At 62.1% G+C, this 55182-nt stretch carries 57 protein-coding genes (1 of these 57 only partly in view); 29 read left to right on the plus strand and 28 right to left on the minus strand.

What is annotated here, in order from left to right; all coding sequences use genetic code 11:
- Together IGW04_RS26150 and IGW04_RS17590 are read right to left on the minus strand one after the other, a co-directional pair.
- Nucleotides 1-1130: MCP four helix bundle domain-containing protein (locus IGW04_RS26150; protein ID WP_323744875.1), on the minus strand; the 1130-nt coding region annotated here is incomplete at its 3' end.
- Nucleotides 1131-1303: 173 nt separating this feature from the next.
- Nucleotides 1304-1975, minus strand: a complete 672-nt coding sequence (locus tag IGW04_RS17590) for a CAP domain-containing protein (RefSeq protein WP_228527174.1) — start codon at nt 1973-1975, stop codon at nt 1304-1306.
- Nucleotides 1976-2137: 162 nt separating this feature from the next.
- Between IGW04_RS17590 and IGW04_RS17595 the strand changes: the two genes are divergently transcribed.
- Nucleotides 2138-2749, plus strand: coding sequence for a uracil-DNA glycosylase family protein (locus tag IGW04_RS17595; RefSeq protein ID WP_194714391.1), 612 nt, complete (start codon nt 2138-2140; stop codon nt 2747-2749).
- Between the two features lie 4 nt (nt 2750-2753).
- Here IGW04_RS17595 and IGW04_RS17600 read toward each other — a convergent pair whose 3' ends face one another.
- Together IGW04_RS17600 and IGW04_RS17605 are read right to left on the minus strand one after the other, a co-directional pair.
- Nucleotides 2754-3257 (minus strand): hypothetical protein, encoded by a 504-nt coding sequence (locus IGW04_RS17600; protein WP_194714392.1) that lies wholly within the window; start codon nt 3255-3257, stop codon nt 2754-2756.
- A gap of 147 nt (nt 3258-3404) precedes the next feature.
- Complete coding sequence (locus IGW04_RS17605; protein ID WP_194714393.1) at nt 3405-3977, minus strand: hypothetical protein; 573 nt, start codon at nt 3975-3977, stop codon at nt 3405-3407.
- A gap of 218 nt (nt 3978-4195) precedes the next feature.
- Here IGW04_RS17605 and asd point away from each other — a divergent pair, with 218 nt between their 5' ends.
- Entirely contained in the window at nt 4196-5089 is an 894-nt protein-coding gene (asd, locus tag IGW04_RS17610; protein ID WP_194714394.1) for an archaetidylserine decarboxylase, read from the plus strand.
- Nucleotides 5090-5119: 30 nt separating this feature from the next.
- Nucleotides 5120-5392, plus strand: a complete 273-nt coding sequence (locus tag IGW04_RS17615; protein ID WP_194714395.1) for a cupin domain-containing protein — start codon at nt 5120-5122, stop codon at nt 5390-5392.
- Nucleotides 5393-5430: 38 nt separating this feature from the next.
- On the opposite strand, the gene IGW04_RS17620 is transcribed toward IGW04_RS17615, so the two are convergent.
- Nucleotides 5431-5970 carry a GNAT family N-acetyltransferase gene (locus IGW04_RS17620; protein ID WP_194714396.1) on the minus strand — a complete coding sequence of 180 codons (540 nt, stop codon included), beginning with the start codon at nt 5968-5970 and terminating at the stop codon, nt 5431-5433.
- 457 nt (nt 5971-6427) lie between these two features.
- On the opposite strand from IGW04_RS17620, the gene IGW04_RS17625 reads away from it, so the two are divergent.
- Nucleotides 6428-7417 (plus strand): tripartite tricarboxylate transporter substrate binding protein, encoded by a 990-nt coding sequence (locus IGW04_RS17625; protein ID WP_194714397.1) that lies wholly within the window; start codon nt 6428-6430, stop codon nt 7415-7417.
- A gap of 20 nt (nt 7418-7437) precedes the next feature.
- Here the strand turns inward: IGW04_RS17625 and IGW04_RS17630 are convergent, their stop codons facing one another.
- The gene (locus IGW04_RS17630; RefSeq protein WP_194714398.1) at nt 7438-7875 is read right to left on the minus strand and encodes a PACE efflux transporter; all 438 of its coding nucleotides are present in this window, start codon (nt 7873-7875) and stop codon (nt 7438-7440) included.
- A 336-nt stretch (nt 7876-8211) separates the two neighbouring features.
- Between IGW04_RS17630 and IGW04_RS17635 the strand changes: the two genes are divergently transcribed.
- Entirely contained in the window at nt 8212-9261 is a 1050-nt protein-coding gene (locus IGW04_RS17635) for an asparaginase (RefSeq protein WP_323744876.1), read from the plus strand.
- Nucleotides 9262-9419: 158 nt separating this feature from the next.
- On the opposite strand, the gene IGW04_RS17640 is transcribed toward IGW04_RS17635, so the two are convergent.
- The 4 genes from IGW04_RS17640 to IGW04_RS17655 form a co-directional block, all read right to left on the minus strand.
- Nucleotides 9420-10397: a Bug family tripartite tricarboxylate transporter substrate binding protein gene (locus tag IGW04_RS17640; protein WP_194714400.1), complete on the minus strand. Its 978-nt coding sequence runs from the start codon at nt 10395-10397 to the stop codon at nt 9420-9422.
- A gap of 75 nt (nt 10398-10472) precedes the next feature.
- A complete protein-coding gene (locus tag IGW04_RS17645) occupies nt 10473-11354 on the minus strand; it encodes a helix-turn-helix domain-containing protein (protein ID WP_194714401.1) in 882 nt (293 codons plus the stop codon).
- A 69-nt stretch (nt 11355-11423) separates the two neighbouring features.
- Nucleotides 11424-11666, minus strand: a complete 243-nt coding sequence (atpE, locus tag IGW04_RS17650) for a F0F1 ATP synthase subunit C (RefSeq protein ID WP_194714402.1) — start codon at nt 11664-11666, stop codon at nt 11424-11426.
- Between the two features lie 66 nt (nt 11667-11732).
- Complete coding sequence (locus IGW04_RS17655) at nt 11733-12155, minus strand: hypothetical protein (protein WP_194714403.1); 423 nt, start codon at nt 12153-12155, stop codon at nt 11733-11735.
- 224 nt (nt 12156-12379) lie between these two features.
- Between IGW04_RS17655 and IGW04_RS17660 the strand changes: the two genes are divergently transcribed.
- Nucleotides 12380-13663 carry a phospholipase D-like domain-containing protein gene (locus tag IGW04_RS17660; protein ID WP_194714404.1) on the plus strand — a complete coding sequence of 428 codons (1284 nt, stop codon included), beginning with the start codon at nt 12380-12382 and terminating at the stop codon, nt 13661-13663.
- A gap of 18 nt (nt 13664-13681) precedes the next feature.
- Here the strand turns inward: IGW04_RS17660 and IGW04_RS17665 are convergent, their stop codons facing one another.
- Nucleotides 13682-14185 (minus strand): C40 family peptidase, encoded by a 504-nt coding sequence (locus tag IGW04_RS17665; protein WP_194714405.1) that lies wholly within the window; start codon nt 14183-14185, stop codon nt 13682-13684.
- Nucleotides 14186-14530: 345 nt separating this feature from the next.
- Here IGW04_RS17665 and IGW04_RS17670 point away from each other — a divergent pair, with 345 nt between their 5' ends.
- From IGW04_RS17670 to IGW04_RS17680, 3 genes are read left to right on the plus strand one after another with little or no spacing between them, the layout of a single operon-like run.
- On the plus strand, nt 14531-15484 hold the full coding sequence (locus IGW04_RS17670; protein WP_194714468.1) for a TerC family protein: 954 nt from the start codon (nt 14531-14533) through the stop codon (nt 15482-15484).
- Nucleotides 15485-15497: 13 nt separating this feature from the next.
- Nucleotides 15498-16088, plus strand: a complete 591-nt coding sequence (locus IGW04_RS17675; protein ID WP_194714406.1) for a universal stress protein — start codon at nt 15498-15500, stop codon at nt 16086-16088.
- The gene (locus IGW04_RS17680; RefSeq protein WP_194714407.1) at nt 16063-16572 is read left to right on the plus strand and encodes a universal stress protein; all 510 of its coding nucleotides are present in this window, start codon (nt 16063-16065) and stop codon (nt 16570-16572) included. The genes IGW04_RS17675 and IGW04_RS17680 overlap by 26 nt, the downstream gene beginning before the upstream one ends.
- 195 nt (nt 16573-16767) lie before the next feature.
- Here IGW04_RS17680 and gyrB read toward each other — a convergent pair whose 3' ends face one another.
- The 3 genes from gyrB to dnaA form a co-directional block, all read right to left on the minus strand.
- The gene (gene gyrB / locus IGW04_RS17685; protein WP_194714408.1) at nt 16768-19266 is read right to left on the minus strand and encodes a DNA topoisomerase (ATP-hydrolyzing) subunit B; all 2499 of its coding nucleotides are present in this window, start codon (nt 19264-19266) and stop codon (nt 16768-16770) included.
- A gap of 172 nt (nt 19267-19438) precedes the next feature.
- Nucleotides 19439-20545 (minus strand): DNA polymerase III subunit beta, encoded by a 1107-nt coding sequence (gene dnaN / locus IGW04_RS17690; RefSeq protein WP_194714409.1) that lies wholly within the window; start codon nt 20543-20545, stop codon nt 19439-19441.
- A 197-nt stretch (nt 20546-20742) separates the two neighbouring features.
- Complete coding sequence (dnaA, locus tag IGW04_RS17695; protein WP_194714410.1) at nt 20743-22143, minus strand: chromosomal replication initiator protein DnaA; 1401 nt, start codon at nt 22141-22143, stop codon at nt 20743-20745.
- Nucleotides 22144-22514: 371 nt separating this feature from the next.
- On the opposite strand from dnaA, the gene rpmH reads away from it, so the two are divergent.
- From rpmH to mnmE, 5 genes are all read left to right on the plus strand, one after another.
- Complete coding sequence (gene rpmH / locus IGW04_RS17700) at nt 22515-22649, plus strand: 50S ribosomal protein L34 (RefSeq protein ID WP_011872825.1); 135 nt, start codon at nt 22515-22517, stop codon at nt 22647-22649.
- Between the two features lie 27 nt (nt 22650-22676).
- On the plus strand, nt 22677-23066 hold the full coding sequence (gene rnpA / locus IGW04_RS17705; protein ID WP_194714411.1) for a ribonuclease P protein component: 390 nt from the start codon (nt 22677-22679) through the stop codon (nt 23064-23066).
- Entirely contained in the window at nt 23063-23293 is a 231-nt protein-coding gene (gene yidD / locus IGW04_RS17710; protein ID WP_194714412.1) for a membrane protein insertion efficiency factor YidD, read from the plus strand. Before rnpA ends, yidD begins: the two co-directional genes overlap by 4 nt.
- Before the next feature lie 26 nt (nt 23294-23319).
- Nucleotides 23320-25011, plus strand: a complete 1692-nt coding sequence (yidC, locus tag IGW04_RS17715) for a membrane protein insertase YidC (RefSeq protein ID WP_194714413.1) — start codon at nt 23320-23322, stop codon at nt 25009-25011.
- 99 nt (nt 25012-25110) lie between these two features.
- The gene (gene mnmE, locus IGW04_RS17720; RefSeq protein ID WP_194714414.1) at nt 25111-26499 is read left to right on the plus strand and encodes a tRNA uridine-5-carboxymethylaminomethyl(34) synthesis GTPase MnmE; all 1389 of its coding nucleotides are present in this window, start codon (nt 25111-25113) and stop codon (nt 26497-26499) included.
- A 380-nt stretch (nt 26500-26879) separates the two neighbouring features.
- Here the strand turns inward: mnmE and IGW04_RS17725 are convergent, their stop codons facing one another.
- Nucleotides 26880-27317, minus strand: coding sequence for a GFA family protein (locus IGW04_RS17725; protein WP_228527176.1), 438 nt, complete (start codon nt 27315-27317; stop codon nt 26880-26882).
- Nucleotides 27318-27663: 346 nt separating this feature from the next.
- Here IGW04_RS17725 and IGW04_RS17730 point away from each other — a divergent pair, with 346 nt between their 5' ends.
- The 3 genes from IGW04_RS17730 (at nt 27664) to IGW04_RS17740 (ending at nt 28560) form a co-directional block, all read left to right on the plus strand.
- On the plus strand, nt 27664-27840 hold the full coding sequence (locus IGW04_RS17730; RefSeq protein ID WP_194714415.1) for a DUF3606 domain-containing protein: 177 nt from the start codon (nt 27664-27666) through the stop codon (nt 27838-27840).
- A gap of 135 nt (nt 27841-27975) precedes the next feature.
- Entirely contained in the window at nt 27976-28143 is a 168-nt protein-coding gene (locus tag IGW04_RS17735; RefSeq protein ID WP_194714416.1) for a hypothetical protein, read from the plus strand.
- Nucleotides 28144-28260: 117 nt separating this feature from the next.
- Nucleotides 28261-28560, plus strand: a complete 300-nt coding sequence (locus IGW04_RS17740) for a cell envelope biogenesis protein TolA (protein ID WP_194714417.1) — start codon at nt 28261-28263, stop codon at nt 28558-28560.
- Between the two features lie 160 nt (nt 28561-28720).
- On the opposite strand, the gene IGW04_RS17745 is transcribed toward IGW04_RS17740, so the two are convergent.
- The 3 genes from IGW04_RS17745 to IGW04_RS17755 are packed head-to-tail and all read right to left on the minus strand — an operon-like array spanning nt 28721 to nt 33045.
- The gene (locus IGW04_RS17745) at nt 28721-30070 is read right to left on the minus strand and encodes an amidase (RefSeq protein ID WP_194714470.1); all 1350 of its coding nucleotides are present in this window, start codon (nt 30068-30070) and stop codon (nt 28721-28723) included.
- Nucleotides 30071-30115: 45 nt separating this feature from the next.
- Nucleotides 30116-30910 carry a sulfite exporter TauE/SafE family protein gene (locus IGW04_RS17750; RefSeq protein ID WP_194714418.1) on the minus strand — a complete coding sequence of 265 codons (795 nt, stop codon included), beginning with the start codon at nt 30908-30910 and terminating at the stop codon, nt 30116-30118.
- Nucleotides 30910-33045, minus strand: a complete 2136-nt coding sequence (locus IGW04_RS17755; RefSeq protein ID WP_194714419.1) for a TonB-dependent receptor family protein — start codon at nt 33043-33045, stop codon at nt 30910-30912. Before IGW04_RS17755 ends, IGW04_RS17750 begins: the two co-directional genes overlap by 1 nt.
- Before the next feature lie 144 nt (nt 33046-33189).
- Between IGW04_RS17755 and IGW04_RS17760 the strand changes: the two genes are divergently transcribed.
- Together IGW04_RS17760 and IGW04_RS17765 are read left to right on the plus strand one after the other, a co-directional pair.
- Nucleotides 33190-33777, plus strand: a complete 588-nt coding sequence (locus IGW04_RS17760; RefSeq protein ID WP_194714420.1) for a DNA-3-methyladenine glycosylase — start codon at nt 33190-33192, stop codon at nt 33775-33777.
- 146 nt (nt 33778-33923) lie between these two features.
- The gene (locus IGW04_RS17765; protein WP_194714421.1) at nt 33924-35492 is read left to right on the plus strand and encodes a methyl-accepting chemotaxis protein; all 1569 of its coding nucleotides are present in this window, start codon (nt 33924-33926) and stop codon (nt 35490-35492) included.
- Nucleotides 35493-35513: 21 nt separating this feature from the next.
- Here the strand turns inward: IGW04_RS17765 and IGW04_RS17770 are convergent, their stop codons facing one another.
- On the minus strand, nt 35514-36524 hold the full coding sequence (locus tag IGW04_RS17770; RefSeq protein WP_194714422.1) for a CAP domain-containing protein: 1011 nt from the start codon (nt 36522-36524) through the stop codon (nt 35514-35516).
- 67 nt (nt 36525-36591) lie between these two features.
- Nucleotides 36592-36777: a hypothetical protein gene (locus tag IGW04_RS17775; RefSeq protein ID WP_194714423.1), complete on the minus strand. Its 186-nt coding sequence runs from the start codon at nt 36775-36777 to the stop codon at nt 36592-36594.
- 76 nt (nt 36778-36853) lie between these two features.
- Here IGW04_RS17775 and IGW04_RS17780 point away from each other — a divergent pair, with 76 nt between their 5' ends.
- On the plus strand, nt 36854-37912 hold the full coding sequence (locus IGW04_RS17780) for an AbrB family transcriptional regulator (protein ID WP_194714424.1): 1059 nt from the start codon (nt 36854-36856) through the stop codon (nt 37910-37912).
- A gap of 120 nt (nt 37913-38032) precedes the next feature.
- Here IGW04_RS17780 and IGW04_RS17785 read toward each other — a convergent pair whose 3' ends face one another.
- Nucleotides 38033-38524 (minus strand): asparaginase domain-containing protein, encoded by a 492-nt coding sequence (locus tag IGW04_RS17785; protein ID WP_194714425.1) that lies wholly within the window; start codon nt 38522-38524, stop codon nt 38033-38035.
- Between the two features lie 203 nt (nt 38525-38727).
- Between IGW04_RS17785 and IGW04_RS17790 the strand changes: the two genes are divergently transcribed.
- Nucleotides 38728-39477, plus strand: coding sequence for an L-asparaginase (locus tag IGW04_RS17790; RefSeq protein ID WP_194714471.1), 750 nt, complete (start codon nt 38728-38730; stop codon nt 39475-39477).
- Here IGW04_RS17790 and IGW04_RS17795 read toward each other — a convergent pair.
- On the minus strand, nt 39434-40024 hold the full coding sequence (locus IGW04_RS17795; RefSeq protein WP_194714426.1) for an MOSC domain-containing protein: 591 nt from the start codon (nt 40022-40024) through the stop codon (nt 39434-39436). The genes IGW04_RS17790 and IGW04_RS17795 overlap by 44 nt on opposite strands.
- Nucleotides 40025-40282: 258 nt before the next feature.
- On the opposite strand from IGW04_RS17795, the gene cynS reads away from it, so the two are divergent.
- Nucleotides 40283-40726 carry a cyanase gene (cynS, locus tag IGW04_RS17800; protein WP_194714427.1) on the plus strand — a complete coding sequence of 148 codons (444 nt, stop codon included), beginning with the start codon at nt 40283-40285 and terminating at the stop codon, nt 40724-40726.
- Here cynS and IGW04_RS17805 read toward each other — a convergent pair.
- Entirely contained in the window at nt 40720-41730 is a 1011-nt protein-coding gene (locus IGW04_RS17805) for a D-2-hydroxyacid dehydrogenase family protein (protein ID WP_194714428.1), read from the minus strand. The genes cynS and IGW04_RS17805 overlap by 7 nt on opposite strands.
- Before the next feature lie 241 nt (nt 41731-41971).
- Nucleotides 41972-42160: a hypothetical protein gene (locus IGW04_RS17810; RefSeq protein ID WP_194714429.1), complete on the minus strand. Its 189-nt coding sequence runs from the start codon at nt 42158-42160 to the stop codon at nt 41972-41974.
- On the opposite strand from IGW04_RS17810, the gene IGW04_RS17815 reads away from it, so the two are divergent.
- The 3 genes from IGW04_RS17815 to IGW04_RS17825 all read left to right on the plus strand — a co-directional run bounded on the left by IGW04_RS17815 (nt 42159) and on the right by IGW04_RS17825 (nt 45075).
- The gene (locus tag IGW04_RS17815) at nt 42159-44018 is read left to right on the plus strand and encodes a phosphoenolpyruvate carboxykinase (GTP) (protein ID WP_194714430.1); all 1860 of its coding nucleotides are present in this window, start codon (nt 42159-42161) and stop codon (nt 44016-44018) included. The genes IGW04_RS17810 and IGW04_RS17815 overlap by 2 nt on opposite strands.
- Before the next feature lie 179 nt (nt 44019-44197).
- Nucleotides 44198-44458 (plus strand): hypothetical protein, encoded by a 261-nt coding sequence (locus IGW04_RS17820; protein ID WP_194714431.1) that lies wholly within the window; start codon nt 44198-44200, stop codon nt 44456-44458.
- Nucleotides 44459-44835: 377 nt separating this feature from the next.
- Nucleotides 44836-45075, plus strand: coding sequence for a hypothetical protein (locus tag IGW04_RS17825; protein ID WP_194714432.1), 240 nt, complete (start codon nt 44836-44838; stop codon nt 45073-45075).
- A 36-nt stretch (nt 45076-45111) separates the two neighbouring features.
- On the opposite strand, the gene IGW04_RS17830 is transcribed toward IGW04_RS17825, so the two are convergent.
- On the minus strand, nt 45112-48363 hold the full coding sequence (locus IGW04_RS17830) for a two-partner secretion domain-containing protein (RefSeq protein WP_194714433.1): 3252 nt from the start codon (nt 48361-48363) through the stop codon (nt 45112-45114).
- Between the two features lie 214 nt (nt 48364-48577).
- Here IGW04_RS17830 and IGW04_RS17835 point away from each other — a divergent pair, with 214 nt between their 5' ends.
- The 3 genes from IGW04_RS17835 to IGW04_RS17845 are packed head-to-tail and all read left to right on the plus strand — an operon-like array spanning nt 48578 to nt 51834.
- On the plus strand, nt 48578-49684 hold the full coding sequence (locus IGW04_RS17835; protein WP_194714434.1) for an S-(hydroxymethyl)glutathione dehydrogenase/class III alcohol dehydrogenase: 1107 nt from the start codon (nt 48578-48580) through the stop codon (nt 49682-49684).
- 52 nt (nt 49685-49736) lie between these two features.
- On the plus strand, nt 49737-50615 hold the full coding sequence (locus IGW04_RS17840) for a pseudouridine synthase (protein ID WP_228527177.1): 879 nt from the start codon (nt 49737-49739) through the stop codon (nt 50613-50615).
- 28 nt (nt 50616-50643) lie between these two features.
- A complete protein-coding gene (locus IGW04_RS17845) occupies nt 50644-51834 on the plus strand; it encodes an MFS transporter (protein WP_194714435.1) in 1191 nt (396 codons plus the stop codon).
- Between the two features lie 143 nt (nt 51835-51977).
- Here the strand turns inward: IGW04_RS17845 and IGW04_RS17850 are convergent, their stop codons facing one another.
- Nucleotides 51978-52283 carry a hypothetical protein gene (locus IGW04_RS17850; RefSeq protein ID WP_194714436.1) on the minus strand — a complete coding sequence of 102 codons (306 nt, stop codon included), beginning with the start codon at nt 52281-52283 and terminating at the stop codon, nt 51978-51980.
- Nucleotides 52284-52442: 159 nt separating this feature from the next.
- Here IGW04_RS17850 and IGW04_RS17855 point away from each other — a divergent pair, with 159 nt between their 5' ends.
- Nucleotides 52443-53384 (plus strand): LysR family transcriptional regulator, encoded by a 942-nt coding sequence (locus tag IGW04_RS17855; protein ID WP_194714437.1) that lies wholly within the window; start codon nt 52443-52445, stop codon nt 53382-53384.
- Here IGW04_RS17855 and IGW04_RS17860 read toward each other — a convergent pair.
- Both IGW04_RS17860 and IGW04_RS17865 read right to left on the minus strand, forming a co-directional pair.
- Nucleotides 53365-54549, minus strand: a complete 1185-nt coding sequence (locus IGW04_RS17860; protein WP_194714438.1) for an MFS transporter — start codon at nt 54547-54549, stop codon at nt 53365-53367. The genes IGW04_RS17855 and IGW04_RS17860 overlap by 20 nt on opposite strands.
- Before the next feature lie 275 nt (nt 54550-54824).
- A protein-coding gene (locus IGW04_RS17865) for a 5'-methylthioadenosine/adenosylhomocysteine nucleosidase (RefSeq protein ID WP_194714439.1) crosses the window boundary here: on the minus strand, nt 54825-55182 show its 3' portion. It continues 413 nt past the right edge of the window; the window shows 358 of its 771 coding nt (coding positions 414-771); the start codon falls outside the window, past its right edge; its stop codon occupies nt 54825-54827.

A 55182-nucleotide genomic window follows, 5' to 3' on the forward strand; every position in this document is an offset into this window, starting at 1 on the left:
TTGAGCGCCAGGATGTTGGTCTGGAAGGCGATGCCGTCGATCACGCCGATGATGTCGACGATCTTCTTCGACGAGCTGTCGATGGCGGCCATGGTGTCGACCACCTGGGCCACCACCTCGCCGCCCTGGGTGGCCACGCCGGACGCGGTGAGCGCCAGCTGGTTGGCCTGGCGGGCATTGTCGGCATTCTGCTTCACGGTGGAGGTCAGCTCCTCCATCGACGAGGCGGTTTCCTCCAGCGAGGAAGCCTGCTGCTCGGTGCGCGAGGACAGGTCCATGTTGCCCGATGCGATTTCGCGCGCGCCGGTGGTCATGCTGTCGGCGCCGCGGCGCACATTGGCAACGATGCCGGCCAGGCTGGCCGACATCTCCCGCAGCGCCTGCATCAGCTGGCCGGTCTCGTCCTTGCTATGCACCTCGATGCGGCGCGACAGGTCGCCGTTGGCAATCGTGCGGGCGATCTCGACCGCCTGCGCCAGCGGCGCGGTGATGCTGCGCGCCAGCCACCAGGCGAAGCCGGCGGCAAACGCGATGGCCGCCGCCGCCAGGCCCAGCATCAGCGCGCGGCCGCTTTCATAGGCTGCCGCCGAGTCCTCGCCCGCCTTCTCCAGCAGCTTGTCGCCCAGCGTCACCAGGCTCTGCACCGACGCCATATAGGCCGCCTGCTCTTTAGGCATGGTCTGCATCAGCAGGTTGGTTGCCATCGCGCCGCGGCCTTCGGCCAGCATCGCCAGGAATTCCACCTGGTGCTTCTGGTAGGGTGCGCGGGCGTCGACGATGCTCTTGTAGAGCGCCTTGCCTTGTTCGGTGGTCAGGGTCTTGCCTATCCACTCCAGGTTTTCGGTGACGCGGGCAGATCCGGCCCTGATGTTGTCGAGTTCGCGCTTGACCACCTCGTCATTCTCCGACAGCACCGCATTGCGCATCGAAATGGCGATGGCGTTGATGTCGCTGTTGACCGTGAAGGCCATGCGGATCACCGGATAGCGCTGCTTGCGGATCACGTCCGACGCCTCGTTGACCACGGAAAGGCGGTTGATGCCCAGTGCCATGATGCCCACCAGCAGCAGGATGACGATGCCAAATCCCGCTGCCAGGCGGGTGCTTACCTTGAAATTAGCCAGAAACATAGTCCACGCTCGACGATTTGATTTTGTTGTCGTGCCGGCGGCTGGCCGCCGGCGTCTCCTTCAGGCATGTCGCCCGACCGCCCGGTTGAGCGGTCCTTTGTTAACGACAGGAAAAAAACTCGTCTTTAGCGTGGCGGGAAAATATTCCGGCCTGGATGGGAATGGCAGGGAAACTAGTAGGGCCGCGCCAGATCCATGGTCCAGTAGGTGGGATAGCTCGACGTGCTGCTGGCGACGCAGGCGGTGCCGATGTCGGCATAGCTGGGGTTCATGATATTGGCGCAATGGCCGGGGCTGCCCAGCCAGCCGTCCACCACGGACTGCACGCTGGTCTGCCCGGCGGCGATGTTTTCGCCGTAGGCGCTCCAGGCATAGCCGGCGCCGGTGATGCGCTGGCCGGCATTACGTCCGTCGAGGCTGGTATGGGAAAAATAGTGGTTGGCCGCCATATCGGTGGAATGGGCGCTGGCGGCGTTGAACAGGTTGGTATTCCAGGCCAGCGCCGGCGCCGGGCCGTAATAGGCCGTGCCGCAGCTGCGGCCGGCGGCGCGCGCCTGGTTGACCCGGTCCAGTATCTCCTGCTGGAAATTGGGCAGGTTGCAGGTCAGACGGGCGTCGAGGGCGCCGCCCGACGTGGTGGTCGTGGTCGTCGTCGTGGTCGTGGAGCCAGTATTGGTATTGGTGGAAACGCGCTTGCGGGCCAGCAGTTGTGTCGGCAGGTTGGCGTCGCCGACCGCAACTGAGGAAGAGAGCAGACGCGCGCCGGTTGCTTCGTCGGCGCCGCCGCCGCAGGCGGTCAGGACAATGGATGCGCCGGCAAGCAGCAATGGCAGGATGATTTTCAAGGAGGACTCCGTTTTGTTGTTTGACAGAAGCAAATATCGCCTTTCGGAAACAATTGCCCGGCGGATGGACTGATGCCAGGATGCAAAGTTCAGCGCATGGCCTTGCCCGACAGGCTTGGCGCGACGGGCGGCGACGCTGCGGCGACACAAGGCACGGGCGACATGCCTGCAAGGGTCAGCAGCCGCAGTGCCGGCGCACTCGACAGCCTGCTGCGCGAAGTGCGGGCCTGCACCGCCTGCGCCGCGCATCTGCCGCTGGGGCCGCGGCCGGTCGTGCAGCTCGGCGCCAGCGCGCGGATCCTGATCGTCGGTCAGGCGCCTGGCCTGAAGGTGCACAAGAGCGGCATACCGTGGGATGACGCCAGCGGCAGGCGGCTGCGGGAGTGGATGGGCATTGCGCCACCGGTGTTCTACGACCCGGAGCGCGTCGCCATCATTCCGATGGCCTATTGCTATCCGGGCCGGGGCAAGGGCGGCGACCTGCCGCCGCGCCGCGAATGCGCCGACCTCTGGCTGGATAGGCTGCTGGCGCAGTTGCCGGACATCCGCCTGACCCTGCTGGTGGGACAGTATGCGCAGCGGCATTTCCTCGGGGAGCGCGCCCGGGCCACGCTGACCGAGACCGTGATGGCCTGGCGCGACTACGCGCCGTCCGTGCTGCCACTGCCGCATCCATCGCCGCGCAACCAGCCCTGGTTCAGCCGGCATCCGTGGTTCGGGGAGGATGTGCTGCCGGCCCTGCAGCAGGCGGTGGCGGCGGCGCTGGCGGAATAGGCTCCTAGCCCTTGCCCCAGTGCGAAGGCATGCGCCGCGGGTCGGGGCCGTTTTCCAGGCGCCGCACCAGTCCGGTGTCGTCGATGTAGATCGTCATCATCGAATCCCAGACATTGCTTTCCCTGTAGGGATAATTCCAGGCCCGCATGCCGGGATGGCGGTAGACCCTGACTTCGCTGGGCGCGCCCACGATGCGCAGCACCTGTTCCTGCCGGGTCACGCCGGGAACGATGCGGGCGAAGCTTTCCGTGGTCAGCACCTGGGTCAGGGACTGCAGCCGGCCGTCCGGGCCGATGCGCGCCATGTCGGTGGTCTGGCCCATCGGGCCGCGCATGTACTCCAGCAGGCGGGCGTCGCCGTCCTGGTAGACGTGGGTGGGCTGGCCAAGGCGGGCCAGCACCTCGGCTTCAGGCGCGCCCGGCGCAAGGGCGGGGCCGCCGAGGCCGGCGCAGGCGGCAAGCAGCAGGGCGGATGCGGCGGAAGCGGCACGGCGTAACAGGGAAACCATTATTTTCGGATACCGGATCAGATGGCTGGCGATCCAGATTAGCCGCGCGTACCGGCAACCGTCAATCGAACTTGGGCGGCAGGCGATCAGGCCGTTTGCGGCTTCACAAACCCCGGCCGCACCGGTGCCAGGCCGACAACAGGCGCCTCAGGCGGCCCGTCGCCAGAACCTGGACAGCCAGCTGCGTCCATTGGACGCCTGCCGGGCGGATGCCGGCGCCCGTGCATCGCCTGTCTGGCCTGTCTGCATGTCGACTGTACGTGCCTGGTCATGGCTGGCGGGTTTGACAGGCGCGATATATTCCAGAAGCTTCATCTGGTTCTGCAGCACGCCGATGATCTGGTCCTTGGCCATCAGTTCCGCCCGCTGGGATTCCAGTTGCTGGCGCCGCGCCGCCGCTTCCAGCGACAGCATGCGCTCCAGCAGTTCGATGCGCTGCTGCGCACCCTTGAGTTCGGTTTCCAGCACCGCGTGGACAGTCGGGTCGACAGCGCTGTCGGCACCGCCGTCCTGTGTGTCGAAATTGACATTCTTCACTGCCTGGCCGACCGGATTGAGTTTCAGCTGGCCATACACCCGCTGCAACTCGGCTGTATCGATGCCCGGCTTGCCTGTCTCGAGTGTGGTCCACGACAACTTTCCGCTGTCGCGGTCGTTGTAAAGTGTCTGGCGGGTCTTGCCAACCAGCCGGGACGCTTCCGATATCGATACCACCGCCATGCCATCCTCCTTCGCGAAGCGGGAAATGTCGCCCAAACAGCAGGGACAGTCAAGCCTGGATGTCCGGTTACAGCCCATTTGCCTGTAAAAAATACAGAATTTGACACCAGGCAATCGGCTGTCTTTGCTGTCTGTCTTCTGCATGCCCGCGGCCGGCCGCAGTGGCCGGCGCCCGGGCACCGCTATAATCTCTATTCCTTTTTGCCACAGGTTCCGCCGTGTCCGATCGCACCGCTGTCTTGCCGCAGTACCTTTTCCCCAAACATGCAATGACGGTATTCGCCGGCCTGGTGGCCAATGGCCGGTGGGGCGGCATCACCACGGCCATCATCCGCCGCTTCGTGCGGAAGTACAGGGTCGACATGAGCGAGGCGGCCAATCCCGATATCGCCAGCTACGACAGCTTCAACGCCTTCTTCACCCGCGCGCTGCGCGCCGGCGTCCGGCCGCTGTCGGAGGCAGCTTATATCTGCCCGGTTGACGGCGCGCTCAGCCAGTTCGGCCCGATCGAACAGGACCAGATCTTCCAGGCCAAGGGCCATTACTATTCGACCACCGCGCTTGTGGGCGGCGATGCAAAACTGGCGGCGCAGTTCCGCAACGGCAGCTTCGCCACGATCTACCTGAGCCCGCGCGACTACCATCGCATCCACATGCCGTGCGACGGCCGGCTGATCCGGATGATCTATATTCCCGGCACGCTGTTCTCGGTCAATCCGACCACGGCGCGCGGCGTGCCGGGACTGTTTGCCCGCAACGAGCGGGTGGTCTGCGTGTTCGACTCCGACAACGGTCCCTTCGTGCTGACGCTGGTCGGCGCCACCATCGTCGGCAGCATGGCCACGGTGTGGCATGGCGTGGTCAATCCGCCGCGCACGAAGCAGGTACGGGAATGGACTTATGCGCCGGGCGAGGTCAGCCTGAAGAAGGGCGAGGAAATGGGCCGCTTCCTGCTGGGCTCCACGGTGGTGCTGCTGTTTCCGGAAAACACGCTGGGCTTCCAGCAGGAATGGGAAGCGGCGCGGCCGGTGCGGCTGGGGGAAACCCTGGGCCATCCGCGCATGGGGCAGACCCATGTCAGTTTCGGCGAACCGGGCAGCAGCACCGTTTGAGCCTGCACAAAACAACCAGCGGGAGACAACATGGAGCAAGATCAATTCGTCGAGCTGCTGCGACAGGAAGGTTTCGAGCAGCTCGTGACCGTGGAGCGCGAGCCGAACGGCACGCTGGACCTGCACCGGCATCCGTTCGAAGCCAAGGCGCTGATCCTGGCTGGCGAACTGCGCCTGGTGCAGGACGGCCAGGAACAGGTTTGCCGGCGCGGCGACCTGTTCCACCTGCCGCCGAATGCGCCGCACTCCGAGAGCTACGGCCCGGAAGGCGTGCGCTACCTGGTGGGCCGCAAGCCGGTCTGACGCCGCGCGGCACGAGTCGCACCGGTCGGGATGCGGCGTCAGCCCGGCCTGCCGTGCGGCGGCATCGAAAGCAGACGCCGGTAGCGCAGCAGGTGCAGCGGCGCGCCGGTCAGTTTCAGATCAACCTGGCTGGCGCCATCGGCCTCGAAGCCATGCGCCTCGTAGAATCGCCTGGCCTGCAGGTTGGTCTCCAGCACCCACAATGTCAGCGCCTGCCAGCGCCGTTCAGCGGCGGCAGCCAGCAGCCGCGCCATCATGCTGCGTCCCAGGCCGCGCCGCCAATGCGCGGGCAGCAGGTTGATGGCCACCAGCTCGCCGGTGCCGACGGCGGCGTCGGCGTCGCGCGACGCACCATAGACGAAAAAGCCAATGATGTCCCCGCCTGGGCCGAGCACCACATCGGTCGCCATTGCCGCCGGCGCAGACAAGGCGCGCCGCCAGCTGGTGACCCGGCGCACGCTGTCCATGCGGTCCAGGAAATCCTGCGGCATCAGGCCGGCGTAAGCCTGCCGCCAGGCCAGTATCTGGATGCGGGCAATGGCGAATGCGTCGTCTTCGACGGCGGACCTGATCGACATGAACAAACCTCCCCGGCAGAACTTGCGGCAAGATGCAAAACGGACAGCGGACTGCTCCAAGGTCGCGCAGCAGGCGCTTTCAATGCCACCAAAGGCGGCATCTTCGGTCATCCATGCACTTCCAGCAATGCATGGCGAAAGTCATGAGCCGCGGCCGGATGGCGCCTGGCCAACGGCCAGGCTGGGCACCGGTGCTCACCGTACTTTTTTGCAACCCGAAGAATCGCGGCGGCAGAGTCGCCCGCACATTTACAGCATGGGCATGACCCGATACACTAGCCCTCCATTGCAGAATCAAGTACTGCAATGCAGAACAATATGGCGCGATCGCTTTGCTTCCTTTTCAAGCGTATCGTGTCGAGAACCTTACCGCCATCGGATGCAGTCTTGCATAGCAGAATATTCAAGCGCTTTCATTGTGTCTGAATGGCAGCCACCGACCCGACCGGAGACCCGCATGACCAACAGCAGATTCCATTTCACCCGACGCGACTTTCTGAAGGCCACGGCCGCCGCCGGCGCCGCCATTGCGGCGCCCGGCCTGGCCCAGGCGCAGGCCTATCCGTCCCGCCCGATCCGGCTGCTCTGCCCGTGGCCGGCTGGCGGCTCCACCGACGTCGTGATGCGCGCCTTTGCCGAAAGCGCGGGCAAGGCGCTGGGTACGCAGATGATCGTGGAAAACCGGCCGGGCGCCGGCGGCATCCTCGGCGCGGTGGAGATGGTCAAGGCCAAGCCGGACGGCTACACCATCACCCAGACGCCGCTGGGCGTGTTCCGCGTGCCGCACATGCAGAAAGTGCAGTTCGACCCGCTGAAGGACCTGAGCTATATCGCCTGCCTGACCGGCTATACCTTCGGCCTGGTGGTGCGCGCCGATTCGCCGATCAAGTCGATGAAGGACCTGGTCGAGTATGCCAAGGCCAATCCCGACACCTTCACCTATGGCTCGACCGGCACCGGCACCACGCCGCACCTGGTGATGGAACAGTTCGCCAAGCGCGCCGGCATCAAGCTGCAGCACATTCCCTACAAGGGCAACGCCGATGGCATGCAGGCGCTGCTGGGCAACCATGTGATGGCCCACAGCGACGCCACCGGCTGGGGCCCGTTCGTCGATGCCGGCCGCTGCCGCCTGCTGGCGGTGTATGGCAGCAAGCGCGCCAAGCGCTGGCCGGATGTGCCGACCCTGCTCGAACTGGGCTACCAGACCGTGTCGGATTCGCCGTTCGGCGTGGCCGGCCCGGCCGGCATGGACCCGGCCATCGTCAAGAAGCTGCATGACGCCTTCAAGAAATCGCTGGAAGATCCGGCCCTGCTGTCGGTGCTGGAAAAGTATGACCAGTCGGTGATCTATCTCGACAGCGCCGCCTATACGAAATTTGCGCGCGAGACCTTTGAGGCGGAGCGGGAAACCATCCACAGCCTGGGCCTGCAGGCCAAGAGCTAAGCAGGCGTCGCGGCCCGGCCTCAGGGCCGCGACGGCGCCGGGCCGGCCGAGGCCGGCAGGCCGAAGATGCGGTCGAAGCACCAGTTGAAGACAAAGGTGTAGGCAAGGAAGAATGCGGCCAGCCCGAGATCCATCACCAGCGCGCGCAGCAGGCTCACTTCCAGCCACCAGGCAATCAGCGGCACCAGCAGCAGCACCAGCCCCGCCTCGAAGATCGCCGCATGCGCCATCCGGCGCGCCACGCTGCGGCCGCGCACCTGCTGGCGCGCTTCCCAGGCCTCGAACATCATCGTAAAGAAGAAATTCCACAGCACCGCCACTACCGACGTCGCCACCGACAACACGCCCGCATGGCCCAGGCCACGGTCCGACAGCGCTGCAAAGCCCAGGCTGCACACCACGATCGCAATCGCCTCGAACACCCCCACGTACACCACCTTGCGTTTGATTCCCTGCACTGGCTGACCCTCTCTTGACGATTCCGGACCACATTATAGGAACTGACGCCAAAACCGCCGGCATGCGCCTTGCAAAACGGGAAGCGAAACTGGCTACAACCATTGCCGCCACGGCACTACAATGATGCCGCCGCCGCGAGGCGGCTTTCTTATACCAGTCCCAACCCATGACATGCCTGATGAAACCGATGGTTTTTTTCGTCCGGCAAGACGGGTGAGGAGCCAACAGCCAGCTATTGACGACGATCCCGACGCAGCCAGGCGGAAAAGGACACGGCTTCATGGCGCGTCATGGGTTGGGTTGGTATCCATAATGACGATAAAAAGAGGCAAACAGTGAGATTCAAAAAAGCGTTATTCGGCATCAGCCTGCTGGCCGCCGCTTCCGCCGCGGGCGCGCAAAACCTGCCGCAGGTGCAGTTCATCGCCACCGGCGGCACCATCGCGATGAAGATCGATCCGGTCAAGAATGCGCCGGTGCCGGCCATTTCCGGCGACGACCTGCTGGCCACCGTGCCCGACGTCGCCAAGTACGCGTCCATCCAGGTCAACAACCTGTCCAACGTGCCTTCCGACTACATGGACCCGGCGCGCTGGATCGAACTGACGCGCGCCGTGCAGGCCGCGCTCGACAAGCCCGAGGTGGCCGGCGTGATCGTCTCGCATGGCACCGACACGCTGGAGGAAACCGCGTTCTGGCTCGACCTGACCGTGAAATCGGCCAAGCCGGTGGTGCTGATCGGCGCCCAGCGCAATGCCTCGTCGTCCGACTTCGACGGCCCGCGCAACCTGCTCAACGCGGTGCGCATCGCGGTCGACCAGCAGTCGCAGCAGAAGGGCGTGATGCTGGCCATGAACAACCAGATCAACTCGGCCCGCTACGTCACCAAAACCCATACCTCGAATGTGGAAACCTTCAACTCCGGCGACTTCGGCTTCCTGGGCGAGGTCTATCCCGACCGGGTGATGTATGCCAACGCGCCGGTGCGCCGGCAGAACATTGCCATCCGCACGGACAAGATGCCCGAGGTGGAGATCGTGGCGATGTATGGCGGCGCCGACGGCATGGCGCTGCGCCAGGCAGTGGACCGCGGCGTGCGCGGCATCGTGGTGCAGGCGCTGGGCATGGGCAACATGAACATGCCGATGTTCGAGGCGGTGAAATACGCGCTGTCGAAGAACGTGCCGGTGGTGGTGTCGACCCGCGTGCACAATGGCCGCGTGCTGCCCAACTACGGCTTCGTCGGCGGCGGCAAGACCACCGCCGACGCCGGCGCCGTGATGGCCGACGACCTGAAGCCGGCCAAGGCGCGCATCCTGCTGATGCTGCTGCTGCAAAGCGGCGTCAGCAGCCAGGCGGATCTGCAGGCGGCGTTCAACCGCTAGGAAGTGTCTGGCCTGGCTGGCATCAGCCGGCATGGTGCAATGCCCCTTCGGGGGATTGCACCTACGCCACTTGCGTCGACAGGCGCATGGCAAGGAGGCGGGATGCAGTGCGGCACGGCGCTCGCATCATTCAGGCTGGGCCGGCCGAACAGGCTTTGCTAATCCAGCCTGATCTGGTTCTTCTGGATCACCGGCTGCCAGCGCGCCAGGTCGGACTTCAGCGTGGCGCGGAACTGGGCCGGCGTGCCGCCCACAGGCTCCATCAGCTGGGCCTGCAGCCTGCCCTTCACCTCGTCCTCGTGGAGGATGCGCGCGATCTCCTTCTGCAGGCGGTCGATGATGGCCGACGGCGTGCCGGCCGGTGCGATGAAGCCCATCCAGGCGTCGCCCTGGATATCCGGCAGGCCGGCCTCGCCCAGCGTCGGCAGTTCGGGCAGCACCGCGGAACGCCTGGCGGTGGCGACCGCCAGCGCATCGAGCCTGCCGGCCCGCACATGCGGCATGACGGCCGCCGCCGGCAGCACCGCCATCTGGGTATCGCCGGCCAGGATGGAAGCCACCGCCTGGCCCGAGCCGGGATAGGGCACATGCACGATCTCGGTGCCGCTGCGCGCCGCCAGCGCAGCCATGGCCAGGTGCGAGATGCTGCCGGTGCCCATGGACGCGTAATTGAACTTGCCCGGATTGCCGCGCAGCCGCGCCAGCAGCGACGGCATGTCGGCCGCGCCGGTATCGCGCGACACCACCAGCACGCTGGGCTGGGTGGCGGCGATGCTGATCGGCGCGATGTCGGTCTGCGGATTGTAGGGCAGCTTCCCGAACAGCACCGTGTTGGCCGCCAGCGGACCGGAAATGGTGACGCCCAGCGTATAGCCGTCCGGCGCCGCCTTGGCCACCGCGTCGGTGCCGATATTGCCGGCCGCGCCCGGCTTGTTTTCCACCACCACCGGCTTGCCCAGGCTGTGCGAGAGCCGGTCCGACACGATGCGGGCCACGATGTCCGGCGTCGAGCCGGGCCCGAAGGCGACGATCACCCGCAGCGGCCTTGCCGGCCACTGCTGCGCGCCTGCATGGCCGGCGCTGCACAGCAGCGCGGCGCTGGCCAAGCCGGCCATGATCAGTCGGATGGTCTTCATGCCTGTTCTCCTGAAAAGTCCAGGCCGATTGTCTCATCGGGAAACGCGCAATGGTAGCGCCCGCCATGGCGCGCGTCAGGCGCTTGCGCCGTCCGCTTGGGCATGGGCCTGGAACCAGGCGGCGGTAGCGGCATCGGCCGGGAAGAAGGATTCGATGCGCAGTTCATGCACCGTGACGTCGCGCGGCGTGCCCATGGTCGCGATGGTGGTGAACAGGCGCAGCTCGGTATCGCCCTTGCGCAGCGCGACGGTCATGAAGGGCAGGGTGTGGCTGTCGGGATTGACGGCGCGCGCCGCCTCGCGCACGCCGGGCAGGGTCAAGAGCGATTCGAGCAGCCGGGTCGCCTCGCTGCCGGGGCCGTCGGCCATGGCTTCGCGCTGCACCCAGTGCAGCAGGTCGGCGCAGACTTCCTGCCAGTTCTGCAGGCAGGGCCGGATGCCGTGCGGGTCCAGCATCAGCCTGACCACATTGACGCCCTCGGCCGGCAGCGGCTGGCCCGGCGCCAGGCCCAGCAGCCAGCCCATCAGCCGCCGCGCCGGCTGGTTGAGCATCACCAGCTTCCACAGGCGGTCCACCACCAGCGCCGGATAGGGCGCCTGCTGGGCCAGCATGAAGTCCAGCGCCTGCCTGACCGCGGCCAGCTCCGGGTCCGTCAGCGAGCGTTCCCGGTAGGCCGGGGCGAAGCCGGCCGCCAGCAGCATCGCATTGCGCTGGCGCAGCGGAATGTCGAGCGCGTTGCCGAGCCGGACGATCAGTTCGCGGCTTGGCTGGGAACGGCCGCTCTCCAGGAAGCTGATATGGCGCTGCGAAATCCCGCTTTCGGCCGACAGCCGCAGCTGGCTGTAGCCGCGCCTGGCGCGCCAGTAGCGCAGCGACTGCGCGAAGTCGCGGAACAGGCTTTCGGCGGCGGGCAGCCCCGTGTCCTGCTCGATATGCGTTGCCTGCCATCCCGCCATGTCCATGCTCCCCGTCAGTGATGCAACCCTGTGATATCGCTCATGGTCCGAAGCCGCAGCATAACCAACTCAGCCGGCGAAGGGATTGGCGAAGGCGAACAGCATCGCCACCCCGACGCCGATCAGGAAGTTCGCATCGATCAGCCCGGCCAGCAGGAACATCTTCACCTGCAGCGTGTTGATCAGCTCCGGCTGGCGCGCCGAGGCTTCCAGGTAGCGGCCGCCCATCAGCGCGATGCCGATGCAGGCGCCCACCGCGCCCAGGCCGATGATGATGCCGCAGGCAAGCGCGACATAGGCAATGTTGTTCATGACGGTTCCTTTCGGTTGGCGATGGATGAGGTAATGCGGCCCGGAGACTGGCCCCGTGAGCCTGTCTCAGGGGCTGGTGCGGGCCGGCCCGCGCCGCATGCCGGATGACGCCATCAGCCCCGCATGCTGCCAGGCGGCGAAAGCCAGCACGCAGGCTGCCTGCAGGCCGAGATAGGCCGCCGCCAGAGACGTCGGCGCCTGGCCGGGCAGCGCCATCAGCGCCAGGCAGGCCGCCGCCCATGCGCCATTGCCGGCGATGATGAGCCGCAGCAGCCACGGCCAGACGCGGTCGGTATAGGCCAGCACCAGAAGCAAATTGGCATAGCCCAGAAGGAAGATGCCGGTGTAAAGCAGCAGGCGGCTGTCGAGCGCCAGCCATTGCGTCAGCATGCGGTTCGCCAGCAGTTGCAGCAGCGCCAGCGCGCCGCTGGCGGCCGCGTCGGCCAGCAGGGCAGCCTTGAGCATGCCCGAGGGATGGATGGTTTTCATGGCCGGATCTCCTTGTCGACGTGGTGATGGCCCATTCTCTCGACGCGCCCCGGCAAAACGGCGCTTCGGCGCCGGCAGGCCCGCCTGCAGAAACATGCATCTCGAATGCAAAACATTGCGACTTTTCAACATCTTGTTTTTCCTGCAATAGACAATCCGGTACAGGCCATGCCGGCTTTCTTTCCTCCTACTATCACCAACCAGCGCTCATACCGCCAAGCCCGATGAACGATTCCCCTGGCAGCCACACCCTGCTGTATCTGGCCCTGGCCAGCCTGACCATCATCCTGCTGCTGATTGCCATCATCTGGTCGCACCGGCGCCATCGCGATCCCAAGCTGCGCATCGAATGCCAGGCATCGATCGGCGAGCTGGTCCCGTCGCTGGCCGGCCTGACGCTGGGCACGGCTGTGGCAGGCAATGCGGTGACGGTGCATGAGAACGGCGCCTTCTTCGACGTGCTGGTCGCGCGCATCGGCGCTGCGCGCAAGTCGGTGCATTTCGAGACCTTCCTGTGGAGCGAGGGCGCGCTGGAAAAGCGGGTAGCCGACGCCCTGTCGGAGCGGGCCCGCGCCGGCGTGCAGGTGCGCGTGATGCTCGATGCGAACGGCTCGGGCAAGATGGGCAAGGCGGCGCGCCGGCAGATGGAAGGGGCCGGCTGCAAGGTCGTCTTCTTCCATGACAATTCCTTTCGCAACATCGGCGTGCTGAATGACCGAACCCACCGCAAGATCGTGATCATCGACGGCCTCGAAGCCTTCGTCGGCGGCCATTGCATCAAGGATGAATGGCTGGGCAATGCAGAGGATGCGCATCACTACAGCGACGTCAGCGTGCAGTTGCGCGGCCCCATCGTGCATGCGATACAGGGCGCCTTCAGCGAGAACTGGACCGGCGAGACCGGCGAGCTGTTCGTCGGCGAGGATGTGTTTCCGGCACTGAAGCCCGAGGGCGACGTGCTGATCCATGCCGCCTTCCTGAAGCCCGAGAACTCGGCGCCGGCGGTCAAGATCCTGCATCACACCGCGATCTGCCTGGCCAGGAAGCGCATCTGGATACAGAACCCGTACTTCATTCCCGAGCCGGACGCGATCGACGCCTTCGGCCAGGCGGTGGCGCGCGGCGTGGATGTGCGGGTGCTGATGCCCGCCACCAGCGGCAGCGACAACCCCATGGTGCAGCATGCCGGCCATCGCAACTTCGAAAAGCTGATGCGCTGCGGCGTGCGCCTGTTCGAGTACCCGGATACCCTGCTGCACCAGAAGATCATGACGGTCGATGGCATATGGAGCGCGGTCGGCTCATCCAACTTCGACGACCGCTCCTTCGAGACCAATGACGAGATCATGCTGGGCATCAAGGACGAAGCCATTGCGCAGCGCTTCGATGCGATCTTCGAAAAATACGCAGCCGGCGCCAGGGAGGTCGACCTGGAGCAGTGGACCCGGCGCAGCCTGTGGCACAAGCTCAAGGACCATGCCTTCTACACGATCAACGAGCTGCTGTAATACCCATTCCGATGCGGGTCAGTCCAGCAGCGTCCGGGCCGCTTCGAAACGCTCGGACCAGTAGCGGGTGGCGAGGTTTTCCACCCGCACCCGGCCGCGCGCGCTGGGCGCATGGATGAAGTCGCCGTTGCCGAGGTAGATCCCGACATGGGAATAGGAATGGCCCAGCGTGTTGAAGAACACCAGGTCGCCAGTGCGCAGCTGCCCCGGCCCGACCGGCCGGCCCTCGCGCGCCAGCGCAGCGGCATTGCCCTTCAGGGGCAGGGAAGCCGCCTCGCGGTACACATGGGTGACCAGCCCCGAACAGTCCAGCCCGGCCGATGGATTCTTGCCGCCGAACTGGTAGCCGGTCTGAAGCAGCATCAGCGCATACATGCCGACTTCCCGCGCGGCCGGCGAAGCCATCGGCTCATCGCGGAAGGCGGCGGCGGTGATGCGGTTCGTCGGCGCGCGCGGCGGGCTGGCGCAGCCGGCGAGGATCAGTGCAAGCAGGAAGAGGACGGGATAAAGAATGCGTTTCATGCGCTTCGGTGCCGGGTGACAGTACGGGATTGAATGGGAGCGGGCCTGGCTGCCGAGCTTACCTGAACTTCCCCTTGCCCGATGGCCGCGGGCGGCCGCCGCGCGCATTTCCCGCCTGCGCCCGACATCGAAAAAACCGATCTGTATTGAAAATTTATTCTACTTGTCCGATGTGCCGGCTTGGCTGACACTGAAGATCACCAACCGTCGTCGTGGTAGTGGTGGCAGGCGCCGCCACGCCGCCACGCCGTCAGTGGCGGCACGCCGGCCAATGCGCCGGCGCCCTCTGGCCCACCGCCTCAAGGAGCAATCGTGCAGGACATCGATAGTTTCGCGACGCCGTCAATGTGGGTCGCCTTCATCGCCTTCGTGCTTGCCATGCTGGCGCTCGACCTGTTCGTGCTGGGTGGCAAGAAGGCGCACCGCGTGTCGGTCAGGGAAGCATCGGCCTGGGTCGCCGCCTGGGTGACGCTTGCCCTGTCCTTCGGTGCGCTGCTGTGGTGGCATCTCGACGGCAGCGTCGGCCGTGAAGTCGCCAACCGCAAGGCGCTGGAGTTCGTCACCGGCTACCTGATCGAGCAGTCGCTGTCGGTGGACAACATGTTCGTCTTCGTGATGATCTTCACCTACTTCGCGGTGCCGCCCGAACTGCAGCGCCGCGTGCTGCTGTATGGCGTGCTGGGCGCGATCGCAATGCGCGCCGGCATGATCCTGGCAGGCGTCTGGGTAGTGCGGGAGTTCGCCTGGGTGCTTTATGTGTTCGGCGCCTTCCTGGTCGTCACCGGCATCAAGATGCTGGTGTTCGCCGACAAGAAGCCCGACCTCGAGCGCAATCCATTGCTGCGCTGGCTGCGCGGCCACATGCGCATCACGGCGGGCTTCCACGGCCAGGCATTCTTCGTGCGCCGGGAGGGCCTGCTGTATGCCACGCCGATGTTCCTGGTGCTGGTGATGATCGAAGCCAGCGACCTGGTGTTCGCGGTGGACAGCATTCCGGCGATCTTCGCCGTCACCACCGATCCCTTCATCGTCTTCACGTCCAACATCTTCGCGATCATGGGCCTGCGCGCGCTGTACTTCCTGCTGGCCGACATGGCGGACCGCTTCCACCTGCTGAAGTATGGCCTGGCCATCGTGCTGGTATTCATCGGCGGCAAGATGCTGGCAATGCCCTGGTTCCACATGCCGGTGCAATGGTCACTGGCCATTGTCGGCGGCATCATCGCGATGTCGGTGATCCTGAGCCTGCGGTTGTCGCAGCGCAAGGCACCACAGATTGTCCATGACTCCTCCCGATGAGAGGCTATCCACCATGTCCAATGCATCCATCAACCACACCGAACCTGAAGGGCGCGACAGCGCGCCCAAGCCGTGCCACAGGCAACGCGACGCTGACGAACGGCTCATCGCGGTCACATTCCAGTCGCAAGCGACTTCATGTCCTGATACGCCTGATGACGACTGGCTTGTCGCACTCGATGGATCGGAACACGCGCTGCAGGCCCTGGACGTGGCCATGCGGCTTTCCATGGAGAGCGGAAAACGCGTGCTCGATCTGGTCAATGTGCAGCCCTGGCTGAGCAGGGAAGCCGCTGAAACCGAGCTGCCCAGACGCGGCTGGGCAGCGGCCGCCGAAGCTTGCGCCAGGCTGGACGAGCGCGAGTCGGGGTGGCGGCTTCATGTGCTGATGGGCGACCCCGCAGCAGGCATCGTGGACACGGCCAGATCGCTCGGCAGCCGGGGCATCGTCATCGGCGCGCGCGGCCTTTCGGCAACCGCGTCGCTGCTGCTCGGCTCGGTGGCGCAGCAGGTGGTCCACTCGGCGGAAAGGCCGGTGCTCGTCGTGCGCGGTGATGCGCAACTACAGGAGAAACGCCATGTTGAAGATACTCATTCCAGTTGACGGCTCCAGCAATGCCCGGCATGCCGTGCGGCATGTGCTGCGCCAGTTCAGATGCAACCCGGGGATGAACATCCATCTCCTGAACGTGCAGCCGCCGTTCTCCAGGAATGTCACCCGCTTCGCCGGCAGGGCCGCCGTCAACGCCGCCCACCAGGAAGCGTCCAGGGAAGCGCTGCAGGCAAGCAGACGGATGCTCGACGAAGCCGGCGCGCCGTACACGGTGCATTACGCGGTCGGCGAAAGGGCAAGCCTGATTGCGGAGGTCGCCCGGGACCTGCGCTGCGATCACATCGTCATGGGCACCGCGCGCAAGAGCTCGCTGATCCGGACCTTCGAGGACTCCGTCACCAACAAGGTGCTTGAACTGACGACCGTGCCGGTCGTCGTGATCGCTGGCGACCCGGCATCGAGGGCGGAACGTTACGGCATTCCCGCCGGGGTCGGCGCCGGGCTGGCATTGCTGGTGGCGGCTGCTGCGGAGTAGGGGGCATTGCGGCCGGCGCGCTGCCGGCCGCAATCTTATACCAAGCCCAACCCATGACGTGCCATGAAACGGCGGCTTTTTCCGTCTGGCTGCGTTGGGATCGTCGTCAATAGCCGGGCTATTGACTCCTCACCCGCCTTGCCACACGCAAAAATCCATCCGTTTCATCTGGCACGTCATGGATCGGGCTTGGTATTACACGTCGATATTGCCGGCCTGCAGCGCGTTCATCTCGATGAATGCGCGGCGCGGCTCGACATCGTCGCCCATCAGGGTGGTGAATATCTGGTCGGCCGCGATGGCATCCTCGATCTGCACCTTCAGCAGGCGCCGCACCTTCGGGTCCATCGTGGTTTCCCACAGCTGCTCGGGGTTCATCTCGCCCAGGCCCTTGTAGCGCTGCTTGGACACGCCGCGTTCGGCCTCGTCGCGCAGCCATGCCATGGCCTGATGGAAGTCGGTGATGGCCGATTCCCTGATTTTCTCGCCGCTGCCCCGGCGCACCAGCGCGCCCGGACCGATCAGGCCGCGGAAGGTGGCCGCCGCCGCCGACAGCACCGCATAGTCGGGGCTGTCGATGAAGTCGGCGTCGATCACGGACACGCGCACATTGCCATGGTGCATGCGCTGGATGCGCAGCATGTGCTTGTCCGACAGTTCATCGGAGCGCACCACCACTTCCACGCTCGGGTCCTTGATCGCCTCGCGCATCGCCTGCGCCGAGGCTTCGGCATCGGCAACGCTGTCGAGCTTCAGGGTGACGCCGGTCATGATGGCCGACAGCGCCGCGCTGTCGATGGCGCGGGTCAGGCGCATGATGATCGCGTTGGCGGTGTTGTACTGGCGTACCAGCTCGGCCAGCGCGTCGCCGCTGATGGGCTCGGCATGTTCGGCCGGCACCAGCGCCGCGTCATGCAGCGCGATCTGCATCATGTAGCCGGCTTCCTCGACATCGTCCTTCAGGTAGCGCTCGTCGCGTCCATGCTTGACCTTGTACAGCGGCGGCTGCGCGATATACACATGGCCGCGCTCGACCAGCAGGGGCATCTGCCGGTACAGCAGGGTCAGCAGCAGCGTGCGGATGTGGGCGCCGTCGACGTCGGCATCGGTCATGATGATGATGCGGTGGTAGCGCAGCTTGTCGATGTTGAATTCATCGGCGCCGATCGAGGTGCCGAGCGTGGCGATGAGCGTCGTGATCTGCTCGGACGACAGCATCTTTTCAAAGCGCGCCTTTTCCACGTTCAGCACCTTGCCGCGCAGCGGCAGGATGGCCTGGAACTTGCGGTCGCGGCCCTGCTTGGCCGAGCCGCCTGCGGAGTCGCCCTCGACCACGTAGAGTTCGCACAGCGCCGGGTCCTTTTCCTGGCAGTCGGCCAGCTTGGCCGACAGGCCCAGGCCGTCCATCACGCCTTTCCGACGGGTCAGGTCGCGCGCCTTGCGCGCCGCCTCGCGGGCACGCGCGGCTTCCACGATCTTGCCGCAGATGATCTTGGCGTCGGCCGGCTTTTCCTGCAGGTAGTCGGCCAGGGTCTTGGCCACGATTTCCTCGACCGGGCCGCGGACCTCGGACGACACCAGCTTGTCCTTGGTCTGCGAGCTGAATTTCGGCTCCGGCACCTTCACCGACAGCACGCAGGTCAGGCCTTCGCGCATGTCGTCGCCGGCGATCTCGACCTTGGCCTTCTTGGCAAAGTCGTTTTCATCGATGTACTTGTTGATCACGCGGGTCATCGCCGCGCGCAGGCCGGTCAGGTGGGTGCCGCCATCGCGCTGCGGGATGTTGTTGGTGAAGCACAGCACCTGCTCGTTGAAGGCGTCGTTCCACTGCATCGACACGTCCACGGTGATGTTGGTGTTCTGGTCCGACAGCCTTTCGCCGGTGGCCTGGAAGATGGTCGGATGCAGCACGTTCTTGGCCTTGTTGATGTACTCGACAAAGCCGCGCGTGCCGCCTTCGAAGGCAAACACCTCTTCCTTGCCGGTGCGCTGGTCCGACAGCTTGATATGCACGCCGTTGTTCAGGAAGGACAGCTCGCGGATGCGCTTGGCCAGGATGTCGTAATGGAATTCGACATGGGTGAAGATTTCCTCGTCGGCCCAGAAGTGCACCTCGGTGCCGCGCTTGTCTGTCTCGCCGGTGACCCTGATCGGCGACACCAGCACGCCATCGATGGTTTCGAGTTCGCGGTTCTGCGGCACGCCGCGCACGAACTCCATGTAGTGCTGCTTGCCATCGCGGCGCACGGTCAGCTTCAGGAGCTTGGACAGGCCGTTGACGCAGGACACGCCCACGCCATGCAGGCCGCCCGAAACCTTGTACGAGTTCTGGTCGAACTTGCCGCCGGCATGCAGCTCGGTCATCACGATCTCGGCCGCGCTGCGCTTGGGCTCGTGCTTGTCGTCCCACTTGATGCCGGTGGGGATGCCGCGGCCGTTGTCGGTGATGGAGATCGAATTGTCGGCGTGGATGGTGACGTGGATCTCGGTGCAGTGGCCGGCCAGCGATTCGTCGATGGAATTGTCCAGCACCTCGAACACCAGATGATGCAGGCCGGTGCCATCGGAGGTATCGCCGATGTACATACCCGGGCGCTTGCGCACGGCTTCCAGGCCTTCCAGGATCTGGATGGAGGATGCGCCGTACTGGTTGGCTTGTGGCTCTTTGGTCGGTTCAGTTGGAATCGCGGACATGGCTGCCTTCTAAAAAACGGATGCTGCTAAAAATCGAAACGGAGTTCAAATGGGGCGGGGGACATGCGAGCAGGGCTTGCATGTCCCGCGACTGCCATCGTGCTGGACAACATGAGGTACTGCGCCCCGCGGCAATCGCGCAGGGCCCCCGGCCGCCGCTTCGCGGCGGTCATCAGATACGCATCGGCATTACGACATACTTGAAATCGGCATTGTCCGGAATCGTGATCAGGGCCGATGAATTGGCGTCGCCGAGCGCGATGTTGACGTTGTCGCATTTAAGGTTGTTGAGGACGTCCAGCAGGTAACTGACATTGAAGCCGATGTCGATGCTGTCGCCGCCGTAATCGATCTCGAGTTCGTCGACCGCTTCTTCCTGGTCGGCGTTGGTGGAACTGATCTTCATGCTGCCCGGGCTGATCACGCAGCGCACGCCCTTGAACTTGTCGGAGGTCATGATGGCGGCGCGCTGCAGCGAGCGCAGCAGGCGGTCGCGGTCGATCGTGAAGTCGTTCTTGTAGCCCTTGGGAATGACGCGGGTGTAGTCGGGGAACTTGCCTTCCACCAGCTTGGACACCAGTTCGATGTCGGCAAAGGTCAGCCTGACCTGGTTGCCGGCGATGTCGAGCTGCACCGGCTCGTCGCTCTCTTCGAGCAGGCGCTGCAGTTCGATGATGGTCTTGCGCGGGATGATCACTTCCTGGCGCGGGAATTCCTCGTCGACCTCGACCTGGCAGAACGCCAGCCGGTGGCCGTCGGTGGCGACCGCGATCACGTTCTTGCCGTCGACCACCAGCAGCAGGCCGTTGAGGTAGTAGCGGATGTCCTGCTGGGCCATCGCGAAATGGACCATGTTGAACAGGTGCTTCAGGGTTTTCTGCGGCAGGGTCACGGTGGCGCTGTACTGCTCGGCCTGGGCCACCGTCGGAAACTCCTCGGCGGCCAGGGTCTGCAGCGCGAAGCGCGACTTGCCCGACTGTACCGTCATGCGCTTGTTGGCCAGCGACAGCGCGACATCGTCGCCGTCCGGCAGCGCGCGCAGGATGTCGAGCAGCTTGCGCGCGGCCACCGTGGTGGCGGCGATGTCGCTGCCGCTGCCCACGTTGGCATGGGTGGTGATCTGCACTTCGATATCGGTCGACAGGAAGGACACCCGCTCGCCGTCCTTGCGGATGAGGATATTGGCCAGAATCGGCAGCGTATGCCGACGCTCGACAATACCACTCACGACTTGCAGTGGCCGAAGTAGCGTGTCCCTGTGAGTTTTGACCAATTGCATGGCTTTTCCTTATGGTTGATCAGAATCCTGGTTCTGGTTCGGTTTTGTTGATGCTGTCCATCTCATGCAGGCGTCGTCTGCATGCACTGCTTGCTGCGTATTTCTGATTGCCGGTTTGTGTTGCTTGTTAAGTGTTGCGTGTTGTTTGCAAGCTGCGTTGCCTGCGCCGGCTTATCCACAGCCGCGCAGGCAGCGCGTCAGCCCTTCAAGGTCTGCTCCAGCACATGCAGCTCGTGGTTGCATTCCGGGCTCTTGCTACGGTCCGCCGCGATCTTGCGCACCGCATGCAATACCGTGGTGTGGTCGCGTCCGCCAAACAGCTCGCCGATTTCCGGCAGGCTCTTCTGCGTCAGCTCCTTGGCCAGATACATCGCGATCTGGCGCGGCCGCGCGATGTTGGCCGGCCGCTTCTTCGAATACATGTCGGCGACCTTGATGTTGAAGAAGTCGGCCACCGTCTTCTGGATGTTTTCCACCGAGATCTGGCGGTTCTGCACCGACAGCAGGTCCTTCAGCGCGTCCTTGACCACGTCGATCGTGATTTCCTTGCCGTGGAAGCGCGAATAGGCAAGGATCTTGCGCAGCGCGCCTTCGAGTTCGCGCACGTTGGAACGCAGGTGCTTGGCCACGAAGAAGGCCACGTCGTCGGACAGGTTGGCGCCCTCCGATGCCGCCTTCTTCAGCAGGATGGCCACCCGCATTTCCAGTTCGGGCGGCTCCACGGCCACGGTCAGGCCGGAGTCGAAGCGGGAGATCAGCCGGTCATCCATGCCGGTGATTTCCTTCGGATAGGTATCGCTGGTGATGATGATCTGCTTCTTCGCCGCGATCAGCGCCTCGAACGCGTAAAAGAATTCTTCCTGGGTGCGGCTCTTGCCGCCGAAGAACTGGATATCGTCGATCAGCAGCAGGTCGAGCGAATGGTAATAGCGCTTGAAGTCGTCGAAGCCCTTGCGCTGGTAGGCCGTCACCACGTCGCGCACATACTGCTCGGCATGGATGTAGCGGATGCGCACATTGGCATTCTCGGCCAGCACCTGGTTGCCGATCGCATGGATCAGGTGGGTCTTGCCCAGGCCCACGCCGCCATACAGGAACAGTGGGTTGTAGGAAATGCCCGGGTTGTTGGCCACCTGGATCGCCGCCGCCCGCGCCAGCTGGTTGGCCTTGCCGGTAACGAAGCTATCGAAGGTCAGCGCAGTGTTGATCTTGCTCTGCTCGCGGCGCGGCGAATCGGCCAGGTCGGCCGCCGGCTCGCGCACCTCCACATCGGACTGCGCGCCGTCGCGCTCGCGCGGCGCCACCTGCGAGGCTGCGGCCGGCGCGGCCTGTTCGGCTGCCCGGCGGGCATTGCCCACGCGCGGGTCCAGCACGAACTGCACCTCGATCGGCTCTTCCCAGAACTGCGCCGCCAGCGTGCTGATCCGGCTGGCAAACTGGGTTTTCACCCAATCCAGCTTGAAGCGGTTCGGCGCGGCAATGCGCAGGCGGCCTTCCTCGAAATCGAGCGGGGCGAGCGGCTTGATCCAGGCACTGAACTGCTGAGGCGTCAGTTCCTGCTCCAGCTGCGCGGAGCAGGTCTGCCAGAAATTTTCCATGAATCGTCTGATTGAGTAGCGCGGGACCGGTGATGCGATGGCCCAGGCTGCGTTTGTTTATCGCGGGAATGCGGACTTCGAATTGGTGTATTCTACCCGCGACCGCCAAAGTTATCCACAGGCAGGCGATCTAAGCGACTGCCTTGCGCATTTCACCATGCTTATCTATATGAGGCTAAGTGATTGACAAACAAGCGCAAACTGCTGTTTAATCACGGGTTCACTGCCAGCAGCGTCGATGTTGTGGCGGCTGCAGGCTCCGCAAGCGCCTGCTGTGGCTGAAGTCGACGCCAGCGGCGCCGGGGTTGCAGCTTGCGAACTTTCCGCCCTATTTTCTTTTTCCGTACTTCTGCTCAATAGCGAGAACCAACATGAAACGTACTTACCAACCTTCCGTTGTCCGCCGCAAGCGCACCCATGGCTTTCGCGTACGCATGGCAACCCGCGGTGGCCGCGCTGTGCTCAACGCACGTCGCGCCAAGGGCCGCAAGCGCCTCGCCGCCTAAGTCGGCACCTGACTGCTCGCTGCTGGCGTGACCGGCGAACGCCCTCAGGATTACGCACGCGACAAGCGCATCATTAAAACGGATGAGTTCTCATCCGTTTTTCGTTTGCGGCCCGTGCAGCGTACAGCGCATTTCGTGCTGTACACGCGTTCCAATGAACTGGCGCATGCGCGCCTGGGCGTGGTCGTCGCCAAACGCTTCGCGCCGCGCGCGGTCACCCGCAATGCGATCAAACGCATCACCCGGGAGCTGTTCCGCCAGAGCAAGCTGCCCCCGGTAGACTGCGTGGTCCGGCTTTCCAAGCCGGTCAACACCAAGGCCGGGCCGGCCACCACATCGGCGCTGAAGACCGCGCTGCGCCTGGAAGTCTCCCGCCTGTTCCATCCACTGCGCCAGCAGGGCGGAGCGCAGCCATGAAGCCCTTGCTGCTGCTGTTGCTGCGGGCCTACAAGCTGGGCATCAGCCCGTTCATGGGCCAAAACTGCCGCTTTTATCCCAGTTGTTCCGACTACGCCGCGGAAGCCATCCGCCTGCACGGCCCCGCCCATGGCAGCCTGCTGGCCGCGCGGCGCCTGTGCAAATGCCATCCCTGGCACCCGGGCGGGCTTGATCCGGTCCCCGCGAAATCGTCCGCTCACTCCTGAATTGCTGATTACTGATGAATAAACATATGGATATCAAACGCACCGTCCTGTGGGTTGTATTCTCGATGTCGATGCTGTTGCTTTGGGACAACTGGTTGCGTTACACCGGCAAGCCATCGATGTTCTTTCCGACGGCGACCCAGCAGGCCAAGCCGGCCACCGCCACCGGCACGACTGGCACGCCGCCGGCAGCCAACACCGTACCGCAGGCCACGGGCGCAGCCGCCGCGCCGGGTGCCGCCGCAGTGCCTGGCGCCGCGCCGGCCGCCGTGCCGAATGCTGCGCCAGCCGCGGTTGCCGGCGAGCGCATCACCATCACCACCGACGTGATGAAAGCGGAAATCGACAGCATCGGCGGCGAACTGCGCCGCCTGGAGCTGCTCAAGCACAAGGACACGCAGGACCCGACCAAGAACGTGGTGCTGTTCGATTCCAGCGCGGAACGCACTTACCTCGGCCAGACCGGCCTGATCGGCGGCGCTTTCCCGAATCACCGCACGCCGTTCACCGTGCAGCCCGGTCCGCGCACGCTGGACAGCGGCAACGAAGTCAAGCTGGTGCTGACGTCCGAGCAGGGCGGCGTGAAGCTGACCAAGACCTATACCTTCCATCGCGGCGACTACACCATCGGCCTGAAGCATGACGTGACCAACGTCTCCGGCGCGCCGGTGTCGCCGTCGCTGTATGAGCAATTGCTGCGCGATGGCGGCGCATTGCCGGGCGATTCCAAGTTTTACAGCACCTTTACAGGCCCGGCTGTCTATACCGAAGCAGACAAGTTCCAGAAGCTGGCCTTTGACAAGATCGGCAGCGGCAAGGACAACCATGCCACCAAGTCCGACAATGGCTGGATCGCGATGGTGCAGCACTACTTCGTCTCGGCCTTCGTGCCGCCGGAAAAGGCGCCGCGCGAGATCTTCACCAAGAAAGTGGACAACAACCTGTATGCCGTCGGCAACATCCTGCCGCTGGGCACCATTGCCCCGGGCGCGACGGTCAGCATGGACACCAAGCTGTATTCCGGCCCGCAGGAATCGGAAACCCTCGAAAAGGTCGCTCCCGGCCTGGAACTGGTAAAGGACTACGGCTGGCTGACGATCATTGCCAAGCCGATCTTCTGGCTGATGACCCATATCCACAACATCCTGGGCAACTGGGGCTGGACCATCATCGTGCTGACCATCCTGATCAAGCTGGCTTTCTTCCCGCTGTCGGCGGCGAGCTATCGCAGCATGGCCAAGATGAAGCTGGTCACGCCGCGCATGACCGCGATCCGCGAGCGCCACAAGGGCGATCCGCAGAAGATGAACCAGGCCATGATGGAGCTGTACAAGACCGAGAAAATCAATCCGCTGGGCGGCTGCCTGCCCATCGTGGTCCAGATCCCGGTCTTCATTGCCCTCTACTGGGTGCTGCTGGCCAGCGTCGAGATGCGCAATGCGCCGTGGCTGGGCTGGATCCACGACCTGGCCTCGCCCGACCCGTGGTTCATCCTGCCGGTGCTGATGGCGGTGTCGATGTTCGTCCAGACCAAGCTGAACCCGACGCCGCCGGACCCGGTCCAGGCCAAGGTGATGATGTTCATGCCCATCGTGTTCTCGGTGATGTTCTTCTTCTTCCCGGCCGGCCTGGTGCTGTACTGGGTAGTCAATAACATCCTGTCGATCGCACAGCAGTGGGTCATCACGCGCAACATCCAGGCACCGAAAGCGGCCTGACTCCGGGCGCAACGCCGTAGCAGCAAGGGCCCGTGCGCTTCGCCACGGGCCTTTTTTCATGGAAACCGAGTAAACCCTCGATAACGCACAATGGAACGCATGAATCTCGACTCGACCCCGATCGCCGCCATCGCCACCGCGCCCGGACGCGGCGGCATCGGCGTGGTGCGGCTCTCCGGCAAGAACATCGACGCCGTGGCGCGCGCCGTCTGCCGCTTGCAGGAAGGCCGGGCGCTCGCGCCGCGCCATGCGACCTACCTCGACTTCATGCAGGCCGATGGCAGCGTGATCGACCAGGGACTGGCGATCTGGTTCAAGGCGCCGCATTCCTATACCGGCGAGGACGTGCTGGAACTGCAGGGCCATGGCGGCCCGGTGGTGTTGCAGATGCTGCTGCAGCGCTGCCTGGAAGCCGGGCAGGAGATCGGCCTGCGGCTGGCCCAGCCGGGTGAATTCACCCAGCGCGCCTTCCTCAACGACAAGCTGGACCTGGCGCAGGCCGAGGCGGTGGCCGACCTGATCGAGGCATCGACCGAGGCGGCGGCGAAGTCGGCCTCGCAGTCGCTGTCCGGCGCCTTCTCGAAAGTCATCCGCGGCCTGGTCGACCAGGTGATCCACCTGCGCATGCTGGTGGAAGCCACGCTGGACTTTCCGGAAGAGGAAATCGACTTCCTGGAAAAATCCGACGCCCGCGGCCAGCTCGCCAACATCCGCACTTCACTTCAGCAGGTATTTGAACAGGCGGCGCAGGGCGCGCTGCTGCGCGACGGCCTGAACGTGGTGCTGGCCGGGCAGCCGAATGTCGGCAAGTCCTCGCTGCTCAATGCGCTGGCGGGGTCGGACGTGGCGATCGTGACGGCCATCGCCGGCACCACCCGCGACCGGGTGACCGAGACCATCCAGATCGAGGGCATACCGATCAACATCATCGACACCGCCGGCATCCGCGACGCCGCCGAGGCCAGCGACGAGGTCGAGCGCATCGGCATCGAACGCACCTGGGGCGCGGTGCGCGACGCCGACGTGATCCTGCACATGCTGGACGCCGGCCGCGGCCCGACCCTGGCCGACGAGCAGATCATGGCGCGCTTCCCGGCCAGCGTGCCGGTGATCCGGTTATGGAACAAGATCGACCTGTCCGGCCATCGCGCCACGGTGGACCAGATGCCGGATGCGACCCACATCTACCTGTCGGCAACGGACCGCACCGGCCTGAACCTGCTGCGTGCCGAACTGCTGCGCATCGCCGGCTGGCAGCAGACCGGCGAATCCCTCTACCTGGCCCGCGAACGGCACCTGATCGCATTGAAGGCGGCGCGCGAGCATCTCGATATCGCAGCCGAACTGGCGGCACAGAACGACCAGGCGCTGGACCTGTTCGCAGAAGAGCTGCGGCTGGCGCAGGACAGGTTGAACAGCATTACGGGCGCATTCACGTCGGATGATCTGCTGGGGGTGATCTTCAGCAGGTTCTGCATCGGAAAATAAACCTTTTCCAAAATAGGCCTTAGCGCATTTCCAGCCTGACTGGCATCCACCGGCCAAGCAGGATTGCCTTTGGAAGAGTCGCCCGAGGGTTAGTAGGGTGCAATACCCGAAGGGCGTTGCACCGCGGTCGCATACTGCAAAGACCATCTCAAGGACCTTCTGTGGTCCACGCATGGTGGAATGCCCTTTCGGGTATTCCACCCTACAGCATCAGGGGTATATGCAGGATGCAGGTTGCGCCGCGCCTAAACCTGCGGCATGAGGCTAGTCTGGCCAAATTCGCTCTAGCCACCGTAGGGTGTAATCCCCGAAGGACATTACGCCATTTCCCGCGGCTGGAACGCATCTCCGTGCTTCCGGCGCCCGCCCGTCCCAACCATCTATTCCGCAACGGTGATCCCCGAGCCGCCCATTTCCTTGGGCAGATCACGCATTTTCGGCAGGCCATCCTTCATCGGCAGCCTGGTTTCGGCGTAATGCACGTGGATGCCTGCGCGGTAGGGAAAGGTCGGAATACTGGCGGCATAGACATCGGTTACGCCTAGTCCGGGATGCTCGGTAAACAGATGGCCGCCGCATGTCTTGCACCACTTTCGGTAGCTGTTTGGCGTCTTGTTGTAGGTGCCGATGCTGTCGGCTCCCCTGGTGATCTCCAGCGCCTGTGGCTGCCATAGCGTGAAGGCATTGACCGGCCCGGCCGACCAGCTGCGGCAGGATTCGCAATGGCAGTAACCCATGCCGACCGGCTCGCCGGTCACCTTGAACTGGACCGCGCCACAAAAGCAGCTGCCCTGATAACTTTCCATATTGGCCATCATGTTGCTCCTGATTGGTTGCTGGATGCTTCCACGATATTAGAGGTTTCTGGTCGATCAAATATCCAGCGTGGCAGTGCGAGGAGAATGGCAACCTGTACGGTTGATGGCACGTCCCTTTGCTTGCCTTCGAGCCAACGCCGCCAGAAGTACAACGCAAAGCCACGTCAGCTAGGGCATCAGCAAGCCCATCATTGAAATGCATTGCAGGTCGGGTGATCGAGCAATGGTCCACCCTTGCCAAGTGATTCTGCGCAAGCACCATGCATTAAGGGCGCTTCTTTCCTTGGACGCCCGCATACCCGTCGCTACCATGAACTTGTCGTTTAAACCACTTCAAGGAGGCGTCATGGCTGACAATCTGAAGGACCGCGGACCACAGGATCGCTCACGCGTCAATGTCAACGAGGAATGGGAGCTGCAGTACTGGAGCAAAAAATTCGGCGTCAGCGCGCAGCAGTTGAAGGACGCCGTCAAGGCAGTCGGACCATCGGCCGATGCGGTTGGTAAGCATCTCGGGAAATGAAAATTTCAGGGTGTCCGACAGACACCCTGCAAGCGTTTGACGGCACGCATGCTGCGCTGCGACACCCGGAACCGCGCGTTTGACTTCTTGTCCATCCTATACCGCGTTATTCAACGCATTATTTGGAGAAAGAAGATGAAGAAAATTGCTGCGGTTTTACTCGTTATGGTGATGACCGGCTGCTCCAGCATGGGCATGAATTCTTCGGGCCGATCGGGCGCGGGCATGGGTGCCAGTGGCGTCGACAACCGTAATTCGGTGATCGATCCCAATGGTCAGCTCAACATTTATCACGGCGGCTGATTGGCGTGACCGGAACAGACGGGCTATCGCTATGGCTGTGTGACTCAGCGTACCGATGGACTGTCGCTCGACAGTTAAGCTGTCTGTTCCCATTATCAAAAACCCAAGGAGAGCCCCATGAACAAGTTACTGACCCTGCTGACCGCCTGCCTTTTTGCTGCAACTGCACCGGCCTTTGCCGCCGATGCCGCCAAGCAGGATGCGAAAGCGCACAAGGAAATGGCAGAGGGCGACTACAAGGCTGCCAAGGAAAAGGCCGAGGGCGATGAAAAGGCTGCCAAGGAAGCCTGCAAGAAGCTGAGCGGCGCCGAGGAGCGCGCTTGCAAGAAAGAAGCAGATGCCGCAGCGAAAAAGGCCAAGGCCGACGCCAAGGCGCAATATGACCATGCCAAGGCCGATGCCAAGGCAATGAAGTAAGCACTCGATTCGCATTGCGAAAAAGCCGCCGTTCACACGGCGGCTTTTTTTATGGGCCGGTCCGCATCCCACGGTGCGCCCGGACGACGGCGGCTGTCCTTCCAGGCAGAGGCATCGCACCCCGCACATCCGCTCCCGGCAACGTCGCGCCGGGCGGACTTCAGGCGGGCGTCTGCAGCAGCGCTTCCACCGCCATCCCCAGGGCCAGCACATGCCGGTCGCGTCCCCCCGTAGCCGCCAGCATCAATCCCACCGGCGCCGTCCCAGTCTCCTGGCAGGGCAGCGACAGCGCGCAGCCGTCCAGGAAATTGATGAAGGTCGGATTGCGCAGGATGAGCGCATTAGTCCGGTAATAGGCCTCATCCTCGGTCAATTCGGCAATTGTAGGTGCGATGATCGGCACGGTTGGCATCAGCAGCGCGTCGTAGCGGGCGATACGCTCTTCCAGTGCGGCGATCCAGCGCACGCGCGCGTCCAGCAATTCGAGCAAATCGGCCGCCGTCATGGTCTGGCCACGTCGGATGCGCGACAGCACCCGAGGATCGTAGCGGTCGCCGGCGTGTTCGATCAACGCGCGATGCCAGGTCCAGGCTTCTGCCGAACTCAGGCCGCCGGTGGCGTTGATCGATGCCAGTTCATCGAACTCCGGCACGACGATCTCTTCCAGCAAGGCGCCGGCCGCCGACAGGCGCGACAGCGCTGCCCGGAAGGAGGCGGCAACATGGCTGTCCATGCCGTCCTGCACGATGTTGGTGGGCACGGCCAGGCGCATGCCGGCCAGCCGCGCCGGTTTTGGCAAGGGCTGGGCGTCGCCGGCCAGGATCGCGTCGAGCTGCGCGCAGCAGGCGACGCTGGCGGCGATCGGGCCGATAGAGTCGAGCCGGGTGGCCAGCGGCAATGCACCGGCCAGCGGCACCCGGCGTGCGGTCGGCTTGAAGCCGGTCAGGCCGCACAGCGCGGCCGGAATGCGGACCGAGCCGCCAGTGTCGGTGCCGATGGCGGCCACGGCCATCTGGTCCGTCACCGACACCGCCGCGCCGGACGAGGAGCCGCCCGGAATGCGGCCGGCGGCACGGTCCCAGGGATTGCGCGGCGTGCCGTAATGCGGATTCAGGCCCAGGCCGGAATAGGCGAATTCCGTCATGTTGGTGCGGCCGACGATCACTGCGCCAGCCGCCAGCAGGCGCTGCACGATGACAGCGTTTTGCGTGGCAGCCGGCGCGCCCTGCAGCGCCACCGAGCCGGCCAGCGTGGCCTCGCCCGCGACGTCGAACAGGTCCTTGACGGAAATCGGCAGGCCGTCGATCGGAGAGCGGGCCAGCCCGGCGCCGCGCAGCAGGTCCGAAGCCTGGGCCGCTGCGCGCGCCTGCGCCGAATACACCTTGGTATAGACCCGTACGCCTTCGCCGGCCGGATCGGCGATGTGCGCCAGCGCGGCATCGGTCAGTTGCAGCGAGGTGGCGCGTCCTTCATCGAGCGCGGTGCGCAGTTCAGCCAGGGTGGGAATCATCATCGTTCCATGTCAGTGGTTGGAATCGGGCGCGGCCTGCCGGGGTTACCAGTAGGTCAGCAGCATCTTGGTTGCCAGCACATAGAGCAGCAGGGCGAAAATTCGTTTCAGGGCCAGCACCGGCAGCCGGTGCGTCATGCGGGCGCCGAAAGGGGCGGTCAGCACGCTGCCGCTGACCAGCCCGGCCAGCGCCGGCAGGAAGATGAAGCCCATCGACCACGGCGGCAGCTGGGCGATGCCCCAGCCCGACGCCAGGTAGCCCAGGGTGCCCACCATGGCCACCGGGATGCCCAGCAGCGCGGCAGTGCCGATCGCGGTGCGCAGCGGCACGCCGCACCAGAGCATGAAGGGCACATTCAGGAAGGCGCCGCCGGCCGATACCAGGCCGCAGATGGTGCCGATGGCCAGACCGGCAATGAACAGCGGCAGCGGTCCCGGCAGCGGCCGGTGCGCGGCCGGCTTGCGGTTGAGCAGCATCTGGGTTGCGCCGGCATAGACGATCACGGCGAAGGCCATCGCCAGGTGGCGCTGGGAAATCCAGCCGGCGGCCAGGGTCGCCAGCAGACTGCCGGTAACCATGCCGGGCGCCATGCGCTTGAAGATGGAGGTGTCGATGCCGCCAAGACGCCAGTGCTCGCGCACGCTGGAGGCGGAGGTGAAGACGATGGACGCCATCGCCGTGCCCAGCGCCAGGTGCACGATATGGTCGGGCGCATAGCCCTGCAGCGTGAAGATGGCCGCCAGCACCGGCACCAGCGTCATGCCGCCGCCGATGCCCAGGAGGCCGGCCAGCACACCGACCAGCGCGCCGGCGCCCAGGTAAACCGCGAACCAGGCCATCAGAACTGGCTGCGCACGCCGACGAACAGGCGGCGGCCTGGCGCGGGTTCGTAGAAGCGGCCGTTGCCGTCATTGACGATGACCGAGCCGGCATACTGGCGGTCGAACAGGTTGTCGACGCGGCCGAACAGGTAGAAACGGGCGGCGGCGGTGCGGAACTCCTTGCCCAGGCGCAGGTTGAAGGCGGCATAGCCGGGCGCGGCTTCCGAGTTGATGTCGTTGACCCAGGTCTTGCTCTCGGCGCGCATTTCAACCGCCAGGGTGGTGGCTTCGGCGATGCGGGTTTCGGCCTGCGCATACAGCGCATGGCGCGGCACGCCGGGCAGGCGGTTGCCGGAAGCGACGTTCTGCCTGGCGCCGGCGGCGGTGGTGCTGGTGAAGTCGCTGTCGAAGCGGGCATCGAGCAGGGTATAGGCCAGGCGGGTGGTGACTTGTTCCCAATCGGCCTTCCAGCCGACTTCGATGCCGCGCCGTTCGACCCGGTCGGCATTCTGGAACACGGTGCGGCCGCCCGAAACGGATTCGGGCACGATTTCATCCCGGCTGCGGGTGGCGAACAGCGCCAGGTCCAGCGTGTGACGGCCGCTGCGTGACTTCATGCCGATCTCGGCCTGGTTGCTCTTGGAAGGCTTCAGCTGGAAGTTGGGGCCGGTGGCGGTGCCGGCGCGGTAGGCGCTTTCCGCCAGGGTTGGCGTCTCGAAGCCGGTGCCGAGGTTGCCGTAAAAGTTGACATTGTCATTGGCATGCCACACCAGGCCCAGCACCGGGCTGGTGTTGCGGTAGGTGACGTCGCCGCTGTCATTGCGGCCGTCGCCGGTGTACTTGTCGTTGACCGAGAATTTCACTTCGCTGACCCGCACGCCGGCCTGCGCCTGCCATTGCGGCGAAAACGCCCATTCGATCTGGCCGAAGTAATCCAGGTTGCGGGCGGTGTCGTCCTCGTTGCGGCGCAGTGCGCCCGGCGTGCCGGCATTGTTGACGAAGCCCTTGCGGGTTTCCTTCAACCGGTCGGCTTCCACGCCCAGCGTCCATTGCAGGGGCATGTCGTTCAGGCGGGTCTTGTGCACCCAGTTCAGGCCGACGCCGCCAAAGCTGCGGTCGAGGTCGACCACGCCGCCGGCCGAGGTGGTGAACCCGGTCTGCGCATTGCTTTGATTGCCGGCCATCGACAGGGTCTGGAACACATCGCGCCGGCCCACGTAGACGCGGGCATTGATGCGGTCGCTCGGCGACAGATCGTGCTCGACCACGATGCCGGCCTGCTGCTGTTCGATCGTCTTGCGGGTATTGAACTGGATCGCGGCCGGAATCACCTGGCGCGGATTGCTGCTGAAGGCGGACCGGGTCAGCCCCAGCGGGTCTTGCGACAGCGGCTGGTCGAAGCTGTTGAACACGCCCGTGATGCGGGTGGACGAAGTCGGCCGCGCCACCACCTTGGCATTGACCTGGGTCCGCTCTGCGGCGCTGTGGTCGCGGTAGCCGTCGGTGGTGAAGCGCGACACGTCGAGCAGTGCGCCCAGCGTCTCGCTGCCGCCGCCGACCGACAGGTCGAGATGGCGCTGGTTGTCCGAGCCGATGCCGGCGGCGACGCCGAACTTCGGCGTGGACGACACCGGCGGATCCTGGGTGAACACCTGCAGCACGCCGCCGGCCGCATTGCCGTACAGCTGGGCCAGCGGCCCGCGCAGCAGTTCGATGCGCTTGGCCGATGTGAGGCTGATGGAGGAAGCCTGGCCCTGCCCATCCGGCATGGTGGCCGGGATGCCGTCGATCAGGATGCGCACGCCGCGCACGCCGAAGGTGGAACGGGTGCCGAAGCCGCGCACCGACAATTGCAGGTCCTGCGCATAGTTTTCCCGGTTGCGCACCTGCGTGCCCGGCACGGCGGACATCAATTCGGACAGGTTGACCAGCGGCGAGGCGAGCCGCATCGGATCGACCTCAACTGCGTCGATCGCGCCGGGCACATCGAAGCGCCGCTGCTCGCTGCGGCTGCCGCTGACCACGATCTCGCCCAGGGTGGGATCGGAAGATGTCGCCGTGCTGGTCTGCGCCTGTGCCTGCACGCTGGCGGCTGCTGCGCACAACAACAGGATGGCCAGGGAAATGGTGGTGGGACGCGGACTGATAGGCATGGTCTGAAATTGGCAGGTGGGCAATTTTTTCGGTCAGACATTCTAACTGCGCAGGGCGGGCGCGCAAACTTTTGGTGCATGAACTAACAACACTGGATGCGTGCGTGCAAATCCGGAGGCCGGATTCTATGGCAGCATCATCGGATGCCCGAACATGCAAGTACTGCTTTATCAGCCGAAGCACCGTGGCTGCCACGGAATTTTTTCGATCGCGACACCGAACTGGTGGCCCGCGACCTGCTGGGCTGCCTGCTGGTGCACCGGGTCGACGGCGTCGAACGCGTCGGCAGGATCGTCGAAACCGAAGCCTACCTGGGCGTGGGCGACCTGGCCGCGCATTCCGCCAGGGGTGTCACGCCGCGCACCCGGGTGATGTTCGGCCCGCCGGGCCATGCCTATGTCTACCTGATCTACGGCATGCATCACTGCCTCAACATTGTCACCGAGGCTGAAGGGCAGGGCACCGCCGTGCTGCTGCGGGCGCTGGAGCCGGTGCGCAATCTGCATGGCAAGACCAGCGGGCCGGGCCTGCTGTGCAAGGCCATGGACATAGACCGGCGCCTGAACAGCCACGACTTCTGCAGCCCGACGCTGCATGTGCTGCCGCGCCCGGCCGGCGGGCCGGTCGCGGTAGTGAAGCGGCCCAGGATAGGCGTCGACTATGCGGGCGAATGGGCGGCACGACCGCTGCGGTTTTACCTGGAAGGAAACAGCTACGTGTCGCGCAAATAGGATTGCGCTTGCGCTGTAACTGTCATTTACCAACAATACCGACCAATTTATTACCTATGGTCAATAAAAGTTGATCCAAATCAATTTTTTCCGGTTTTCCACATGCATCATGATTGCTTGCTAGAAACAAATTAGGAGCACGCATCATGCGGATGAACTTGCCGGTCACCCAGCGCGAATATGAACTACAGGATGGCCAGGCGATCGTCTCCAAGACCGATACCCACGGCAACATCACCTACGTCAATGCCTGCTTCATCGAAGTCAGCGGCTTTGCTGAAGAGGAATTGCTGGGTGCGCCGCAAAACCTGATACGCCACCCGGACATGCCGGTCGAAGCGTTTGCCGACATGTGGGCTACCCTCAAGGACGACCGTCCCTGGACCGGCCTGGTAAAAAACCGCCGAAAGAATGGCGACCACTACTGGGTGATGGCCAATGTCACGCCAGTGCGCGAGAACGGTGTGACCGTCGGCTACATGTCGGTGCGCGGACGCCCCGACCGGGCTGCGGTCCAGGCAGCCGAGGCAGCCTACCGCGAGTTGCGCGACAACCCGGACTGCGGACTGATGGTCCGCAATGGCCGCATTGCCCGCAGCGGCTGGCGCGGCCGGCTTGCGGCTCTCACACGTCTGCGTCTTTCGAGCCGCATCGGCCTGGCCATGGCTGCGCTCAACCTGCTGCTGGCCGGGCTGGCAATATCCGGCTGGATGGAAGGCGATGCAGGCTGGCGCACCGGCGCTGAAATCGCCGGCATGGCGATCTGCCTGGGCTTGTGGGCCAGCCTGCATGCCCGCGTCATTGCGCCGCTGCGCGACGCGGTGCAGGCAGCGCGCGCCATCGCCGGCGGCGACCTGGCGACCAGCTTCAACAGCAGCAATGACGACGAGATGGGCCAGCTGATGCAGGGCCTGCAGCAAATGAATGTGAATCTGCGTTCCATCATCGGCGACGTGCGGGCCGGCATGGACACGATGCTGGTAGGCGCCCGGGAAATCGCCGCCGGCAATATGGACCTGTCCGGCCGCACCGAGGCGCAGGCCTCCAGCCTGGAAGAAACCGCGTCCAGCATGGAGCAGTTCGCTTCCACGGTGAAGCAGAATGCCGGCCATGCGGTCAATGCCAGCGAACTCGCAAGCATGGCCTGCAGCATTGCCGAGCGCGGCGGCGCGGCGGTCGGCGAGGCGGGCGCCACCATGCAGGAGATCAGCCAGGCGGCGCATCGCATCGTCGACATCATTTCGGTGATCGACGGCATTGCCTTCCAGACCAACATCCTGGCCCTTAACGCAGCGGTGGAAGCGGCCCGCGCCGGCGAACAGGGCCGCGGCTTTGCCGTGGTGGCGTCCGAGGTGCGCGCACTCGCACAGCGCTCGGCCGCCGCCGCCCAGGAAATCAAGGTGCTGATCGGCGACTCGGTCAGCAAGGTGGACACCGGCACGACCAAGGTCACCCAGGCCCGGCGCACCATGGAGGAAATGACCATGGCCATTACCCAGGTCAGCACGCTGATGGCCGAGATCACGGTGGCCAGCAAGGAGCAGAGCCAGGGCATCGACCAGGTCAACCAGGCGGTCAACGACATGGACCAGGTCACCCAGCAGAATGCCGCGCTGGTGGAGGAAGCCGCCGCGGCGGCCGCCAGCCTGCAGGATCAGGCGCGGCGGGTGACGCAGGCGCTGTCGGTATTCAAGGACAGCGGCCGGGCAAGGTAGAACGGTGAGGGCTTTCGGCTCTTATCGGGTACGGAACGACCATGAACGATTCACGGCGACGTTGTCGACCGTGCCGGTGAAGCGCACGTCGTAGTCGGTCTGCGGCTGCAGCACGTCGATCGGGATGATGGCGGCTACCGACGGTTCGGCGATTTCCTTGTCGTTGTCGTAGGTCAGCAGCAGGGTGGACAACGGTGCACGGCCACGCGGACTGATGGTGAAGCTGCTGACCTTGAGTGTGGAAGTGATATCGGCATGGACGCTGACCGGATAGCCGACCTCGTTGCGGTCCGGCACCGGGTCAGGCTGCTCCTGGTTCGAATAGAACACGGTGGGCAGGTTTTGCTGGCCGTTGAACGGGTAGGTGACCAGGCCGCCATTGCCCAGCCCGCCCTGATTCAGGGTGCGAGTCGCGAAATTGGTCGTGAAGTAGGTATAGCCGCTGTTGCCGGTGGCAATGCCCGCGCCGGCTTCAAGGAATTTGGGCTCCATGATCACAAAGCGATGATAGATGGCGGTGATCAGTTCTTCGGCGGCGTTGACGCCGCTCTTGTCTCCGGTGGCGGAAATGACTTCGCCGAAGGCGTAATTGCTTACGGGTAGGGAATAGCCCGCCGACTGCAGGCGCTCGAATACGGTGGCCCCGGTGAAGCCGCGCCGCGTGGACACTTCATCGTGTGTAATGAAATCGTTGATGGCCTGGTAATTCGAATGCGCCAGCGCCGCCTTGTCCACCTGCGCATTGCGGGCAACAGGCGCCAGGCCCATCTGCTGCCGCCGGAAATTGAACCAGTTGAAGCCATCTGCAGCCATGTCGCCGGTCTGCCGCGGCGCCCCGGCTTCATTGAGGATGTTGACCGGCACGCCGCCGTCGCTGACTACGCCATCCGGCTGCAGGTTACCCGTTCGATCCGGGCTGCCGCTGTCGCTACCACCTCCACCTCCACCACCGCAACCGGCTGCCAGAGCCGCGATCAGCAGGGAGATCAGCCAGGCGCTGGCTTTTCGGTTGAATTGGCATGGAGTATTCATGGCATTCCTTGAACAAAATGGGACAGGCTCGTTGTGCTTGTGATGACAATCAGTGTCAGTGTCAGTGTCAGTGATCAGTGATAAATGGCCGCGCAGCGTGGAAGAAGAGGCGCATCTCAACAACCTCGTTGGCATCCCCATGCCCGGCAATCGACAATGAGTAGCAATCCGCGACGCTGCTGCACACATTATCATGCACCGCGCTGTCAGCCGGCAGGCGCAGCGCCAGACCTTGACCTGACTGGATGGCCATTCCGGACGCGAACCCTGTTGCCCTCTACAATACCGGCTGGCCGCATTTCGCACGCCCGATCACATCACCCCAACCCATGCCGTTCGCTTCATCGTCCGATCTTCGTTCCTTCCTGCTGACTTTGCTGCTGGGCCTGGCCGCGGCCGGCCTGTGCAATCTCCTCCATACGCCCTTGCCGTGGATGATAGGGCCGCTGTTCGCCAGCGCCGCCGCCCGCATGGCCGGCATTGCGCTGTTCTGTCCGGCACAGGTCAGGCAGGGCGGCCAGTGGGCAATCGGCACGGCGCTGGGCCTGTATTTCACGCCGCTGGTGCTGGGCGTGCTGGCCTCGTATGCGGTCTGGATCGTGGCTGGCCTGGCATTTGCCATGCTGCTGGGCCTGGCCGGCGCCTGGCTGCTGTCCCGGCTGTCGGACGTGGACCGCGTCACCGCCTTCTTCGCCATGGCGGTAGGCGGCGCGTCGGAAATGGCGGCGCAGGGCGAGCACCACGGCGCCGCAGTCGACCGCATCGCCGCCGCCCACAGCCTGCGCATCATGATGGTGGTGGCCATCGTGCCGTTCGCCTTCAAGTTTCTCGATGTGCATGGCGCCGACCCCTTCGTCCCCGGCGCCCGTGAAGTGCGCTATGACGGCCTGGCGCTGCTGGTGCTGCTGACCGCCAGCGGGGCGCTGCTGCTGGGACGCCTGCGCTGGCCGAACAACTGGGTGATCGGTCCGCTCGCGGTATCCATACTGCTCACCGCCTTCAGCGCGAACCTGTCTGCGCTGCCGGAATGGATGACGCATTTCGGCCAGCTGTTCATCGGCATTTCCCTCGGCACCCGCTTTACGCCGGAATTCCTGCACACCGCGCCGCGCTATCTGGCCAGCGTGGCGCTGTGCGCATTGCTGGCCATCCTGGTGGCGGGCGGATTCGGCCTGCTGCTGGCCTGGATCAGCGGCATCAACCCGGCCACCGCCATCCTGGCCACGTCGCCGGGCGGCATCGCCGAGATGAGCCTGACCGCGCGCACCCTGCAGCTGGGCGTGCCCATCGTCACTGCCTTTCATGTAATCAGGATGTCGGTGATCGTACTCACCATCGGGCCGCTGTTTCGTTCGCTACGCTACTTCCAGGAGCGGGCGGACGCCTGATGCAAGGCGGAGGGGGAGCGAGGGAGCGGGGAGCCATACAGCAGCCGATGCGGCTGCCGCGCCGCCTGGCGGGTGAACGCCCTGCTGCAAGCATCAAACGTCGTGCTTGAAAGTCGGGGGTCAGGGCTGCAGTGTCTCGAACACGCCCTGTGCCCGGTTCTTGCGCACATTGTCCCAACTGAACACCTGGCCGCTCATCGCAATATAAACGCCGGCCGGCAGGGTTTGCACCAGGCCGAAGGCCATGCCGAAATTGAACAGGGCGTCCGAATTGGCGATGTCATAGGGAATCATTGCGCCGGTGATCACGATGGTCTTGTCCATCCCGGCCGGCCCCAGCAGGCGCGCGGTCTCCGGCATGGTATCCGTGCCATGAACGATCACCAGCCGCTGTTCCGGCGCGCCGCTGCAGGCCTGCAGGATGCGCTCGCGGTCGGCGTCCTGCATGTCCAGCGAGTCCAGCAGGGGCAGTTGCTCCAGCCTCACCGGCTGGCTGATGCGGCTGCGCGCGATGACCGTCGGCAGCACGCTGGCGCCGAAGCCCAGCTTGCCGGCGATTTCATCGTAATGTTTCTCAAACGTGCCGCCGGCGGCGATGATGCAGACACTCATGGCAGGGAAAAGAGAAGTGGAAGACCGCGGCTATCATAGCCTAGCCGCGGCCACGCGAAAATTTTGCCGGGCCGGGAATTTCCGGCATGAATCATGAATCAAAGCATGGCATCCCCTTTCGCCGCCCGGTGAAATTCACCTGTCAGGCGCGCGGCGAATACCGCTACACTGGCATCCTGCAAGCCCTCCTTTCCCTTTCGAACATGAAACCCGTTGCTCCCGGAACCGTTATTTTCCATCGCTATCGCGGCTATGGCGTGATCACCTCGGTCAACCTGCTGACCGGGTGGGTCTCGGCGCGTTTTGGTGCGGAAGGGCGTACGCTGGACTTGAACCTGTCGTCCGACCAGGTACAGCATGCGGATGGCGAACCGATCCTGTTCCGGCGCCAGCCGCCGGCGCGGATGCCGCATGCCCGCCTGATGGAAATGGTGCGTGACCTGCACCGCGCCGGCTACCAGCGGCTCTACCTGTACAGCTGGCCCAAGGCGTCCGGCCTGCACTGGCGCTGGCATCTGTTCACCGGGCCGCGCAACTGGATGCAGCGGCCGTGGCGCGAAGGCTGGTATGGCTCGGGCGCCGAGTACAACCTCAATCCCATCATGGGCTGGGGCGACGCGCCGGGCGCCGACGCCCAGGAGCTGGGCAGCGCGCTGGCCAGGTTCGATCCGCAAGGCATGGCGCAAGCGCTGGGCCGCGACCAGGACCATACCGCCTGGTTCGAGATGGTATGCGAAGCGCTGCTGCCCGATTACGCCTTCAGCCTGGGCTGGGACCAGCGCGAGGCGCAGCCGGAAGGCTTGCCGGTGATCGCGGTGCGGCGCGGCGTGCCGGACTATGCCGGCCCGGCGCTGCCATGGCCCCCTGGCTGGGCCGGCCTCTGGACCAGCGTGCCGGCGATCCGGCTACTCAGAATAAATCCGGCTGGCGTCCCGTCCGACGACGTTCGTTGATCTGCGCAATCGACAGCTGGCGCGGACCGGGCAGGAGCCGCGCCGTCTCGCCGGCGTTGACCAGGCCGGGCTGCAGCACCCTGAGGTAAAAGCCGGTGGCGCCGCTCTGGTCCATCAGTCTGGCGGCATTGGCCAGGCCCATCTTCACATTCAGCTTGAAGCAGGGCGTGCGCACTTCGCTGACCTCCAGCAGCAGCCGGCCCAGCGCCAGCCGGTCGCCCAGCCAGACATCCTGTTCCAGCAAGCCCTCGATGGTCAGGTTCTCTCCCAGCGCGCCATAGTCCAGCGCCGCATCGGCCTTGCCAGCCCGCCGCCGCTGCGCTTCCCAGAAGGCGTAATGCTCGACCGGATAGGCATACACCGCCTTGTTCGGACCGCCGTGCAGCCTGCGATCCGCCTGCGCATCGCCGTCCAGCCCCAGCCGTCCAACGACCACCGGCCCGGTACGCGCCTCTTTGTGGATGCCGGTCGCCACATGGCGCTGTGCTGCGGCGTGCGCGCCGAACAGGTTGCCCACGGGGGCGGTATTGACGCTGACAATCACCATCCTTCCTTCTCCTTCATGCTTTCAGGCGCTTTTTGCGTGCCTGGCTTGCCGATACTGGCCACGTCGATTCCGGTAGCTGGTTGCGGCGCATCGCCTCGTCTCCGGACTATCCATCCCGGTCCTGCCCGCGCGGGTCAGCCGCAAAGCGCCCTGATCTTGTGCAGAACGCCCCGTCCCGCACCACGATGGCGCTTCCATCACGCAATCTTTATGGCATGGCTCTTGCTGAAACGGGTGGTCAACCACACAGGAGCGCCCATGGACCGCATGCAAGTCACCAGCAAGATACTCGCCGCCAAAGTCAGGAAAGGCCTGCAATGGCGCGACATCGCCACCCGCATAGGCCAGAGCAAGGAGTGGACCACGGCGGCCTGCCTGGGCCAGATGACTTTCACACAGGCCCAGGCCGCGGCGGCCCAGGACCTGTTCGAACTGAGCGACGAGGAAACCGCCTGGCTGCAGATCGTGCCGTACAAGGGATCGCTGGCCACCGCGGTGCCGACCGATCCGCTGATCTACCGCTGGTATGAAATCGTGAATGTCTACGGCAGCACCATCAAGGAACTGATCCACGAGGAATTCGGTGACGGCATCATGAGCGCCATCGACTTCTCCATGGATATCCAGCGGCAGGAAGATCCCAAGGGCGACCGTGTCAACGTGGTCCTGTCCGGCAAGTTCCTGCCTTACAAGACTTACTGAGCCGGCCCGGAAGCCTTGCCTTCGAGCGCTTCCGGATTGAGCACATTTTTCGGCTCACCCCTGGCGAAATCGACGATGTTCTGGAACGCTGCGCCGAAATACAGTTCGTAGCCATCCTTTTCCACATAGCCCAGGTGCGGCGTGGCCAGCACGTTCTCCATGCGCAGCAGCGGGGAATCGGGCGGCAGCGGCTCCTGTTCGAACACATCGATCGCGGCCTGGCCCGGGCGGCCCTGGATCAGCGCCGCTTCCAGCGCGCCGGGCGCTATCAGCTCGGCCCGGCTGGTATTGACCAGGATGGCCGTCGGCTTCATCGCGGCCAGGTCGGCTGCCTGCACGATGCCGCGGGTGGCGTCGTTCAGGCGCAGATGCAATGTCAGCACGTCCGACTGCGCAAAGAATTCCTCCCTGCTGGCCGCCGCGCCGTGGCCGTCCTGGCGCGCCGCCTCCAGACTGGGCGCGCGCCCCCAGACCAGCACATTCATGCCGAATGCCTTTGCGTACGAGGCCATCTTGCGGCCGATCTTGCCGTAGCCCCAGATGCCCAGCGTTCTGCCCTTCAACACCACGCCAAGCCGGTTATGCTGCGGCGCCAGCGAGGCGGTCTGCCAGAGTCCCTGCTTCAGGTTCGCACTGTACTGGGTGATGCGGCGGCTGGCTGCCATCACCAGCGCCCAGGTCAGCTCGGCCGGCGCGGTGGGATCGCCGCTGCCTTCGACGATGGTCACGCCGCGCGCCGTTGCGGCGGCCACGTCCACATGGCCGCTGACCTTGCCGGTCTGCGAAATGAGCTTCAGGCTGGGCAGTTTTTCCAGTAATGCCCTGGGAATTAAGGTGCGTTCCCGGATCAGCACCAGGGCGTCATACGGCGCCAGCCGTATCGCCAGCTGCCCGACGCCGCGCGCGCTGTTGTTGAACACCTTGACCTCATGGCCGTCCAGCAGACGGAAACAATCGAGCTGTCGGACGGCGTCCTGGTAATCATCGAGAATCGCAATTTTCATCAAGAATTCCTGGAAATCGGGGAGTGCATTGGTAGGGAAAGAATTGTTTCGCGGGAAATGATAGCCCGCCTTCCCCGAGAATGCAGAAGACGACCAAAAATGGCGCATTGCAGCAATTTCCCGAATAAAATTCTTCGATAAAACAATATGTTATCCCTTAATAGCCTACTATTTCAGTCGGCTACTATTTCCTCCAAACTTGTGTTTGGTCATTGGATTTGCAAAAAAGACAGGTGTACAATCACCCACCATTTTGAGCAAGAGTCCGCTTTTCACCCTTGAGCCTGGCGCTGTCATTTAGCGCGGGCGGCGCGGCAGATTGCCAGCGTTTCGACAAGACCGCCGTGGCGCGCCTTACTGCGCCAGCAACAGCGACGATCCTGCCGTGCCGGGACAGATTTTTTTTATTGGCATTGGAGGTAGTACTCATGAATCAGCCTGTAATGAACGGCGTCACCGCCGTCGAGGCCCCGTCTTACGTCAAACACCAGAAACTGATCAGCTGGGTCGCGGAAATCGCCGCGCTGACCAAGCCCGACAGCATCTACTGGTGCGATGGCTCCGAGGAAGAATATAACCGCCTGTGCGCCCTGATGGTCGAAGGTGGCACCATGAAGAAGCTGAATCCGGAAAAACGTCCGAACAGCTACCTGGCCTGCTCCGACCCGTCCGACGTGGCGCGGGTGGAAGACCGCACCTTCATCTGCACCGACAACAAGGAAGATGCCGGCCCGACCAACAACTGGATGGCTCCGGCCGAAATGCGCGCCACCATGAACGGCCTGTTCGACGGCGCCATGCGCGGTCGCACCATGTATGTGGTGCCGTTCTCCATGGGCCCGCTCGGTTCGCCGATCGCTCATATTGGCGTGGAACTGTCCGACTCGCCTTATGTGGCCGTCAACATGCGCATCATGACCCGCATGGGCCGCGCAGTATACGAGGTGCTGGGCAGCGATGGCGAGTTCGTGCCTTGCGTGCATACCGTTGGCGCGCCGCTGGAACCGGGCCAGAAAGACGTGGCCTGGCCATGCAATCCCACCAAGTACATCGTGCATTATCCGCAGACCCGCGAAATCTGGTCCTATGGATCGGGTTATGGCGGCAACGCGCTCCTGGGCAAGAAGTGCTTCGCGCTGCGTATCGCTTCCAACATGGGCCGCGAAGAAGGCTGGCTGGCCGAGCACATGCTGATCCTGGGCGTCGAAAACCCGGAAGGCAAGAAGCATTATGTCGCGGCGGCTTTCCCGTCGGCCTGCGGCAAGACCAACTTCGCGATGCTGATTCCGCCGGCCGGTTTCGAAGGCTGGAAAGTCACCACCATCGGCGACGACATTGCCTGGATCAAGCCGGGCGCCGACGGCCGCCTGTATGCGATCAATCCGGAAGCCGGCTATTTCGGCGTCGCCCCGGGCACCAACAGCGACACCAACTACAACTGCATGGCATCGCTGAAGGACAACACGATCTTCACCAATGTCGCGTTGACCGATGACGGCGACGTGTGGTGGGAAGGCATGACGAAGGAGCCGCCGGCGCACCTGATCGACTGGCAGGGCAAGGACTGGACGCCTGCAATCGGCAAGGAAACCGGCCGCAAGGCAGCCCACCCGAACGCGCGCTTCACCGTTTCGGCCACCAGCAACCCCGTGCTTGACCCATCCTGGGACGATCCGGCCGGCGTGCCGATCTCGGCCTTCATTTTCGGCGGCCGCCGTTCGACCACGGTCCCGCTGGTCACCGAAGCGCGCGACTGGGTCGAAGGCGTCTACATGGCTGCCACCATGGGATCCGAAACCACCGCCGCGGCCACCGGCCAGCAAGGCGTGGTGCGCCGCGACCCGTTCGCGATGCTGCCATTCGCCGGCTACAACATGAGCGAATATTTCCAGCACTGGCTGGAAATCGGCGAAAAGCTGAGCGCAACCGGCGCAACCCTCCCACGCATCTACTGTGTCAACTGGTTCCGCACCGACGAGAACGGCCGCTTCGTCTGGCCGGGTTTTGGCGACAACATGCGCGTGCTGAAATGGATGCTGGAACGTATCGAGGGCAAGGCCTCGGAAGGCGTCGAACACCTGTTCGGCGTCACGCCGCGCTATGAAGACATGCACTGGGACGGCCTGGAATTCGGCCGCGACAAGTATGAAAAGATCACGTCGATCGATAATAGCGCCTGGGAAGACGAACTCAAGCTGCATTCTGAACTGTTTGACAAGCTCAAGCACAAGCTGCCGCCGGCGCTGGAAGCTGCCAAGGGCAAGCTGGAACAGCGTTTAAAGGCCTGAAGAACGCAGGTAAAGGCGCAGCGGAGTTGTTTGGCAGGCGGTTAAGCGCCTGCTGAAGCGATCCCGCGGCAGACTATGCGCCAGGGAAAGTCCTGGTGAACCAAAGGTGGGAAGAGGAGACACACAAGCGCGGCAGGGAAACCTGACCGCGCTTTTTATTTCTCCTGCCAGGAATCCCCATGGCCGTTCTCATCATTGTCTATGACCTCAGCCCGGTTGGCGCTTCCTACTATGATCTGGTCGCCGCGATCAAAAAATTCCCTTGGGCGAAGCTGTCTGGAAGCAGTTATGCAATTTCAACCAGCCTCTCGCCGCAAACGGTACTGAACCAGTTGCGTTCGCTGATGGATAGTTCAAGCAACCTTTATGTCATTACAGCGAACAAGCCATTTGCTGGCTACGGCCCGGAAGCCGTCAACAAATGGCTACGGCAAATCTGATCGGTCCTGACAACCCATGAGTAGCGAGGTTTGCAAGCGTCTGGCAAAACGAGCGTAGTAGTCGGCTGCCGGGCGTGGCGGCGTAAACGGTAAGAGCAGTACGACAAGCCGGCGCAACGACACCGGTGGCATCTTGTTGAGCGCCGAGTGTTTGGCACGATGGTAAAACAGGCTGCAGCAACCAATATCGATCAGATTGACAAGGTGCTGCCAAAACCCATCACCGAACCGGGCCTAAATATATTCGGGTAAATTCTCGTCACTTTTAGCGGATAATTCCGTCCCCGTATCGTGCAGGGACGGTAGCCATAGTGCAATTAGCTGGTTTGAAAGCAGCCTGTTCCGTATAAAACCAAGCCGCCTTTACTGGAGCCATCATGTACATGATTTACTGGACCGAAATAACAGGCGATACCCGCAATCCTTATCAGGAATTGTTTTCCCAAGCCGATTTGCGTGCTGCACTGCAATTCATGGAAAAACTAAGGCAGAGGCAGCGTGCCGGAGAGCCCGTGTGCTTTGTCGTCATGTCTTCGGAAAATCCGGATTCGGTCGGACATGCTGGCGCAGCCGATCCGCATCCGGACTACAAATGGATGAAAAGAAGAAAACAGTAGCAAATCACTGGCAAGAGTGGAACGCTTGGTATTTCCTTATTGTGTTATTTCTTCGGGCAGGTGTATTCCGCCATCCTGTAAAGTAAGGCTGACAGCATCTTTGCTTTTTCTTGCTTTTATCAGCTTTCTATATTCTTCATCCTTGTCTACGTTGGTCAAGACAAGAAATTCGCCCGATTTACCATATTTATTACCTGGTCTGGTGCCAGGGGATGGGACGCCCGAATTGTTTTTATTACCGGCATTGGGCTTACTGGGATCATTTCCACTGTTTGCGCCATTTCCGGCTAAACCATTATTGCCATTTCCGTCTCCGCTTGTCCCTCTACCCGCCGAACCCCCGGAGAAGCCCCCAGAAGGATTCGAAACCGGCAAATTTGGATTCTCGGCAGGTTTGGCTGGGTCGACTTGCGGGGACGTTGGCGTGGGATTTGGATTATTGGGTGGATTGGATGTCGTATCTCCCGGATCCGAAGTGGGCTGTTTTTCCCAAATCGAACCGCTGGCATTTGATTTAACAACTTTATAGTTATTGGTGACATCTTTGCCTTTGGCATCTTTAATCTGGAAATTCGCGACCTGCAAAGTACGATTACCAGTTGCGTTTGAATCAAATATTTGTTGCGCACTCATGACATCGCCTCCCGCCAGACCCATGTTGCGGTCGTCGTAAATTTTGGAAACCTGAGGTGCGAAAGACGAATTAACCGATCCATCGAATTGCTTTGATTCGGCAACTGCCTCAACGATCAGTGGTCGGGCATCAACACTCATTGAAATTGCCTGTTCGACATTTGGATTTTTAAGATAATAACCTTGCTGATCGGACCAGAAACGTTTTGTATTTTGGTAAGAAACATTACCTACATCAGTGATGCCATTGAAATTAGGGTCTGATGTGGAATACAAATGCAGCGAATTGGAAGCGTTTGCGTCAGAGTAAAATAATCTCGGCTGCAAATCGAAAGTTGCGCCGTCATAAACCTTTGCTACATTCGTATCGACCGAGAACACGTCTAAAGGCTTGAGAAACGACTTCAGCAAAGGAAATGTATATCCATCGTAGCGCGTCCAAGCAGCATCAAAATCAAAATTCAATGTAGCATTTTTCAGTTCCGCGGCGGTTAAATAGCCGTTTTCCGCATAACCGCCAGCACTTTCTGGATTAGAAGCAATTGCACCTGCTTTTCCAGTTCCATCCGTAGTCCAGTAGGAATTGGTAACTTTTCCGCTGTTCATGCCCGTAATGCCATTTCTGCTGTTGTACCATATGGCATAAACACTATCGATTTTTCCCGCGTTTGTTCCTGCAATGCCGCCTATCCCTGAGTTAAGGAATGACCCGGCGACTGTGGCAAGGCTGTAGGCATTCTTGATCTCGCCCATGGATGTATTTTTCCCAACAATTCCTCCTACGGAGTTAGGAGAGATTTCCGAGTATCCAGGCTTGACATTGTTTGATACACGACCTGTCACATAAACATTGTGTATATTTCCATTGTTATAACCCGCCAGCGCGCCTACCGAATCATTACCCGTGATGTTGACATTAACGAGGCCAAGATTCTTGATTTCGCCACTGGAGGAGGAAAATAGGCCAACCCTGCTTCCGATGGGCCGGTTTATATACAAGTTTGATATGACATGATTCAATCCATCCATTTTTCCGATGAACTGATTAACGCCATTGAAAGCCAATGGAATAAATCCAGTGTTGTAATCCCATATATTCCGTGGCAGATTTCCAGGTCCTTGATTCCAGTTGGCTGTCTCCGCCGCATCAATATCACGGCCAAGGGCATAATTTCCCGAAAGATTTTCGTTTACCTTTTGTAGCTGGTCCACATTATTCACCAGCATCCACAAGCTATAAGGGCTTGTAATGAAATTGTTATAAATCGTTGTATTTTTATAATTCTCGACGTTCGTGTAAATATCGATGGTGCCATTACCGCTGGCACCGATTTTTCCAGCCTGTCCAAATGAAAGCACGCCGCTGCCGGTACCGTTGAGGTCTGTACGAATCAGCAGGCCGCCAGTACCTACATTTACCGGGGCGTTGATCAGCACATTTTTCTCCGCTTCCAAAGTCAGCTTGTTTTGTCCAGTAGATAAAATCGTATTGTCGACGATGAGACCTCCGGTGTCTGCCTGGCTGTTCGCACGGACGCTCACTGTGATATTGCTTGATGATAAATTTCTATTGAGTGCTTCGGTGTGAATCTCGCCTGCGTGATTACCGACACGCCCGCTAGCGGTCCTGATTGTCCAGAGACCAGTTCGCCCATTGATTGCATGTGTTGTGATAACGGCAGCAGCGTCTGCGGATACATGTGCGGCGGACGTATTGATTGTTCCACCCTTACCTTCTGTAGCGGATGCGTCCAGAGTGCCTCCGAGATTGACCCTGCCGCGGCGAACGTCAGCGAACAATTCTATTTTTCCGCTGCTATTTCTTAACGTTTTTGCCTCGATAATGCCGGTATTATTAACGACCGCGCTTTTCGTTAAATCATCCAGGCCAATTGCTTCAAGCGAAATCGTACCGCCAGCTGCCTTGATATTTCCTGCATTCTCCACTATGGCATTAGCAGTTTCCTTGTCGATTGTATAACCGATGAGGGAATTCTTGGCAAAGTACAGAGCTATCTGGTTTCCCGCGCCCATTAATACCCGGCCTGCTGACGCTTTAATGTCGCCGTTGTTTCTCACTTCATCGGAAAGAAAGACAATATAACCTCCTTCCGAGGCGATGATGGATCCAGAATTCTTTACCGAGCTTGCTGGTCCATTGGAAAGCTTGGAAAACTGGAAATTTCCAGCCATGAAGTCTTTATCCGATATTCCCAAGGTACTGGCAACAATTCCTCCCGTATTAACTTCGGCCTTTTCACCGAATAGCACGCCATTGGGGTTAATCACGAATACCTGCCCATTGGCATTTATTTTTCCGTTGATCAAGCTGGAATTAAGTCCGGTTATACGGTTAAGTATCAATGATGAACTGGATGGTTGGATGAAATTGACTGTTTCGCCCGGCTGGATGCCAAATTGCTGCCAATTTATGATGGCTCTGCCAGTTGTTTGTCTCACATCCATGGAACGTTCGTTATTGACGATTTCAACGGAACCTGATGCAATCGATGGCCCTTGGGGCAAGGCTTTTGCGTTTGAAGAATAAATACATGCGATGGCAAGGCTGATTGTCATTTTTAAAATTTCGCGCCCCCTGGTTTTTTTTATTTTTTCGAAAGGATTTTTTTCCAGCAAGCATTTCTTTTTCATCATGCTTCTCCTCAATAAGATCCCGGACGACAAAACCGGTATTCGTCCGAATTTAAGTTCTTACTGATGAGGCATGAATAATGATTAGCTTTAAAAAACTTAAAACATCTTTCTTAGAACGTTTGATCGATCAATGAATATTGATATTCCGATCATCGTTTATACTGGCTGCTTTTACGTACGACAAACCCGATATCGTCATTACAAGGGATCATAAATGAAGACAAAAGCAGCAGTTGCCTGGAAAGCCGGCGCGCCATTGACCATCCAGGACGTTGATCTTCAAGGCCCGAAAGCGGGCGAAGTGCTGATCGAGGTGAAGGCCACCGGTATCTGCCATACCGACTACTACACCTTGTCAGGCGCCGATCCTGAAGGAATTTTTCCATCGATTCTCGGGCATGAGGGCGCGGGGATCGTGGTCGACGTTGGGCCGGACGTGAAATCGCTGCGGCCGGGTGACCACGTGATTCCGCTGTACACGCCGGAATGCCGCCAGTGCAAATTCTGCCTTTCGCAGAAAACCAATCTCTGCCAGGCGATACGCGCCACGCAGGGACAAGGACTGATGCCGGATGCGACCTCACGGTTTTCCATCGACGGCAAACCGGTTTTCCACTATATGGGCACCTCGACCTTTGCCAACCACATCGTCGTGCCGGAAATTGCCGTCGCAAAAATCAGGTCGGATGCGCCATTCGACAAGGTCTGCTACATCGGCTGCGGCGTGACCACCGGCGTGGGCGCGGTGCTCTTTACGGCCAAGGTGGAGGCGGGCGCGAACGTGGTGGTGTTCGGCCTGGGCGGCATTGGCCTGAACGTGATTCAGGCGGCGAAAATGGTTGGCGCGAACAAGATCATTGGCGTCGACATCAACCCGGACCGGGAAGCCATGGCGCGCAAATTCGGCATGACGCATTTCGTCAATCCCAAGGAGGTCGGGAACGTCGTCGATCACATCATCGAGCTTACCGACGGCGGTGCCGACTATTCCTTCGAATGCATAGGCAATACGACTACCATGCGGCAGTCGCTGGAGTGCTGTCACAAGGGCTGGGGCCAGTCCATTATCATCGGCGTGGCGGCGGCGGGCGAGGAAATCAGCACCCGGCCATTCCAGCTGGTGACGGGCAGGGTGTGGAAGGGCTCCGCTTTTGGCGGCGCGCGTGGGCGTACCGATGTGCCGAAAATCGTGGATTGGTATATGGAAGGCAAGCTCAACATTGACGACCTGATCACCCATACCTTGTCGCTGGACCGGATCAACGAAGGCTTCGATCTGATGAAACGGGGTGAATCGATCCGTTCCGTGGTTCTTTACTGAACATGACCGATTGCACGGGTCATCGGCCAGCGGCAATCAGGGCAGACATGCCATGACGCTACCGATGCGCGACGGCGTGGCGCCCAGCTTTGTCATTTTGCCGGCAGGGTGCAATGGCACCTTGCTCGACTTCCTGACGCAGCAGTTTCCAGCAATTTCCCGCGCGGTCTGGCAAAGCCGGCTGGCTCGTGGCGAGGTGGTGGACGACCGCGGCAGGGCCATGCAAGCCGACACGGCCTGCCGGCAGAATGCCAAGATCTTTTACTATCGCGAGCTGCCGCCGGAAACCCCGATTCCGTTCGAGGAAACCATATTGCATGTGGATGCGCACCTGCTGGTGGTCGACAAGCCGCACTTCCTGCCGGTGACGCCCACCGGACGATTTCTACAGGAGACCTTGCTGGTGCGGTTGAGGCGCAAGACCGGGCTGGCCCATCTGTCGCCCATCCACCGGCTGGACCGGGAAACCGCGGGCGTGATGCTGTTTTCAGTCGATCCGGCCAGCCGCGGGAAATACCAGTCGCTATTTCAGCAAAGGGCTGTCAGCAAGATGTATGAAGCCCTCGCCGACCCGCTGCATGATGTTGACTTTCCATTGACCTACCGCAGCCGCATGGTGGATGGCACGCCTTTTTTCCGGATGCAGGAAGTGCCTGGCGTGCCGAATTCGGAAACCGTGATCACGCCGATTGAAACCCGCGGCGCCCATGTGCTGTATCGCCTGGAGCCGCTGACCGGCCGCAAACACCAGCTAAGGCTGCATATGGCCAGCCTGGGTATCCCCATCGTCAATGATGCGTTTTATCCGCAGGCCTTGCCATGCAAGGCGGACGATGTGTCTTCACCCTTGAAGCTGTTGTCCCGCTCGGTGCGCTTCATTGACCCGCTAAGTGGCGAAGCACGGCATTTCGCCAGTCGCATGACGCTGTAGGACTGCAGAACTTCCACCGTCTGACTTTATGAAACATGCAACCAGTATTCCTTCCACCGCTGTTCTTGCGCTGTCGCTGGCCGCTTTTGGCAGCGGCATGTCTTTGCGCCTGACTGATGCGCAGTTGCCCCGCCTGGCATCGGATTTTGGCGTGTCCCTGGCCAGCGCTTCCTATGTGATTACCTGTTTTTCAGTGGCATACGGCGTGTCGCAGCTGTTCTTCGGTCCTTTGGGTGACCGGTTCGGAAAATATCTCGTGATCGCGTGGGCAAGCGCTTGCTGTGCAATCACGGCATTACTGTGCGCCATCGCACCGAATTTCCCTTCACTGCTGGCAGCACGTTTTCTCGCCGGTGCAACGGCGGCTGCATTGATTCCGCTTTCCATGGCATGGATAGGCGATGTGATCGCCTATGAAGAGCGGCAACCGGTGCTGGCGAGATTTTTGATCGGGCAGATTCTTGGCGTTTCAGCCGGCGTGTTCATGGGTGGAATGGCTGCGGATTACCTGGACTGGCGCATTCCATTTTTTGGCATTGCCATTGGCTTTGTGCTGATCAGCCTGAAGCTGTTTTCCCTGAACAAGCGGTTGCCGGGACATGCCAGACAGACGGTGCAGGGAGAAGGCGCTGCCGTGCGCCGGATGATGCGCGAGTTTTCCCAGGTGTTGTCAGCAAAATGGGCGAAAGTCGTGCTGGCGACCGTGTTTCTCGAAGGCCTCTTCCTGTACGGCGCATTTGCGTTCATCGCTACCCATGTCCATGTGGTCCACGGTTTGCCCCTGTCCAGGGCAGGCTTGCTGGTCATGCTCTTCGGGTTTGGCGGCGTGCTGTTTGCCACGGCGGCAAGACTGCTGGTGCGCCGGCTTGGCGAAGCCGGACTGACGCTCTGGGGCGGCATGATCGCCGCCTTGTCGCTGCTGGGGATTGGTGTGGGGCCGCACTGGATATGGGCCCTTCCTGGCTGCTTCTTCGCTGGCGTGGGCTTCTACATGCTGCATAATACCCTGCAGATCAATGCCACGCAGATGGCGCCTGAACGCCGTGGCGCCGCGGTGTCGGCATTTGCATCGTGCTTCTTTATCGGACAGTCCGTCGGCGTCGGGTTGGCCGGCCTGCTGGCCGATTACAGCAGTACAACCACCGTTCTCATTCTTGGCGCGGTGGGATTGCTGGCGCTATCGCTGAATTTCAGTCGCCTGCAAAGACGAAAGCATTAAAAAATGCCCCTCGAGACAACTGTCTGAGGGGCGAACCTTCCCGAGTGGGAGGAGGAGACAACCTGAAAAAACACCTGACGCAGACAAAAGTTTCTTCGATTGCTTCCACCTCAACCAGATTTATTAATGCAAGAGAAGATTGCTTAACCGCGCGAGGCGATCTGCCTCAGTTCAGCAGCCAGGTTAGGCTGGCTGCGGTCATATTCGCGCGCCATGCTGTTCAACATGGCAATGCCGCGCAGTTTTGCAGCGAAGCGCCGCTCTTCCAGCGACTTGCGCGGCGCCATCATCAGAATGGCAGCCTGAAGCAGGCCTTTGAGCAAGGGTTTGAACACCAGCAGCAAAGTGGCAAACAGGCTTACGCCAATCAGCGGCCGCGCAGCGCCGACGGCAACGCCTGCGAACGAAACAGCAGCTTCAAGCGGAAAGACAATCGACAAGAACGACATAACGCAACTCCCAACCAATTATTCTGTAAGAAAATTTCTTCGAAACACTCTTTTGTTGCGGTGCAGTATAAGTAGGCATAAGATCGAAAGCCAATTTTCTGTTTGGATACCCGTTATGTTTCTCATGAATAAGGTTTGGGCCGGAAAAGAGGTGAGCAGGTGAGCTTCCTGAGCCTGGATCTGAACCTTTTGCGCGTCTTCGACGCAGTCATGAGCGAGCAGAACCTGACCCGTGCGGCGAGTCGCCTTGCGATGACCCAGCCCGCGGTATCGAATGCAATCCGTCGCCTTCGTGATGCGCTGAAGGATGACATCGTGGTGCGGACCGCACATGGGGTAAAGCCGACGCCCAGGGCGGAAAGCCTGTGGCCGGCAGTCCGCAGAGCACTTGCACAGCTGCAGGAAGCCGTTGCGCCCCATACATTCGACGTCTCGCAGGCGACAGCGACCTTCCGGCTGGCGATGGCCGACGCAACTGCCGCACTGGCATTACCCTCGCTGATGCGGTCCATCGAAAAAGAGGCGCCGGGCCTGAACATCAGGATGATGCCGCTTACCACCCGCGAACCACGACCGATGCTGCTGCGCGCGGACATCGACCTGGCCATCGGTTTCTTTCCAGGCGTGGTGGCACAGCTTTCCGGGGAACTGGCAACGCCGATCAGGCACGAGCGCCTCTATTCCGGCAGATATGTCTGTGTAATGCGCCGGGATCATCCGCTGGCGAAAGGGCCTCTGACACTGGAGGCGTATTGCAATGCCAAGCATCTGCTAGTCAGTTTTTCGGGGCGGGCCCGGGGGCTGGTGGATGATGCATTGGCCCAAATAGGGCGCGAGCGCCGCATCCTGCTCACCGTGAATCAGTTTTTCACGGCCGGCCGGGTAGTGGCCAATTCCGACCTGATTACCGTGGTGCCACGGCATTTGATCGCTTCGACCGGCATCAGCAATGAACTGGTGGACCTCGAACTGCCGTTTGACATGCCTGATGTCCATGTGGACATGCTGTGGCACGAGCGCGATGCGCGCAATCTCGCGCACAAGTGGATGCGTGAACATCTGACGACCATAGCTGCAGCCGCTAGTCCGTATCCCGTTTGATTTCCCAGCGCCTGGCATGCCGCACAGCCAGCCAGTAAGCCATGGTGGCGACAATGCTGATTGCCAGCAGCATCAGCATCGTGGAGACCTGCCCGAGGCTTGCCAGCGCCAGGGTAAAGCCAAAGGGCGCCAGGGCGCGGGCGATGAAGGCGGGCCGGGCCAGCCGGCCGAGCAAAGTGGTGTAATCGCGGCGGCCATACAGTTCGGCCGGGACGATGCCCCTGACGATGGTCATCAAGCCGTTGCTGATGCCATACAGCGCGGCAACCAGATAAGCCAGCCGCGTCGAGCCATCCAGCAGGAAAAGCGCTGTCATGCCCAATATCATTGCCGCGAATGTCAGGCTGCCGACGTGGACCGCGCGCGTATTGCGGCCCATGCCCAGTTCAAGCAGGCGTCCGAGCACCTGGGTCGGCCCAACCAGCGCGGCAATCGTGACCGCCTGCGCATCGCTCAGGCCGGATGTGCGGAACATGCCGATCAGGTGCACCGACAATACCGACAGAACGAAGCTGCCCGACGCAAAGGCAAGTGCCAGCCACGCAATGTGGGGCGCCTGGCCAGTGGCTGCAGGACGGTCGGGAAGGCTGCCGGGCTTGCGTCCATTCCCCGGCAGCAGGCAGGCGTGCAGCGGCAGGCAAACCAGCAGCTGCAGCAGCGCATAGAAGAACAGGGCGTGGCGCCATCCGGCCATCGCCATCAGCCATTGCGATGCCGGCCAGGAAACCGTGCTGGCAAAACCGCCAAACAAGGTTAGTCCGGTAACGGAACGGCGATAAGCGTCACCCGCAATCTGGTTCAATGCCATGAAACCCGCGTCATATAAACAGGCGGACATCGCACACCCGGCAAGCACCGCCGCGGCAAACAGGCTTAAAGGCCCGCTGGCGGCTGCAAGCAGGCACAGGGCAAGCATGGCCATTACCGAACCCGAGCACAGCACCATGCGGGCGCCATGCGCTTCCATCAGCCTGCCCACTGCCGGCGCGGCCAGGCCGGAAATGGAGAGGCTCAATGTAAAGGCGGCAAAGAGAATGCTCGAGCTGACCTGCAAATCCTGCTGCATGCGCTCGCCAAGCACGGCAATCGGGTAATAAAGGCTGCCCCAGGAAATGATCTGCGCAATGCCCAGGCCGCTCACGACGACCGTTAATGGCCGGCTCATGCAGGCTCCGCGATGTGGATAAGGCTTTGGATAAGCTGTGCAGGGTGTGGGGATAAAACGCCTTGAAAGCGGAACAGGATTCTTGTACAGAATCGCCCACTGTTGAATACAGGGCTTATGCAGGCTTTATGAAATTTCCAAGGGTTTGATTTCATATGCATTTTTATTGTTATCCACAATTTAGCGCATGCGTTAACAACTACTATTATCCGTATACAAAAACATTGATTAAATAAACGGCGCAAACCTGACGCAAGGGCTGTTAACAAACGCAGTCACGGCAGAAGCGCACATAGCCTGCGCATCGTATGAAATGCATAGACGGAAGCAACGTGGCGAATGAAGGAAAGAAAATCGACCGCGGAGTCTTCGTTGGCATTGTCTGAAATTGTCCGAATCACGGAAAACGGCACGTCAAATTCATGGCAAACCTGGGCAACCGCCGCGCCTTCCATTTCTACTGCCAGCAGATCGGGAAAATCCACCTTTAATTCTTGCAATCGTGCAACACTGGCAATAAATTCATCGCCGCTTGCAATTAATCCCTGGTGTATGCGGGGTTGCTGCAAGTTGAAGTCCAGGCGGCTTTCTTCTGAAATTTCAGTCAACAAGTCCTGTTCCAGAAAACTGCTA

Source organism: Noviherbaspirillum soli (genome assembly GCF_015352955.1).
In the GTDB taxonomy this organism is placed as follows: Bacteria; Pseudomonadota; Gammaproteobacteria; order Burkholderiales; family Burkholderiaceae_D; genus Noviherbaspirillum_A; species Noviherbaspirillum_A soli.

Excerpts from the sequence above, each read along its gene's own strand:
- IGW04_RS17675 (WP_194714406.1), top strand. The coding sequence starts at position 15,498 with ATGTCCAATGCATCCATCAACCACACCGAACCTGAAGGGCGCGACAGC.
- IGW04_RS17770 (WP_194714422.1), bottom strand. The coding sequence starts at position 36,524 with ATGAATACTCCATGCCAATTCAACCGAAAAGCCAGCGCCTGGCTGATC.
- IGW04_RS17780 (WP_194714424.1), top strand. The coding sequence starts at position 36,854 with ATGCCGTTCGCTTCATCGTCCGATCTTCGTTCCTTCCTGCTGACTTTG.
- IGW04_RS17725 (WP_228527176.1), bottom strand. The coding sequence starts at position 27,317 with ATGATGGCCAATATGGAAAGTTATCAGGGCAGCTGCTTTTGTGGCGCG.
- cynS (WP_194714427.1), top strand. The coding sequence starts at position 40,283 with ATGGACCGCATGCAAGTCACCAGCAAGATACTCGCCGCCAAAGTCAGG.
- IGW04_RS17680 (WP_194714407.1), top strand. The coding sequence starts at position 16,063 with ATGTTGAAGATACTCATTCCAGTTGACGGCTCCAGCAATGCCCGGCAT.
- dnaA (WP_194714410.1), bottom strand. The coding sequence starts at position 22,143 with ATGGAAAATTTCTGGCAGACCTGCTCCGCGCAGCTGGAGCAGGAACTG.
- IGW04_RS17655 (WP_194714403.1), bottom strand. The coding sequence starts at position 12,155 with ATGAAAACCATCCATCCCTCGGGCATGCTCAAGGCTGCCCTGCTGGCC.
- dnaN (WP_194714409.1), bottom strand. The coding sequence starts at position 20,545 with ATGCAATTGGTCAAAACTCACAGGGACACGCTACTTCGGCCACTGCAA.
- IGW04_RS17605 (WP_194714393.1), bottom strand. The coding sequence starts at position 3,977 with ATGGCGGTGGTATCGATATCGGAAGCGTCCCGGCTGGTTGGCAAGACC.
- yidC (WP_194714413.1), top strand. The coding sequence starts at position 23,320 with ATGGATATCAAACGCACCGTCCTGTGGGTTGTATTCTCGATGTCGATG.
- IGW04_RS17600 (WP_194714392.1), bottom strand. The coding sequence starts at position 3,257 with ATGGTTTCCCTGTTACGCCGTGCCGCTTCCGCCGCATCCGCCCTGCTG.
- IGW04_RS17860 (WP_194714438.1), bottom strand. The coding sequence starts at position 54,549 with ATGAGCCGGCCATTAACGGTCGTCGTGAGCGGCCTGGGCATTGCGCAG.
- IGW04_RS17790 (WP_194714471.1), top strand. The coding sequence starts at position 38,728 with ATGAAACCCGTTGCTCCCGGAACCGTTATTTTCCATCGCTATCGCGGC.
- IGW04_RS17660 (WP_194714404.1), top strand. The coding sequence starts at position 12,380 with ATGAACGATTCCCCTGGCAGCCACACCCTGCTGTATCTGGCCCTGGCC.
- IGW04_RS17765 (WP_194714421.1), top strand. The coding sequence starts at position 33,924 with ATGCGGATGAACTTGCCGGTCACCCAGCGCGAATATGAACTACAGGAT.
- IGW04_RS17755 (WP_194714419.1), bottom strand. The coding sequence starts at position 33,045 with ATGCCTATCAGTCCGCGTCCCACCACCATTTCCCTGGCCATCCTGTTG.
- IGW04_RS17595 (WP_194714391.1), top strand. The coding sequence starts at position 2,138 with ATGCCTGCAAGGGTCAGCAGCCGCAGTGCCGGCGCACTCGACAGCCTG.
- mnmE (WP_194714414.1), top strand. The coding sequence starts at position 25,111 with ATGAATCTCGACTCGACCCCGATCGCCGCCATCGCCACCGCGCCCGGA.
- IGW04_RS17645 (WP_194714401.1), bottom strand. The coding sequence starts at position 11,354 with ATGGCGGGATGGCAGGCAACGCATATCGAGCAGGACACGGGGCTGCCC.
- IGW04_RS17665 (WP_194714405.1), bottom strand. The coding sequence starts at position 14,185 with ATGAAACGCATTCTTTATCCCGTCCTCTTCCTGCTTGCACTGATCCTC.
- yidD (WP_194714412.1), top strand. The coding sequence starts at position 23,063 with ATGAAGCCCTTGCTGCTGCTGTTGCTGCGGGCCTACAAGCTGGGCATC.
- IGW04_RS17810 (WP_194714429.1), bottom strand. The coding sequence starts at position 42,160 with ATGAGTACTACCTCCAATGCCAATAAAAAAAATCTGTCCCGGCACGGC.
- IGW04_RS17740 (WP_194714417.1), top strand. The coding sequence starts at position 28,261 with ATGAACAAGTTACTGACCCTGCTGACCGCCTGCCTTTTTGCTGCAACT.
- IGW04_RS17760 (WP_194714420.1), top strand. The coding sequence starts at position 33,190 with ATGCCCGAACATGCAAGTACTGCTTTATCAGCCGAAGCACCGTGGCTG.
- IGW04_RS17805 (WP_194714428.1), bottom strand. The coding sequence starts at position 41,730 with ATGAAAATTGCGATTCTCGATGATTACCAGGACGCCGTCCGACAGCTC.
- IGW04_RS17820 (WP_194714431.1), top strand. The coding sequence starts at position 44,198 with ATGGCCGTTCTCATCATTGTCTATGACCTCAGCCCGGTTGGCGCTTCC.
- rpmH (WP_011872825.1), top strand. The coding sequence starts at position 22,515 with ATGAAACGTACTTACCAACCTTCCGTTGTCCGCCGCAAGCGCACCCAT.
- IGW04_RS17835 (WP_194714434.1), top strand. The coding sequence starts at position 48,578 with ATGAAGACAAAAGCAGCAGTTGCCTGGAAAGCCGGCGCGCCATTGACC.
- atpE (WP_194714402.1), bottom strand. The coding sequence starts at position 11,666 with ATGAACAACATTGCCTATGTCGCGCTTGCCTGCGGCATCATCATCGGC.
- IGW04_RS17825 (WP_194714432.1), top strand. The coding sequence starts at position 44,836 with ATGTACATGATTTACTGGACCGAAATAACAGGCGATACCCGCAATCCT.
- IGW04_RS17640 (WP_194714400.1), bottom strand. The coding sequence starts at position 10,397 with ATGAAGACCATCCGACTGATCATGGCCGGCTTGGCCAGCGCCGCGCTG.
- IGW04_RS17615 (WP_194714395.1), top strand. The coding sequence starts at position 5,120 with ATGGAGCAAGATCAATTCGTCGAGCTGCTGCGACAGGAAGGTTTCGAG.
- IGW04_RS17730 (WP_194714415.1), top strand. The coding sequence starts at position 27,664 with ATGGCTGACAATCTGAAGGACCGCGGACCACAGGATCGCTCACGCGTC.
- IGW04_RS17625 (WP_194714397.1), top strand. The coding sequence starts at position 6,428 with ATGACCAACAGCAGATTCCATTTCACCCGACGCGACTTTCTGAAGGCC.
- IGW04_RS17830 (WP_194714433.1), bottom strand. The coding sequence starts at position 48,363 with ATGATGAAAAAGAAATGCTTGCTGGAAAAAAATCCTTTCGAAAAAATA.
- IGW04_RS17735 (WP_194714416.1), top strand. The coding sequence starts at position 27,976 with ATGAAGAAAATTGCTGCGGTTTTACTCGTTATGGTGATGACCGGCTGC.
- gyrB (WP_194714408.1), bottom strand. The coding sequence starts at position 19,266 with ATGTCCGCGATTCCAACTGAACCGACCAAAGAGCCACAAGCCAACCAG.
- IGW04_RS17845 (WP_194714435.1), top strand. The coding sequence starts at position 50,644 with ATGAAACATGCAACCAGTATTCCTTCCACCGCTGTTCTTGCGCTGTCG.
- IGW04_RS17745 (WP_194714470.1), bottom strand. The coding sequence starts at position 30,070 with ATGATTCCCACCCTGGCTGAACTGCGCACCGCGCTCGATGAAGGACGC.
- IGW04_RS17795 (WP_194714426.1), bottom strand. The coding sequence starts at position 40,024 with ATGGTGATTGTCAGCGTCAATACCGCCCCCGTGGGCAACCTGTTCGGC.
- IGW04_RS17785 (WP_194714425.1), bottom strand. The coding sequence starts at position 38,524 with ATGAGTGTCTGCATCATCGCCGCCGGCGGCACGTTTGAGAAACATTAC.
- IGW04_RS17775 (WP_194714423.1), bottom strand. The coding sequence starts at position 36,777 with ATGGCCATCCAGTCAGGTCAAGGTCTGGCGCTGCGCCTGCCGGCTGAC.
- IGW04_RS17670 (WP_194714468.1), top strand. The coding sequence starts at position 14,531 with ATGTGGGTCGCCTTCATCGCCTTCGTGCTTGCCATGCTGGCGCTCGAC.
- IGW04_RS17850 (WP_194714436.1), bottom strand. The coding sequence starts at position 52,283 with ATGTCGTTCTTGTCGATTGTCTTTCCGCTTGAAGCTGCTGTTTCGTTC.
- IGW04_RS17620 (WP_194714396.1), bottom strand. The coding sequence starts at position 5,970 with ATGTCGATCAGGTCCGCCGTCGAAGACGACGCATTCGCCATTGCCCGC.
- IGW04_RS17750 (WP_194714418.1), bottom strand. The coding sequence starts at position 30,910 with ATGGCCTGGTTCGCGGTTTACCTGGGCGCCGGCGCGCTGGTCGGTGTG.
- IGW04_RS17815 (WP_194714430.1), top strand. The coding sequence starts at position 42,159 with ATGAATCAGCCTGTAATGAACGGCGTCACCGCCGTCGAGGCCCCGTCT.
- IGW04_RS17840 (WP_228527177.1), top strand. The coding sequence starts at position 49,737 with ATGACGCTACCGATGCGCGACGGCGTGGCGCCCAGCTTTGTCATTTTG.